This is a genomic window from Novosphingobium sp. KN65.2 (assembly GCF_001368935.1).
Taxonomy (GTDB): Bacteria; Pseudomonadota; Alphaproteobacteria; order Sphingomonadales; family Sphingomonadaceae; genus Novosphingobium; species Novosphingobium mathurense.
In genome coordinates, this window is record NZ_CCBH010000013.1 from 1 (window position 1) to 57,671 (window position 57,671).

Annotated in this window: 51 protein-coding genes and 1 tRNA gene (1 of these 52 running past the window's edge); 44 read left to right on the top strand and 8 right to left on the bottom strand. The window is 65.3% G+C overall.

What is annotated here, in order from left to right:
- Positions 1–78 precede the first annotated feature (78 nt).
- A complete protein-coding gene (locus SPHV1_RS00670) occupies positions 79–2,775 on the bottom strand; it encodes a TonB-dependent receptor domain-containing protein (RefSeq protein WP_054944224.1) in 2,697 nt (898 codons plus the stop codon).
- A gap of 89 nt (positions 2,776–2,864) precedes the next feature.
- Entirely contained in the window at positions 2,865–4,463 is a 1,599-nt protein-coding gene (locus tag SPHV1_RS00675; RefSeq protein WP_054944225.1) for a hypothetical protein, read from the bottom strand.
- A gap of 289 nt (positions 4,464–4,752) precedes the next feature.
- Between SPHV1_RS00675 and SPHV1_RS00680 the strand changes: the two genes are divergently transcribed.
- The 8 genes from SPHV1_RS00680 to virB11 all read left to right on the top strand — a co-directional run bounded on the left by SPHV1_RS00680 (position 4,753) and on the right by virB11 (position 12,704).
- On the top strand, positions 4,753–5,127 hold the full coding sequence (locus SPHV1_RS00680; protein ID WP_054944226.1) for a hypothetical protein: 375 nt from the start codon (positions 4,753–4,755) through the stop codon (positions 5,125–5,127).
- A 248-nt stretch (positions 5,128–5,375) separates the two neighbouring features.
- On the top strand, positions 5,376–5,732 hold the full coding sequence (locus SPHV1_RS00685) for a TrbC/VirB2 family protein (RefSeq protein WP_082430710.1): 357 nt from the start codon (positions 5,376–5,378) through the stop codon (positions 5,730–5,732).
- 11 nt (positions 5,733–5,743) lie between these two features.
- Positions 5,744–6,025, top strand: coding sequence for a type IV secretion system protein VirB3 (locus SPHV1_RS00690; protein WP_007012094.1), 282 nt, complete (start codon positions 5,744–5,746; stop codon positions 6,023–6,025).
- Positions 6,026–6,053: 28 nt separating this feature from the next.
- Complete coding sequence (locus SPHV1_RS00695) at positions 6,054–8,486, top strand: VirB4 family type IV secretion/conjugal transfer ATPase (protein ID WP_054944228.1); 2,433 nt, start codon at positions 6,054–6,056, stop codon at positions 8,484–8,486.
- Between the two features lie 7 nt (positions 8,487–8,493).
- Positions 8,494–9,726 (top strand): type IV secretion system protein, encoded by a 1,233-nt coding sequence (locus SPHV1_RS00700; protein ID WP_054944229.1) that lies wholly within the window; start codon positions 8,494–8,496, stop codon positions 9,724–9,726.
- Entirely contained in the window at positions 9,723–10,562 is an 840-nt protein-coding gene (locus SPHV1_RS00705; RefSeq protein WP_054944230.1) for a TrbG/VirB9 family P-type conjugative transfer protein, read from the top strand. The genes SPHV1_RS00700 and SPHV1_RS00705 overlap by 4 nt, the downstream gene beginning before the upstream one ends.
- A 3-nt stretch (positions 10,563–10,565) precedes the next feature.
- A complete protein-coding gene (locus tag SPHV1_RS00710) occupies positions 10,566–11,654 on the top strand; it encodes a TrbI/VirB10 family protein (protein ID WP_054944231.1) in 1,089 nt (362 codons plus the stop codon).
- A 6-nt stretch (positions 11,655–11,660) separates the two neighbouring features.
- A complete protein-coding gene (gene virB11 / locus SPHV1_RS00715) occupies positions 11,661–12,704 on the top strand; it encodes a P-type DNA transfer ATPase VirB11 (RefSeq protein WP_054944232.1) in 1,044 nt (347 codons plus the stop codon).
- Between the two features lie 46 nt (positions 12,705–12,750).
- On the opposite strand, the gene SPHV1_RS00720 is transcribed toward virB11, so the two are convergent.
- Positions 12,751–14,244 (bottom strand): Ppx/GppA family phosphatase, encoded by a 1,494-nt coding sequence (locus SPHV1_RS00720; RefSeq protein ID WP_054944233.1) that lies wholly within the window; start codon positions 14,242–14,244, stop codon positions 12,751–12,753.
- 45 nt (positions 14,245–14,289) lie between these two features.
- Positions 14,290–16,473, bottom strand: coding sequence for an RNA degradosome polyphosphate kinase (locus SPHV1_RS00725; RefSeq protein ID WP_054944234.1), 2,184 nt, complete (start codon positions 16,471–16,473; stop codon positions 14,290–14,292).
- 144 nt (positions 16,474–16,617) lie between these two features.
- Here SPHV1_RS00725 and SPHV1_RS00730 point away from each other — a divergent pair, with 144 nt between their 5' ends.
- Genes SPHV1_RS00730 through SPHV1_RS00745 form a run of 4 tightly spaced genes read left to right on the top strand, consistent with a single transcriptional unit; the run spans position 16,618 to position 23,665 of the window.
- On the top strand, positions 16,618–20,019 hold the full coding sequence (locus SPHV1_RS00730) for a DUF2126 domain-containing protein (RefSeq protein ID WP_054944273.1): 3,402 nt from the start codon (positions 16,618–16,620) through the stop codon (positions 20,017–20,019).
- The gene (locus SPHV1_RS00735) at positions 20,009–22,498 is read left to right on the top strand and encodes a circularly permuted type 2 ATP-grasp protein (protein WP_054944235.1); all 2,490 of its coding nucleotides are present in this window, start codon (positions 20,009–20,011) and stop codon (positions 22,496–22,498) included. Before SPHV1_RS00730 ends, SPHV1_RS00735 begins: the two co-directional genes overlap by 11 nt.
- On the top strand, positions 22,498–23,379 hold the full coding sequence (locus tag SPHV1_RS00740; RefSeq protein WP_054944236.1) for a transglutaminase family protein: 882 nt from the start codon (positions 22,498–22,500) through the stop codon (positions 23,377–23,379). Before SPHV1_RS00735 ends, SPHV1_RS00740 begins: the two co-directional genes overlap by 1 nt.
- A 13-nt stretch (positions 23,380–23,392) precedes the next feature.
- Entirely contained in the window at positions 23,393–23,665 is a 273-nt protein-coding gene (locus tag SPHV1_RS00745; RefSeq protein ID WP_054944237.1) for a DUF1294 domain-containing protein, read from the top strand.
- Between the two features lie 41 nt (positions 23,666–23,706).
- On the opposite strand, the gene SPHV1_RS00750 is transcribed toward SPHV1_RS00745, so the two are convergent.
- The 3 genes from SPHV1_RS00750 to ccmA form a co-directional block, all read right to left on the bottom strand.
- Positions 23,707–24,156: a hypothetical protein gene (locus tag SPHV1_RS00750; RefSeq protein WP_054944238.1), complete on the bottom strand. Its 450-nt coding sequence runs from the start codon at positions 24,154–24,156 to the stop codon at positions 23,707–23,709.
- Positions 24,157–24,477: 321 nt separating this feature from the next.
- A complete protein-coding gene (locus SPHV1_RS00755) occupies positions 24,478–25,137 on the bottom strand; it encodes a heme exporter protein CcmB (protein WP_054944239.1) in 660 nt (219 codons plus the stop codon).
- Complete coding sequence (gene ccmA, locus SPHV1_RS00760) at positions 25,134–25,712, bottom strand: heme ABC exporter ATP-binding protein CcmA (RefSeq protein WP_054944240.1); 579 nt, start codon at positions 25,710–25,712, stop codon at positions 25,134–25,136. The genes SPHV1_RS00755 and ccmA overlap by 4 nt, the downstream gene beginning before the upstream one ends.
- 14 nt (positions 25,713–25,726) lie before the next feature.
- Here ccmA and SPHV1_RS00765 point away from each other — a divergent pair, with 14 nt between their 5' ends.
- Both SPHV1_RS00765 and SPHV1_RS00770 read left to right on the top strand, forming a co-directional pair.
- Positions 25,727–26,059 (top strand): 4a-hydroxytetrahydrobiopterin dehydratase, encoded by a 333-nt coding sequence (locus tag SPHV1_RS00765; protein WP_255352244.1) that lies wholly within the window; start codon positions 25,727–25,729, stop codon positions 26,057–26,059.
- An 18-nt stretch (positions 26,060–26,077) separates the two neighbouring features.
- Complete coding sequence (locus tag SPHV1_RS00770) at positions 26,078–27,184, top strand: acyltransferase (protein WP_054944242.1); 1,107 nt, start codon at positions 26,078–26,080, stop codon at positions 27,182–27,184.
- Here the strand turns inward: SPHV1_RS00770 and SPHV1_RS00775 are convergent, their stop codons facing one another.
- Positions 27,185–27,802, bottom strand: coding sequence for a DNA-3-methyladenine glycosylase (locus SPHV1_RS00775; protein ID WP_054944243.1), 618 nt, complete (start codon positions 27,800–27,802; stop codon positions 27,185–27,187).
- Positions 27,803–27,907: 105 nt separating this feature from the next.
- Here SPHV1_RS00775 and ddmB point away from each other — a divergent pair, with 105 nt between their 5' ends.
- The 30 genes from ddmB to proB form a co-directional block, all read left to right on the top strand.
- The gene (gene ddmB, locus SPHV1_RS00780; RefSeq protein WP_054944244.1) at positions 27,908–28,225 is read left to right on the top strand and encodes a dicamba O-demethylase ferredoxin subunit DdmB; all 318 of its coding nucleotides are present in this window, start codon (positions 27,908–27,910) and stop codon (positions 28,223–28,225) included.
- An 82-nt stretch (positions 28,226–28,307) separates the two neighbouring features.
- A complete protein-coding gene (locus SPHV1_RS00785) occupies positions 28,308–29,318 on the top strand; it encodes a cysteine synthase A (protein ID WP_054944245.1) in 1,011 nt (336 codons plus the stop codon).
- A 40-nt stretch (positions 29,319–29,358) separates the two neighbouring features.
- Positions 29,359–29,715 (top strand): hypothetical protein, encoded by a 357-nt coding sequence (locus SPHV1_RS00790; protein WP_054944246.1) that lies wholly within the window; start codon positions 29,359–29,361, stop codon positions 29,713–29,715.
- On the top strand, positions 29,705–30,490 hold the full coding sequence (locus tag SPHV1_RS00795) for a GldG family protein (protein WP_231634358.1): 786 nt from the start codon (positions 29,705–29,707) through the stop codon (positions 30,488–30,490). Before SPHV1_RS00790 ends, SPHV1_RS00795 begins: the two co-directional genes overlap by 11 nt.
- A 330-nt stretch (positions 30,491–30,820) precedes the next feature.
- Positions 30,821–31,318: a division/cell wall cluster transcriptional repressor MraZ gene (locus SPHV1_RS00800; RefSeq protein WP_054944247.1), complete on the top strand. Its 498-nt coding sequence runs from the start codon at positions 30,821–30,823 to the stop codon at positions 31,316–31,318.
- A complete protein-coding gene (rsmH, locus tag SPHV1_RS00805) occupies positions 31,315–32,334 on the top strand; it encodes a 16S rRNA (cytosine(1402)-N(4))-methyltransferase RsmH (protein ID WP_054944248.1) in 1,020 nt (339 codons plus the stop codon). The genes SPHV1_RS00800 and rsmH overlap by 4 nt, the downstream gene beginning before the upstream one ends.
- Positions 32,331–32,882 carry a hypothetical protein gene (locus tag SPHV1_RS00810; protein WP_054944249.1) on the top strand — a complete coding sequence of 184 codons (552 nt, stop codon included), beginning with the start codon at positions 32,331–32,333 and terminating at the stop codon, positions 32,880–32,882. The genes rsmH and SPHV1_RS00810 overlap by 4 nt, the downstream gene beginning before the upstream one ends.
- Positions 32,879–34,654, top strand: a complete 1,776-nt coding sequence (locus SPHV1_RS00815; protein WP_054944250.1) for a penicillin-binding protein 2 — start codon at positions 32,879–32,881, stop codon at positions 34,652–34,654. Before SPHV1_RS00810 ends, SPHV1_RS00815 begins: the two co-directional genes overlap by 4 nt.
- Positions 34,651–36,114 carry a UDP-N-acetylmuramoyl-L-alanyl-D-glutamate--2,6-diaminopimelate ligase gene (locus SPHV1_RS00820; protein WP_054944251.1) on the top strand — a complete coding sequence of 488 codons (1,464 nt, stop codon included), beginning with the start codon at positions 34,651–34,653 and terminating at the stop codon, positions 36,112–36,114. Before SPHV1_RS00815 ends, SPHV1_RS00820 begins: the two co-directional genes overlap by 4 nt.
- Before the next feature lie 6 nt (positions 36,115–36,120).
- The gene (murF, locus tag SPHV1_RS00825) at positions 36,121–37,617 is read left to right on the top strand and encodes a UDP-N-acetylmuramoyl-tripeptide--D-alanyl-D-alanine ligase (RefSeq protein ID WP_054944252.1); all 1,497 of its coding nucleotides are present in this window, start codon (positions 36,121–36,123) and stop codon (positions 37,615–37,617) included.
- A 16-nt stretch (positions 37,618–37,633) separates the two neighbouring features.
- Entirely contained in the window at positions 37,634–38,704 is a 1,071-nt protein-coding gene (mraY, locus tag SPHV1_RS00830; protein ID WP_054944253.1) for a phospho-N-acetylmuramoyl-pentapeptide-transferase, read from the top strand.
- 10 nt (positions 38,705–38,714) lie between these two features.
- Positions 38,715–40,049 carry a UDP-N-acetylmuramoyl-L-alanine--D-glutamate ligase gene (gene murD / locus SPHV1_RS00835; protein WP_054944254.1) on the top strand — a complete coding sequence of 445 codons (1,335 nt, stop codon included), beginning with the start codon at positions 38,715–38,717 and terminating at the stop codon, positions 40,047–40,049.
- Positions 40,049–41,245, top strand: a complete 1,197-nt coding sequence (locus SPHV1_RS00840; RefSeq protein ID WP_054944255.1) for an FtsW/RodA/SpoVE family cell cycle protein — start codon at positions 40,049–40,051, stop codon at positions 41,243–41,245. Before murD ends, SPHV1_RS00840 begins: the two co-directional genes overlap by 1 nt.
- On the top strand, positions 41,242–42,426 hold the full coding sequence (murG, locus tag SPHV1_RS00845) for an undecaprenyldiphospho-muramoylpentapeptide beta-N-acetylglucosaminyltransferase (protein ID WP_054944256.1): 1,185 nt from the start codon (positions 41,242–41,244) through the stop codon (positions 42,424–42,426). Before SPHV1_RS00840 ends, murG begins: the two co-directional genes overlap by 4 nt.
- Positions 42,423–43,832, top strand: a complete 1,410-nt coding sequence (gene murC, locus SPHV1_RS00850) for a UDP-N-acetylmuramate--L-alanine ligase (protein ID WP_054944257.1) — start codon at positions 42,423–42,425, stop codon at positions 43,830–43,832. Before murG ends, murC begins: the two co-directional genes overlap by 4 nt.
- The gene (locus SPHV1_RS00855) at positions 43,829–44,053 is read left to right on the top strand and encodes a hypothetical protein (protein ID WP_054944258.1); all 225 of its coding nucleotides are present in this window, start codon (positions 43,829–43,831) and stop codon (positions 44,051–44,053) included. Before murC ends, SPHV1_RS00855 begins: the two co-directional genes overlap by 4 nt.
- Positions 44,053–44,979, top strand: coding sequence for a UDP-N-acetylmuramate dehydrogenase (gene murB, locus SPHV1_RS00860; RefSeq protein WP_079731178.1), 927 nt, complete (start codon positions 44,053–44,055; stop codon positions 44,977–44,979). Before SPHV1_RS00855 ends, murB begins: the two co-directional genes overlap by 1 nt.
- On the top strand, positions 44,976–45,947 hold the full coding sequence (locus tag SPHV1_RS00865) for a D-alanine--D-alanine ligase (protein WP_054944260.1): 972 nt from the start codon (positions 44,976–44,978) through the stop codon (positions 45,945–45,947). Before murB ends, SPHV1_RS00865 begins: the two co-directional genes overlap by 4 nt.
- Positions 45,944–46,876: a cell division protein FtsQ/DivIB gene (locus SPHV1_RS00870; protein WP_054944261.1), complete on the top strand. Its 933-nt coding sequence runs from the start codon at positions 45,944–45,946 to the stop codon at positions 46,874–46,876. Before SPHV1_RS00865 ends, SPHV1_RS00870 begins: the two co-directional genes overlap by 4 nt.
- Complete coding sequence (gene ftsA / locus SPHV1_RS00875) at positions 46,876–48,156, top strand: cell division protein FtsA (RefSeq protein WP_054944262.1); 1,281 nt, start codon at positions 46,876–46,878, stop codon at positions 48,154–48,156. Before SPHV1_RS00870 ends, ftsA begins: the two co-directional genes overlap by 1 nt.
- A gap of 159 nt (positions 48,157–48,315) precedes the next feature.
- Complete coding sequence (gene ftsZ, locus SPHV1_RS00880) at positions 48,316–49,863, top strand: cell division protein FtsZ (RefSeq protein WP_054944263.1); 1,548 nt, start codon at positions 48,316–48,318, stop codon at positions 49,861–49,863.
- 199 nt (positions 49,864–50,062) lie between these two features.
- Complete coding sequence (locus SPHV1_RS00885; protein ID WP_054944264.1) at positions 50,063–51,943, top strand: sporulation protein SsgA; 1,881 nt, start codon at positions 50,063–50,065, stop codon at positions 51,941–51,943.
- Positions 51,944–52,139: 196 nt separating this feature from the next.
- Positions 52,140–52,658, top strand: a complete 519-nt coding sequence (locus SPHV1_RS00890) for a YbjN domain-containing protein (RefSeq protein WP_079731082.1) — start codon at positions 52,140–52,142, stop codon at positions 52,656–52,658.
- A 120-nt stretch (positions 52,659–52,778) separates the two neighbouring features.
- Complete coding sequence (locus tag SPHV1_RS00895) at positions 52,779–53,600, top strand: pyrroline-5-carboxylate reductase (protein WP_054944266.1); 822 nt, start codon at positions 52,779–52,781, stop codon at positions 53,598–53,600.
- Positions 53,601–53,745: 145 nt separating this feature from the next.
- Positions 53,746–54,486, top strand: a complete 741-nt coding sequence (locus tag SPHV1_RS00900; protein ID WP_054944267.1) for a Bax inhibitor-1/YccA family protein — start codon at positions 53,746–53,748, stop codon at positions 54,484–54,486.
- A 171-nt stretch (positions 54,487–54,657) separates the two neighbouring features.
- The gene (locus SPHV1_RS00905; RefSeq protein WP_054944275.1) at positions 54,658–55,380 is read left to right on the top strand and encodes a hypothetical protein; all 723 of its coding nucleotides are present in this window, start codon (positions 54,658–54,660) and stop codon (positions 55,378–55,380) included.
- A 130-nt stretch (positions 55,381–55,510) separates the two neighbouring features.
- A tRNA-Ala gene (locus tag SPHV1_RS00910) sits at positions 55,511–55,586 on the top strand.
- 168 nt (positions 55,587–55,754) lie between these two features.
- Positions 55,755–56,810, top strand: coding sequence for a GTPase ObgE (obgE, locus tag SPHV1_RS00915; RefSeq protein ID WP_054944268.1), 1,056 nt, complete (start codon positions 55,755–55,757; stop codon positions 56,808–56,810).
- A gap of 11 nt (positions 56,811–56,821) precedes the next feature.
- Positions 56,822–57,304 carry a GNAT family N-acetyltransferase gene (locus tag SPHV1_RS00920; RefSeq protein ID WP_054944269.1) on the top strand — a complete coding sequence of 161 codons (483 nt, stop codon included), beginning with the start codon at positions 56,822–56,824 and terminating at the stop codon, positions 57,302–57,304.
- 106 nt (positions 57,305–57,410) lie between these two features.
- Positions 57,411–57,671: the beginning of a glutamate 5-kinase gene (gene proB / locus SPHV1_RS00925; RefSeq protein WP_054944270.1), read on the top strand. Its footprint extends 870 nt past the window's final position; the window shows 261 of its 1,131 coding nt (coding positions 1–261); the start codon lies at positions 57,411–57,413; the stop codon falls past the right edge of the window.

Here is a 57,671-nt window from a genome sequence, read left to right on the forward strand (position 1 = left end):
GGCCGGGGGGGGCGCCCGGCCCCCGAGGTTGCCGTAGGAAGGGCAGGGACCTTCCCAGTGAGGATCAGGATCCTCGGGTCAGAACTTGAATGAGGCCGACGCGGAGAAGGTCCGGCCGACGCGGTAGGTGTTGTAGTCCACCCGGCCATCGACGAAGGACTGGTATTCCTCGTGCTTCCGGCCCGTCAGGTTGCGGCCTTCGAGCTTCAGTTCGATTTCCTTGTTACCGACCATGAAGCCCTGGCGAACGACCAGGTCGACGGTCAGGCCGGGATATTCGAAGATGTCCGGCTGGCCCGAGTTCGCAAGACCGCGGCTGACCGCGCGTTTGCTTGCGTAGTTGATCAGGATCGTCTGCTGGGAAAGGCTGTCGGTGTCCTCGAGCCCGATCTGCAGGTTGGCGATGTGTTCCGACTGACCGGTCAGCGGTGCGCCGTCGCGGAAGTAGTCGGTCGCCAGCGACGTGCCGGTACCCGCACCATAGATGCGCAACAGGTCGCTGTCGCTGACCTTCAGCTTGGACTTCGTGTAAGTGTAGTTGCCCATGAGCATCAGCCTGCGGGTCTCGAAGAACTTGCCGCCCAGGCTATCCAGGTAGAAGTACTTCTGCAGCTCCAGCTCGGCGCCGTAAAGGTCGGCGCTCGGCGCGTTGGCATAGGACGTGATGAAGGTTTCCGAACCTGTCAGGAAGGATTCGATCGGCTTGTCGATCTTCTTGTAGAAGGCACCCACCGACATGCGCTGGTCGCGATCGAAGTACCATTCGTAGCGGCCTTCGATGTTGGTCAGCTTGCTGTCTTCGAGGAACGGGTTGCCCTGATAGGTGCGGTTCGAATCGGGGTCGAAGTACGGTTGGTACAGCAGTTCGCGGAACTGCGGGCGGGCAATCGTCTTCGAACCGTTGAGGCGTACCTGCATGCTCGGATTGATCTCGTAGGTGAGCGTCAGGGCCGGCAGGAAGTACTCGTTCTTGAGATCGGTAGCCTTGCTGGGATCGGCGCCGATCGGGCGCAGGATCGTCGACTCCTTGGCATATTCCCAGCGCACGCCGACATCGAAGGAAAGCTGGTCGGTCAGCGCGCCTTCGAGCTTGCCGTAGAAGGCGTGGTTGAGCAGGCGGGAATCGAACTGGGCGGTGCTGGCTTCCGGCTCGCGCAGCTCGAGGCCGTAGTTTACGCCATAGTCCTGCAGGTACCAGGTGCCCGGCTGAAGCAGGACGTCGAGGCGAAGCAGGCCGAAGTTGGAGATCTGCGTCTGGTCGCCGTTCGCATAGATCGCGAAGGACCGCCGCGTGTTGGTGCGCGAATTGATCTGGTAGGCATAGCCGACGCTGCCGGTCCAGCCGGGGCTGTAGGTATGCGCAAGATCGACGCCTGCCGACCACACGTCCTCGTTCAGGCGCGAGAAGGTGATCGTCGTCGGGTCCTGGTTGCCGTTGCCCAGGCGATTGACGAAATACTGCCCGTACTTGTCGCTATCGACATTGGTGCGCAGGTACTCCGCCTCGATCTCGAAAGGTGCGAGGCGCTTCGAGTTCGCATAGCCGGCGCGCACGTCGATCGAGGTGTCGTCGGCCGGCTTGAATTCGCCGACGAACTGCGTGTCGATGAGCTGACGTTCGTACCAGGCCGTCGTCTGGTTCATGTAGTCAGCCTGGATGTTGTTCTCGCGCTTGCCGAGACTGAGGCTGGTGTGCTTGACCGTGTCGTGGATATAGACGTTGGTCCAGCGGATCTTGTTCTCGCCCCACTCGAGGCCAAGGCCGAGCAGGCCATTGCCGACGATGCGGTTGTCGGTGTTGACTGCGTTGAAGTTCTCGAACAGCTGGCTGGGCTCAGCCGTGGTGCCCTGCGCACGCTGACGGATGATGTCCTTGGTCTGCGTCGTGTTCGAATAGCTGGCAGCGGCGATCACGCCGAGCGTGGCATCGCCGAGTTCTATCGCGGTGCCGCCGGTAATGCCGCCCGAGAAGTTCGGCTGGGTCTTGGTGTCCTTCTGGACGACGGCATTGCGGCCGTTGACCAGAATGCCGCCAAGCTGCTTGGCGAGGTCACCGGTAGGATCGATGACGGTGTTGCTGTTGAAATAGCTCTGCAGCGACTTGGGAATGGAGCGGTTGCCGTTGTCCCAGCCCGTCCAGTCGGTCTTGCTGCCGTAATAGCTGTAGCTCAGCTTGTTCGTGGTCTCGGTATCCCAGCCAAGGCCGCCGCTGACCGTGAGGAAGCTCTCGGTCGGAATGGCCTTGGTGGTGAGGTTGATGACACCGCCGCCGAACTCGCCGGGGAAGTTCACCGAATAGCTCTTCTGGACGAGCGAGGAGGCGACGATGCTGGTCGGGAACAGGTCGAGCGGAACGACGCGCTTGAGCGGCTCGGGGCTGGGCAGCGGCGAGCCGTTGAGCAGGGCCAGCGAATAGCGGTCGCCAAGGCCGCGCACGTAGACATATCCGTTGCCGACGACGCTGAGGCCGGTCACGCGACCGAGGGCACCGGCAATGTCGCCTTCGCCGGTACGGGCGATTTCCTGGGTAGAGAGCACCGAAATGACCTGCGGTGCGATGCGCTGGATGTTGCGATCGCGGTGGCCGGTGACGATGATCGCGCCGCCGGGCATCGAGATTTCGGGCGCGTCTTCCTGCGTGGAAGTGTCAGCCTGATCGTTCGATGCGCTGTTGGCGTCTGTGCTGGTCGAGGCGCTTTCCTGAGCCGAAGCCATGGCAGGCGTCAGCATCGCGGTGGAAAGCAGCAGCAGCGAAACAAGCCGCGGCTTGGTCATTTGATGTCCCCCTGGAACAAGTATCGATGCGAAGAGGGGGACGGCCGAATTCGGACCGCCCCCCTTGTCGTTAGTTATGGGCGGCCGGATCAGGCGGTCGGCAGCGAGGTGCAGCTCTTGCCAGATCCGAAGTTGGCGGTCGCGTTGTCGCAGGTCCAACCCTTGTACCAGGTGTCGCTCGCGTCCTTTACCGCACCGATGTAGGTGACGGCGTCGAAGAAGCTCGAGAGCGTCTTGATGTCGGCGTAGCCAGCCTTGCCGGCTTCGTTGGCACCGTTGACGAAGGTGTTGGACAGGGTCGAGGTGAAGGCATCGTCGTTCAGGCTGGTGCCCGAAGCGAACTGCGAAGCCGAGTAGCCGGCAGCGTTCGTGCCGCTGTCGATGTACTTGGTCGAGCCGCAGGACATGACGGTCGAATAGGCCTTCAGAGTCGCCGGGGTGGTGCCCGAGCCGTTCAGACGGAGGCATTCGTTGTTGGGCGTGTTGATGATGCCGTTGACCCAGGTGATGTCCGAGTTGCCGCGGATCAGGACCGAAGCCTGGTCGTTCGATTCGTTGTTCGAGCTCGAGCTGGGCTGAACGCCGGTGAAGTTGGCGATCACGGTCTTCTGACGCGGGGTGTCGGATTCGGCACCGTTCGAGTCGATTTCCATCAGCGCGTCGCCACCGCCGTTGCGCTGCAGCAGCATGACGTACTGGAAGTAGCCTTCCAGGCCGGTGTCGAGGTCGAGGCTGTCATCGTCTGCGTTGACCGAGATGTAGTGCTTGAACTGCACCTTGCCGCCGAAGAATTCGGCGCCGTCGTCCGAGCTGTTGACCGACTGGAAGTAGTCGAGCGTGGTGCCCGAGCCGACGCCTTCGGCGGTCAGCGACTGCAGTTCCTTGCCGTTGCTCAGGACATAGCCCGAGTAGCGGATCTGGACGTACTTCATGGTGCCGGCGTTGTAGGCGTTGTCCTGACCGCCGAAGACGGCCTTGTTGACCGCGCCTTCGGTGTCGCGCTCACAGGTCTTCGCGGCGGTCGAACCGTAGTTGCAGTCGGTCACGATGCCACGGCCGAGCAGCACGACGCCGCCCCACTGGCCCTGCGAGCTGTCGTCGTTGGTGCCGACAACGTTCTGGCGGCTGGTGAAGATGATCGGCTGCGAGGCAGTGCCGACAGCATTGATCTTGTTGCCACGGTTGACGGCGAGCCAGGCGGCTTCCGAACCGTTTTCGCCGTAGATGATGACGCCCGGATCGATCGTCAGGGTGACGTCGGTGTCCGCGGTCAGCGAACGGCCGTTGCAGCTGGCGGTCGTGGTGGTGAAGGGCGAACCCGAAGTCGGGGCCGAGAAGCCGCCATCGCAGCCGACGTCGACGCGGCCGTTCAGGCGATAAACGACGCCGGCGACCTTGGGCAGGCTCGAGCTGACGTCAACCAGGGCGGGAAGGGTGCACACGCGCCACGAACCTTCGGGGCCGGTGATCGTGCCGCTGTCGGTCAGGCCGCCGGTGGCGTTGAAGGTCGGGCAGCTGGCAGCCGCGACGACGGTGCCGGTGCCCGAAGTCGGGGTCGGGGTCGGAGCGGGCGTCGGGTTGTTGATCGTGATGCCGCCAGCACCCGGCGACGAGATGTCGTCGGCGCCGCAACCGGCAAGAGCAAGTGCGCTGCAGCCAACGAGCAGCAGACCAGAAATTTTCTTCACGTGAATTCCCCCGTTTTACAGGTCGGACGAAGCGGCGAATCCGCCTTCGTTGAGGGGGCGTTTAGGGTGGGGGGGTGACAGTTTGTTGGCGATCCAATGACAGAAATATGCACTTATGTGACCGACATATGACCATTAGACGATAACAGCCCGACTTGTCCGTGCGACTCGCCTTCAGAGGCGGGATTCATGCTCAGATTGCAGTTTTATGACAGTTGCGTCATTTTCTTGAGGTCGCAGGTTTTTCCGCAGAAGATGCCTCAATCGCAAGAATGTCCGGGAGTGTTGCATGTCGCTATCCTTACTCGTCGCAAGTGTCCTCATGGGGCAGTCGGCCTTTTCGCTGACGCTCGAAGTTCGTCCCCAGGACGAAGTCGATGTCGCCTACGAGGAGCTGGCGGCCGGGAAGAATGAAGAGGCCATCGCCAAGCTGCAGCGCATGGGCGCTGCCCAGTCCAATGATCCTGCTGCCCTGATCAACCTGGGAACCGCCTATGCCCGCGTCGGCATGGCCCAGCAGGCCATGGTCAACTACAAGGCGGCCGCAGCCAGCCCAGAGCGCTACGATCTAGAACTGGCGGATGGCTCGTGGATGGATTCGCGCTGGGCGGCGCGCAAGGCCATGCAGGGCATCGCTTCCGGCCAGACCCTGGCAGTGCGCTGACCGGCTCCGGCCTACTGTTTTTCGGGCCGGGGCAGCGCCCCGGTCGACAACCGGCAATCGCACGCTGGCCTTTCGGGTAACACTTTATAATAATGGTCGCCAGTATAGTGGGGCCGTCGGGGAGGGCCGGCGGCCCTTGCTACGTACCTGAAACAGTGACTGGCGATTGCAATATGACTGTCTCTTTAGCCGTCTCATCGTCACACACTTGTCATCATGGTGGCGCACTTGGCCCTCACACGGAGGGCATGGTGATTCGAGATTCTTTCATTCGTACCCGCGCTGATCGCGGAATTTCCACGGCTTTTGCCGCGTTTTTTGCGGCCATGGGCATGGCGCTGATGCCGAATCTGGCCAGCGCGCAGACCGTCAATACGCAGGATCCGGCCGGAAGCGGACCGATCGTCGCGGCACTGGGCTGGCTGCAGGGCACGCTGCTCGGCAATGTCGCCACTGCGGTTGCGGTCATGGCCGTGGCCGCGGTCGGCTTCATGATGCTGACCGGCCGCATGAACTGGCGTTTCGGCGCGACCGTCATCATCGGTTGCTTCGTGCTGTTCGGCGCCGGCGCGATCGTTTCCGGCATCCAGTCGGCGGCGGGCTGAGGGCGCGGCTGATGAGCCTGGCCCGCTATCCCGTCCATCGCGCGCTCACCCGGCCGCAGATGTTCGCCGGGGTGACATACAGCTTCTTCATCATCAACGCTGCGGTGACGACGGAGATCTTCCTCATCACCAAGAGTTTCTGGGCGCTGCCAGCGGCGCTCGCGATCCATGGGGTCGGATACCTCGCATGCTTGCGCGAACCCCGGGTATTCGACCTCTGGATCGCCAAGGTGAGCAAGTGCCCGCGCGTCGCCAACTGGCAGCGCTGGGGTTGCAACAGTTACGCACCCTGAGATCGATTCGGGGGTGGGGAGTACAGACATGGCGCCAAAGACGAAGTCGCGACGCGCAATCCCGGGCCTGAAGGGCTGGGCCGGCAAGGAAGCCCTTGTCGGTGACCGGCTGCCCTACCAGGCCCAGGTCGATGAAAACGTTGTGCTGCTGCGCGACGGTTCGGTAATGCTGTCGCTGATGGTTCCGGGCCTCGCCTTCGAAACCGCCGATACCGACGAGTTGAATGCCCACGTCGCAACCCGCGAAGTGCTGCTGCGCTCCTCGCTCGATGCGCGTTTCGTGCTTTACCACCACGTGATCCGCCGCCGCGTCGAGATCGAGCTGGAAGGCCATTTCGACGATCCGCTTGCCGCGCATATCGATTCGCGCTGGCGGGCCCGCACCGGTTCGGGGGCGCTGTTCGTGAACGACCAGTTCATTACCCTTGTCCGCCGCCCCGCGCGCGGCAAGGCGGGCTGGGCCGACAAGCTTTCCCGCATGATGAAGCGCAAGGGCGGCGAGGCGGTAGAGGCCGATCCCGCCGACGTACGCTCGCTGCGTGCCGCGGCCAGCGCCATGGTTGCCTCGCTCGGTTCGTACGGCGCAAGGATGCTGGGCGATTACGACACGCCCAAGGGCCAGTGCTCCGAAGTGCTCGAGCTGCTTTCGGCGCTTTACAACGGCGAGATGCGGCCCGTGCGGCGACCTGCCGAAGGCACCGATATCGGACACATGCTGCCCTATCGCCGGATCAACTTCGGCATGGACGCACTGGAACTGCGCGGGGCATCGAACGCCTCGTTCGCTTCGGTCGTCAGCCTCAAGGACTATCCCGATTCGACCGCTCCGGGCCTGACGGACGCGCTGTTGCGCCTGCCCTGCGAGCTGGTCCTGACCGAGACTTACGCCCCCTGCGACCGCCAGATCGCGCGTGAACGCATCGACCTCGCGATCCGCCGCCTGCGTTCGGCCGACGAGGAAGCGATGGCCGAACGCCGCGAGATGGCGAGCGCCCGCGATTCGCTCGGTACCGGTGCCGTCGGCTTCGGCGATCATCACCTATCGGTGCTGGTGCGCGCCGAATCGCTGGAAGGGCTCGACGAAGTGACCGCGATGTGCGCTGCCTCGCTGGCCGATGCCGGGGCTGTTGCCGTGCGCGAGGAAGTCAATCTCGAGCCGGCCTTCTGGGGCCAGCTTCCCGGAAACGAGGGCTTCATCGTCCGCCGTGCGCTGATTTCCAGCGCCAACATGGCCTGTTTCGGCAGCCTGCACGGTTTTGCGATGGGGCAGGCGAGCGGGAATCACTGGGGCGATGCGGTGACGCTGCTGTCGACCACCAGCTCGACGCCGTTCTTCTTTAACTTCCACCAGGGCGACCTTGGTAATTTCACCGTCATCGGTCCGTCGGGATCCGGCAAGACGGTGGTCATGAACTTCCTCGCCGCCCAGGCGCAGAAGTTCGCGCCGCGCACGATCCTGTTCGACAAGGACCGCGGCGCCGAAGTGTTCCTGCGTGGAATCGGCGGCACCTACAGCCGCGTCGCCGCCGGACATCCCACCGGGTTCAACCCGCTTTCGCTGCCCGATACGGCCACCAATCGGGCTTTCCTGCGCGACTGGCTGGGCGTCCTGCTCTCGGCCAATGGTCCCGAGGAATTGGCGACGATCGCCGGCGCGGTCGATGCCGCCTATGCCAACGATCCGAGCCTGCGCCGTCTCTCGTATTTCCGCGAACTGCTGGCCGGTTCGCGTCGCCCGCAGCCCGGCGATCTCGCGTCGCGCCTCGATGCCTGGATCGGCGGGGGCGAACATGGCTGGCTGTTCGACAACCAGCAGGACCGGCTCGACCTTTCGGCCCGCGTACTGGGCTTTGACATGACCGCGCTGCTGGAAAGCCCGCGCCTGCGCACGCCGGTCATGATGTACCTGTTCCACCGCATCGAGGAACGCCTCGACGGCGAGCCGACGATGATCCTGATCGACGAGGGCTGGAAGGCGCTCGACGACGAGGTCTTCGCCGCGCGCATCCGCGACTGGCTCAAGACCCTGCGCAAGCGCAATGCGCTGGTCGGTTTCGCGACCCAGTCCGCGCGCGACGCGCTCGACAGCAAGATCGCCACGGCGCTGGTCGAGCAGACCGCGACGATGATCTTCATGCCCAATGCGCGCGCGCGCGCCGAGGACTACTGCGAGGGCTTCGGCCTGACCCAGCACGAACTCGACGTGATCCGCACGCTGCCCGCGCATTCGCGCTGCTTCCTGATCCGCCAGTCCGATGCGTCGGTCGTGGTCCGGCTCGACCTCGCCGGAATGCCGGAAGTTCTGACCGTCCTGTCGGGCCGCGAGAGCACGGTGCGCAAGCTCGACACCTTGCGTGAGCGCTACGGTGACGATCCCGCGGCCTGGTACCCGGTGCTGACCGGCATGAACTGGCCGGGCGACGCCGAAGATGGAGCCGCCTGGATCCAGGCGGCCGAGTGAGCGGGCGATGAGCGGCACCTGTCAGCAACTCGCGGAAATGGCCTCGGCGGGCGTCGCACCGGCGCTGCGCGCGGTCGACTGCATGGCCGGCGAGACGATTTCCTCGGCCTTCGCCCGCCTGTTCGGCGCGGACGGCGCGCTGGCGCCGGTGCTGACGATCCTGCTCACGCTCTACATCGCCTTCTTCGCCTTCTCGCTGATCACCGGCCGTTCCACGCTCGGCATTTCGGCGCTGACCCCGCGGATGCTCACGCTCGGTCTCGTGCTGACTTTCGCTACGAGCTGGATCGCCTACCAGAACGTCGTGTGGAACCTCGCCATCGGCGGGCCCGACTGGATCGCCTCGATCCTGATGGGAGCCAAGGGTTCGGCGACGCAGATCTTCGGCGACCGCATCGACATCGTCTTCCAGGCCATCGGCGAAGCTTCGCAGAACGCCAGCAACGGTGCTGGCGGTGACGGCGGCGCGCAGGCGCAGGCTGCCGCGCAGGGGGGCATGTTCACCCCTACCAGCGTGATGTGGCTGGGCGCGCTGATCCTGTTGCTCGGTACCGTCGGTATCCTGCTGACCGCGCGCATCGCCCTTGCGGTGCTGCTGGCGCTGGGCCCGATCTTCGTTGTCATGGCGCTGTTCGGCGGCACCCGCGGATTGACGGCGGGCTGGCTGCGCGGGGTCGTGCTGACCGCGGTCACGCCTCTCTTCGTCGTGCTGGGCGGGGGCATTTCGCTCGAACTGCTGGTGCCAATCGTCGCAAAGCTGGTGCAGGGCGCGCAGCTGGGCGAGATCGACGGTCGGGCGGCGATGGCGCTGTTCCTCGTCGCCGCCGTGCATATGGCGCTCATGGGCATGGTGCTCAAGGTCGCCGGGACTCTGGTTTCCGGCTGGAATGTCTTCGGTCTTTCCGGAGCGGGCAGTTCGGGCAAGTCGCGGGGCGACACCGGATATGCCGCTGCGCCGACTTATGCTGCGGCTGCACCTGTTGCGCCGCTGCTGCCGGCCCAGAGCCGCACCCCGGCGGTTTCCGCCGCAAGCGCTGCGGCCATGCACGAATCTGCGCACGGCGGTGGCTCCGAAGCGGGCCGGGCGGGCGATCGCCGCACCGTCGTGACGCAAGTGACGGGCGGCGGCGTCGAGCCGCTCGGCCCGAGCAGGGACGCGCGGGCGCGCGGCATCGGCAGCCGCTTTCGCAGCGCATCAAACGATACCGGCCGGATGCCGGCAAAGGAGAAGATTCGATGATCCGCCACAAGGCATGGGGCTTCGCCTCCGCACTGTTGGCCCCCGCAGCGCTCGCGCCGGTCCTGCTGGCCGTCGCCACTCCGGCCTTGGCCGAGGATTCGCGGCTGGTCGATCATCCCTATGACGAGAACGAAGTCGTGCGCATCGATGGCAAGGCCGGGGTGCAGGCGACGATCGCTTTCGGCAAGAACGAGGCGATCGAGAACGTCGCGGTCGGGGATTCGCAGAAGTGGCAGATCACGCCGAACAAGCGCGCCGACCTGCTCTTCGTGAAGCCGCTGGAGGCCAGCGCGCGCACCAACATGACCGTGGTGACCAATCGCCACACCTATTTCTTCGACCTCGTCGCGACGCCCCGCTCGAAGCCGCTCTACATGCTGCGCTTCACCTACAAGGACGAGCCGCAGGATGCGCCGGTGCCCGGCGGCGAGGGGCTCGAGGGCCTGCAGCCCGCCGAACGCGCGCTGGCCGAGGCCGATCCGATGGCGCTGCCGGCCGATCCGGCGGCCCTGAACTTCTCGTGGAAGCGCACCGGCTCGGCCAAGCTGCAGCCGACGCGGATCTACGACGATGGCGAGCAGACCTATCTGCTCTGGCCCGAGCGCACGCCGGTTCCGGCCATTCTCATCAAGAACGAGAAGGGCGATGAAGGCCCGGTCAACTACGCCGTGCGCGGGTCGACGATCGTCCTGGCCGAAGTGCCCAACCTGATAATCCTGCGCTCAGGCAAGGCCACGGCCGAGCTGGAACGCAGCGGAGAAGTCCGCACCAGCGCGGCGGTGGCCGCGAACACGCCCGATGCCGGCTCGACCCCGGCCTCTTCGAAGGGGAACTGAGACATGGCGCCCAATTCTTCCCTGCGCGAACGCTTCGACAATGCAGCCCAGGACGATCCGCGCGAAGGCGAGGGCGCACAGGTCATCGACCTCGCGACCCGCAACGTCTTGCCGCAGGTCAGCCAGCGCAAGAAGGGCGACGGCCTCGGCCTGGCTGCGGGTGTTCTGATCGTAGCGGCGCTGGGTGGTGTGACGCTGTGGACCATGGACGCGGCCCGTAACGGCGCCCCCCAGCAGGCGCCGGCCCCGGCGGCCAATCCAAACGAGGTTCCGGTACCGACCCCGGCACAGGTCGCGCAAAGGCCGGCCCCGGCGATGCCCGCGCCGCAACCCGCCCCGGAGCCGCAGCCCGTGCTGGCCGCGCCGCCCGCTGCCAACCCGGGCGCTGCCACGGCATCCAATCCTTTCGCCAGCCCGACCGTCGTCTTCGATTCCAGCGGCTCCGTCGCCGCGGCGCCGGTTGCCGGACCGGCAGACGGCAAGGGTACCGGCAATGCCAACGACGATTTCGCCGCCCGCGTCGGCGGTACGGGCACGACGGCAGCCGCCGCGCGCTCGTTCGATCCCTCGACCACGGTCACGCAGGGCACCCTGATCCCGGCAGTGCTGGAAACCGCCATCGATACCGACGTGCCCGGCTACGTCCGCGCCATCGTCTCCACCGACGTGCGCAGCTTCGATGGCAAGCATGTCCTCGTGCCCCGTTCCTCGCGCCTGATCGGCCAGTACAAGAGCGGGTTGTCTGCAGGCCAGAAGCGCGCCTACGTGATCTGGAGCCGCCTGATCCGTCCCGATGGCGTCTCCGTGAACCTGGGTTCGCCTGCGATTTCCTTCGGCGGTGAAACCGGTCTGCCCGGCAAGGTCAACAGCCACTTCTTCGAACGCTTCGGTTCGGCGATGCTGCTCTCGGTCGTCGGCGGCCTGACGACGATCGCTTCGGGCGGAACCGGCGTCGTGATCTCCGGCGGCCAGTCCGCCGCGGCCAGCGCGGTGCAGTCCGGCTCGACGATCGGCCCGACGATCCGCGTACGCCAGGGCGAGCCGATCCGCGTCTTTACCGCCAAGGACCTGGACTTCAGCGAGGTCCAGTGATCCCACATGGCAGACGTTCTTCCCCTGCAGCCGGACCGCGCGGCGCCCGTGTCTGAGTTCGAAGCCGAACTCGATCCGCAGCTGCCGCGCAGCGTCTATCTCGACGCCTACCTGGCGCCGCTGCGCCCCTGGCTCGACCGTGAGACGGTGACCGAAATCCTCGTCAACCGCCCCGGCGAAGTCTGGGTGGAAGATGCCGCACATCCCGGTATGCAGCGCATTGCCCTGCCGGAAATGGACAGTTGCCTGCTGCAGCGCCTTGCCGAGCAGGTGGCCCGCATCAGCCATCAGGGCATCAATCGCGAGCACCCGCTGCTTTCGGCAACGCTGCCGGCCTATGGCGGGCAGAGCGGTGCGCGTATCCAGTTGGTCGGCCCGCCTGCGACGCGCGCCAACTGGGCGCTGGCGATCCGCCGCCATCGCCTGCTGGAACTGCCGCTCGATGCCTACGATCGCGGCCCGATCCCGGCCCCGGTCGAAGAAGCGATGCCCGATCCGCTGGCAGAGCCGATTTCCTTCCTGCGCGAAGCGATCCGCCGCCGCCGCACGATCCTGATTTCGGGCGGCACCTCGACCGGCAAGACGACATTCCTCAACGCCATGCTGTCCGAGATTCCGGCGCATGAGCGCGTCGTTCTCGTCGAGGATACCGCCGAACTGCGCCTGCCGGGCGCGAACGGCGTTGGCCTGATCGCCGTGAAGGGCGAATTGGGCGAGGCCAAGGTTTCGGCCAACGACCTGCTGCAGGCCGCGCTGCGACTGCGCCCGGACCGCATCGTCCTGGGCGAATTGCGCGGCAACGAGACAGTGAGCTTCCTGCGCGCGATCAATACCGGCCACCCCGGTTCGTTCTCGACCGTCCACGCCAATTCGCCGCGCGGCGCGCTAGAACAGATCGCGCTGATGTCGATGCAGACCGGCATCGGCCTGACCCGCGCCGAGACACTGGAATACGCGGCATCGGTGATCGACATCGTCGTCCAGCTCGACCGTCGCGAGGGCAAGCGCGGCATCAGCATGATCGCCGAGAGCCGGACGCTGGTACACTGAGGGTGCGGCCGGTACCGGTCGCGACCTTACCTGACCTGTCGGAATCTCAGCTGGCGGCGAGCGCCTGCGTTTCGTTGCGGCCGGAGACCATGACGCGCCATTCCAGCTTGAGCCACTCGGCCAGTGCGCGCAGGTCCTTGCCGATCCCGGCGCTGTAGAGCGCCCGCACCGTTTCATCGAGCGAGAGAACGAGGCGGCCGTTTTCGAGGGTGAGCGAGCTGTGTTCAAGCGCCAGTGGCGTACAGCCGGTGAGGCGGCGGCACAGGCGCACCGCAAGGCCCCAGGTGATGCCGCGGTCGAGGTCGGCGCGGTCGGCAAGCTTGCAGAACTGTTCGGGGACTTCGGTCAGGCCCGAATTGGCAAACACGGTCATCGCCATCATCGCGCGACCGCGCTTGTCTAGGCCGATCCAGCGTTTGCGCAGGGCCCAGGTCATGGCCTCTTCGGTGCGCATGTTGGGCTCGGTGCGCATGGCTGCCAGCGCGAGCAGGGTGGATGCCTTGCGCAAGTTGCCTTCGCCGGGGGCATCCTCGCAGACCTGCGCGGTCCAATCGGTGACGGCCGCGGCAGCCTTGGGCGAGGCGAAGGCGGTGCGGGCAAAGCCGCTGACGCTTGCCAGCATCGGGTCCTCTGCCTTCACATTGTCCGGCAGGTGCTGGAACAACAGGCCCTCGCGCAGGCCCCACGACGAGAAGATCAGGCGCGAGGGCGCGGTTTCGTCGATGAGCTGGGCCAGCAGGGCTGCCGCATCTGGGAGGGTCGCCATGCGCGAATTGGTTATGCGCGGGTCGGCTTTCTCGAGCTTGCCCTTTTCGAACTTGCGGCACAGCTTGAGCGCTTCCTGCGCCGAGATCTCGAAATCGTGGGGATCGTCCAGCGGCCAGTCGATCTCGCGCATCGCCTGCAGGGCCAGTGCGCGCCAGGAGCCGCCGACGATGTAAAGCGGCAGGTCCTTGCCCCGCTTCCAGTCCCGCTCGGCCAAGGCATGACGCACGGTATCGGCAAAACTATCCGGCCCTGCAGCGCGCAAGTCGGGCAGGCGCAGGGTGCCGAAGGGCAGGGTGATGCCACCGGGCATGACCTCGCCGTCCATCTCCACCAGTTCAAGACTGCCGCCGCCAAGGTCAGCCGCGATGCCTTTCGCTCCGGGGAAGGCCGCGATCACGCCGGTCGCACTCGTGCGCGCTTCCTCGTCGCCCGAAAGCAGGCGCGGGGAGAGGCCATAGCTTTGCACTTCAGCCAGGAATTCCGGCCCGTTGGAGGCATCGCGCGCCGCTGCCGTGGCCACGCATTCGATATTGTCGACCTGCATCAGGCGGAGCAGTTCGGCAAAGCGGGCCAGCGCCGAAAGCGCCGTTCGCATCGACTTTTCGGAGATCGCGCCGGTCCTGCCCATGTCCTTGCCGAGACGGGCGTTGACCTTTTCGTTGAGAATCACGACGGGTGCGCGCGCCGGGCCGTTGTAGACCACCAGACGCACGGTATTCGACCCGATGTCGATGATCGCGCGTTTCTCGCTCGTGTGGCTGATGCTGTTCATTCTGACTGGACGAATCGCATGGCCCCGGGTTCAGGGGCACCTATGTCAGATATTACCGCGTCTAAGCGAGAGCTTTGGTACTTTTCGTCCACTGGCAATTGATGCGCCGCGCCCCGACAGCGACGGATTGGTCATGAAATAGCGGTGAAGATTGAAGGGGTTGTCGCTTTCACCGACCCTCTCATAATGCCCGTCGGGCGCCAGCATCCAGCTTTGCTCGGTATCGAGCAGATTGGCCAGCATGACCTGGTCCAGCACCTGATCATGGACGGTCTTGTTGCGCATCGGCACCATGACTTCGACGCGGCGGTCCAGATTGCGGCTCATGGCGTCGGCGGACGTGATGAAGACATGGGCCTTGCGATTGGGCAGTTCCGCGCCATTGGCGAAGGCCCAGATCCGCACATGCTCGAGAAAGCGGCCGATTACCGACTTGACGGTGATGTGCTCTGACAGGCCGGGAATGCCGGGACGAAGGCAGCAGATACCGCGCACGACCAGCATGATCTCCACTCCGGCCTGGCTGGCATCGTAGAGCCGGTCGATCAGTTCGGGATCGGTCAGCGAGTTCATCTTCGCCCAGATCGCGGCCGGTTTGCCCGCAGCGGCATTGGCGATCTCGGCGTCGATGCATTCGTAGAGTTTCGGGCGCAGCGAGATCGGCGATATCGCAAGCACCTCGGTGCTCTTGGGCTCGACGTAGCCGGTGATGAAGTTGAACAGGCGCACCGCGTCGCGTCCAGCAGCCGGATCGGCGGTGAAGTAGGACAGGTCGGTATAGATGCGCGCGGTGATCGGGTGGTAGTTGCCGGTGCCGAAGTGGCAGTAGGTGCGGTGGCCTTCGCCTTCGCGGCGCACGACCATCGAGACCTTGGCGTGGGTCTTCCAGTCGACGAAGCCGTAGATCACCTGGACCCCGGCGCGCTCCAGCTGGCTTGCCCAGAGCAGGTTCTGCTCTTCGTCGAAGCGGGCCTTGAGCTCGACGACGGCGGTGACCGACTTGCCTGCCTCGGCTGCGGCGATCAGCGCCGAGATGATCGCCGACTGCTTGCCTGCACGGTAGAGCGTCTGCTTGATCGCCACGACATCCGGGTCGCCCGCAGCCTGGCGCAGGAAGTCGATCACCACCTCGAAGCTCTCGTAGGGGTGCTGGATGACGATGTCCTTCTCGCGAATGGCGGCGAAGATGTCGCCGTCATGTTCGAGAATGCGTTCGGGATAGCGCGGCGAATAGGGTTCGAACTTCAGCTCGGGCCGGTCTTCGTCGCAGATCGCCGAAAGGCCGGAGAATCCGATGATCCCATCGGTCTTCATGATCAGCGCACGGTCGAGGCCGAGCTGGTTGCGCAAAAGGTCTTCCGCGGCGGGATCGAACTTGCCCTGCAGTTGCAGCACGATGACGAGGCCGCGCCTGCGCCGCTGGATTGCCGTGCGGTAGTAGCGTACGAGGTCCTCGGCATCTTCCTCGATCTCGATGTCGCTGTCGCGCAGGATGCGGAACACGCCGTGGCCGTTGACGGCAAAGCCGGGGAAGATCTGGTCGGTGTTGCGGCAGATCAGGTCCTCGATCGAGATCCAGGCCGCTTCCTCACCGGGAATGCGCACGAATCGCGGCAAGGAGGAGGGGATCAGCACCATCTCCATCACCGGGGAATCGTCTGCAAGGCGCGTCAGCGAGAACAGGACGCCGATCCCCTGGTTGGCGACGAAGGGGAAGGGGTGCGCAGGGTCGATCGCCTGCGGGGTGATCACCGCCATGATATGTTCGAGGAAGTAGTCGGTCAGCCAGGCCTCGCCCGCCTTGTCGAGCCGTTCGTCGCCGATCACGCGCACGCCGGCATCGCCCAGGAGGCGCTTGAGTTCGGTCCAGGCTTCCTGCTGGACCGATTCCAGCTGCAGCACTTTCTCATGGATCGCGGTCAGGGCCTGTGAAGGCGTGGAGCCGTCGATGGAGATCTCCTCGATCTGGCGGCGGACCTGTCCGGCGATGCCGGCGACGCGCACCATCAGGAATTCGTCGAGGTTGCTGCCCGAGATCGAGAGGAAACGCAGTCTTTCGAGCAGCGGATAGTTCCGGTTTGTTGCTTCGGCGAGGACGCGTTGGTTGAAGGCCAGCCAACTCAATTCGCGGTTGAAGTAACGTGCAGGCAAAGTCGCCAGCTTCGAATTGTCGCAGCTTTCCGAAATCTCGACCGATTCGCTTGCCTGAAGCATGTTTTCCTTGTTCATCCCGTACTGACTGGCAGTGCACAAGCATGCCACGATGACAGTTCCGGGACAATTACGTCACTTGTCCAGAAATCCTGCCGTTTCTGTGCCATTGGACACCGAACATCGTTGCAGTGCAACATGGTTTGCCGCAATGTTGTCCTGATGATCAAGGCGGCACTGCACCATCTCACGCGCTACCGCTACTCGCGGCGGGTGCATCTCGGCCCTCAGGTGATCCGGCTGAGGCCGGCGCCGCACAGTCGCACGCAAGTGCCGAACTATTCCCTCAAGATAAGTCCGCCCGAACATTTCCTCAACTGGCAGCAGGACCCGCACGGCAACTGGCTGGCGCGCGTGGTCTTTCCCGATCCGGTCGATCACTTCTCGATCGAGGTCGATCTGTTGGCCGAACTGGCCGTCATCAATCCCTTCGATTTCTTCGTCGAACCGGACGCGGAAGAATATCCCTTCTCCTATTCCGAGGCGATGAAGGCGGATCTTTCCGCCTATTTCGAAACCGAGCCGCAGGGCCCGCTGTTCGAGGAACTGGTTGCCAGCCACTCGAGCTATGAAGGCCGCACGGTCGACTTCCTGGTCGAGATCAACCGCAAGCTGCAGGAGCGGATCAACTACGTGATCCGCATGGAATCGGGCGTCATGACGCCGGAGGAAACCCTGCAGGTCGGCACCGGTTCGTGCCGCGATTCCGCATGGCTGCTGGTCCAGCTGCTGCGTCGCCTGGGCTTCGCGGCGCGGTTCGTGTCCGGCTATTCGATCCAGCTTGTCGCCGATGTCATACCCAAGGAAGGGCCCAAGGGCGTTCTTGAGGACGTGACCGACCTGCATGCCTGGGCCGAGGCTTATGTACCCGGGGCCGGGTGGATCGCGCTCGACGCGACTTCGGGCATGTTTGCGGGCGAAGGCCATATCCCGCTCTGCGCGACCCCGCACTATCGCTCGGCAACCCCGATCGAGGGCATGGCCGAACCGGCCGAAGTCGATTTCCACTTCGAGATGGACGTCAGCCGCATTGCCGAGGCGGTCCGCATCACCAGGCCTTTCACCGACGAACGGTGGGACGCGCTGCTCGAACTGGGTGACAAGGTCGATGCAGACCTCGATGCAGGCGGCGTCAACCTGACGATGGGCGGCGAGCCGACATTCATTGCCGCTGCCGATTTCGAAGCGGACGAATGGAACGGTGGCGCGGTCGGCCCGACCAAGGCGGCCTATGCGGACAAGCTGATCCGCCTCCTGCGTGACAAGTTCGCGCCCGGTTCGCTGCTCCACCACGGGCAGGGCAAGTGGTACCCGGGCGAAAGCCTGCCGCGCTGGGGGTTTTCGATCTACTGGCGCAAGGACGGCGTGCCGATCTGGAAGGACCAGTCGCTGATCGCCGGTGAGAGGCCGCTGGAAAAGGGCGGGGATCCCGATCCGGTGCCGACGATGGACGTCTCTGCGGCGGAGACCCTGTTGCGGGAAACTGCCCGGGGGCTGGGGCTGGAGGACGATTTCGTCCAGCCCGTCTTCGAGGATATTCCCGCGTGGAACGACCGGGAACAGGAACTGCCGGTCAACGTCACGCCGCTCGAACCCAAGATCGACGACGAGGAACTGGCGCGCCGCTTCAGGCGGACTTACCGGCGCGGCCTGCACAAGCCGGTCGGCTATGTCCTGCCGGTCCAGCGCTGGAATGCGGCGGACCAGTCGATTCCGCGTTGGAAGAGCGAGCGTTGGAAAGTGCGCAAGGGCCTGCTGACGGCCGTGCCGGGCGATTCCGCGATCGGCTATCGCCTGCCGCTTGGCGCGCTGCCATTCGTGCCGTCCTCGGACTATCCTTATATCCACCCGCGCGACACGGCCGAGCCGCGCGAGCCGCTGGCCGATTTCCGCGCACAAGTGGTCGCCAAGGGGCAGGACATGCGCGAAGTGGGCACTGCCGACGGCGACCGGCCCGCTTCCCGCGAAGGCCAGCGGGCTCAGCGCGTCGCCGCTGCCGAAGGGCCGCAGGCACAGGAGATCGTCGAGCAGGAGATCATCGACGGCGCCGTGCGCACGGCCATGACCGTGGAGCCGCGCGGGGATTACCTTGCCGTCTTCATTCCGCCGACCGAGAGACTGGAAGACTATTTCGAACTCGTCGCGGCGGTCGAGGTCGTTGCCGAGGACAAGAGCCTGCCGGTGCGCATCGAAGGATATGCGCCGCCGCCCGACCCGCGCCTGCAGGTGCTCAAGGTCACGCCCGACCCGGGCGTCATCGAGGTGAACATTCATCCTTCGGCATCGTGGCGCGAAACGGTGGAGATCACCGAGACGCTTTACGACTGCGCCCGCGAAGTGGGCCTGACCGCCGACAAGTTCATGGTCGACGGCCGCTCCATCGGCACCGGCGGCGGCAATCACATCGTTCTGGGCGGACCGAGCCTGCTCGATAGCCCCTTCATCCGCCGTCCGGACCTGCTCAAGAGCTTTGTCACCTACTGGCAGCGCCACCCTTCGCTGAGCTACCTGTTCTCCGGCCTGTTCATCGGCCCCACCAGTCAGGCTCCGCGTATCGACGAGGCGCGCCACGATGCACTCTACGAGCTGGAGATCGCGTTGGCGCAAGTGCCCGGCCCGGACCAGGAGCAGCCCGCGCCCTGGGTGGTCGATCGCCTGTTCCGCAACCTCCTGGTCGACGTCACCGGCAACACCCATCGCACCGAGATATGCATCGACAAGATGTTCTCGCCCGACGGTCCTACCGGGCGGCTGGGCCTGGTCGAGTTCCGCGGTTTCGAGATGCCGCCGGACGCGCGCATGTCATTGGCTCAGCAGCTCCTCCTGCGGGCGCTGACCGCGTGGTTCTGGAAGCAGCCGCTCGACGGCTCGCTGGTGCGCTGGGGAACGCAACTGCACGACCGCTTCATGCTGGGTCATTTCGTCTGGGCCGACTTCCTCGACGTGCTCGATGATCTGTCCCAGGCCGGCTACCATTTCGATCCGGCCTGGTTCGAGGCCCAGCGCATGTTCCGTTTCCCGGTCCACGGCGAAGTCGAGGGCGGGGGCGTCACGCTGGAGATCAGCCACGCGCTCGAGCCATGGAACGTCTTGGGCGAAACCGGGGCCATCGGCGGGACGGTCCGCTATGTCGACAGCTCGACCGAGCGCCTGCAGGTCAAGGCCACCGGGCTCGTCCCCGGTCGCCACGTGATCTCCTGCAACGGGCGCCGCGTGCCCCTGACGATGACCGCATCGGGCGAAGGCGTGGGCGGGGTGCGCTACAAGGCATGGGCGCCTGCGGAGTGCCTGCACCCGATGATGGCCGCCCATGCGCCGCTGACTTTCGACATACTCGACTTGTGGAACGACCGCTCGCTGGGCGGCTGCGTCTATCACGTCGCCCATCCCGGGGGGCGCAATTACGACAGCGTTCCGGTCAATGGCTACGAGGCCGAAGCCCGCCGCAAGGCGCGGTTCCAGGACCATGGCCACTCTCCGGGGCCGCAGCCGATGCCGCCCGAGGAGTCTCCGGGGGAATTCCCCTATTCGCTGGACCTGAGGCGACCGCCACGTGTCATCTAGTCCACCCAGCGAGGCCGGGGAGAGGCCGCCCGGATGGCTTGACGGATATCCTGCCGAGGCGTCCCGCGGTGACCTGTTCCGCGATGCGACAGAGCCTGTGGCCGCGCGCTGGAAGGCCGTGGTCGCAAGCCTGGCCGCCAAGGCGGAAGGCGATCCGTCCACTCTGCAGGATGCGGCGGCCCGACATGCTGCTGATCTTGGCGTCACCTTTCGCGTAACCGGCGACGAGGATGAGCGGGCCTGGCCGCTCAACGTCATGCCGCTGATCATTTCCGCCGACGAATGGGCGAAAGTCGAGCGCGGCCTCGTCCAGCGCGCCACGCTGATGGAGCAGCTGGCCGCGGACATCTACGGCCCGCAGCGGCTGGTCAGGGAAGGGCATTTGCCTGCCGGCGTCATCGCCGGAAGTCCTTTCTTTGCCCGCAAGATGATGGCGATGGGCCCCCGGCAGGGCCGTTTCATCCATGTCTATTCCGCCGATCTCGCTCGCGGTCCCAAGGGGCAGTGGCGCATCCTCAACGACCGGGTGCGCATTGCCAGTGGCGTTGGCTACGCGCTCGAAAACCGGCTGGCGATGGGGCGTACGACCGACAACCTGATGGTCGAGACGCGTGTTCGCCGACTGGCCGATTTCTTCGCCCACATGCGCGAGGGCATGGCGGCGGCCTGCAACCGGGATCATCCGCGCGTCGCGCTGCTGACGCCGGGGCGCTTCAACCAGACTTACGCCGAACAGGCCCACCTTGCCCGCTACCTCGGCTTTCCGCTGGTCGAGGGACGCGATCTATCCGTGCTCGACCAGCGGCTCTACGTCGGCACGATTGCCGGGCCCAAGCGCGTCGATGCGGTGTGGCGCTGGATCAACACCAATTCGCTCGACCCGCTGACTTTCGATGCCAAGTCGCAGATCGGTGTGGCCAATCTCTACGACGCCTGGGACGCGGGCGGGGTGGAAATGGTCAACTGGCCGGGTGCCGAAGTCCTCGAATCGCCGGCCTTTGCCGCCTTCATGCCGCGCCTGTGCCGGGTGCTGCTGGGCGAGGAACCGCTGCTGCCCAACATCGCTACCTGGTGGTGCGGGCAGGCGGCGGAAAGTTCGGCGGTTGCCGCCCGGCTGGACGAACTGACGGTCCTCCCGGCCTTCGGCCAGCGGGTGGAGGGCCTGCCCTCGCGCCGCGCCGTCGAAGGGCGCTCGCTCAGCGACAGGCAGCGCACGGCCCTGCTCGAGGCGCTGTGGCGACGGCCGATGGACTATTGCGGGCAGGAGATCGTTCACCTGTCCACCACGCCAGCGGTCATCGATGGCGAGATCGTGCCGCGCCCCTTTACGGTGCGCGCCTTCGTGGCCCGAACCGCCGATGGCAGCTGGACGGTCATGCCCGGCGGCTTTGCACGCCTGTCGTCCTCGAACGGATTGCCGACCACGCTGATGGGCGCAGGCGATCTCTCCGCCGACGTCTGGATCGTCGATGACCGCCCGATGGAGGCCCATTTGCGGTCCATGCTGTATGAGGAACCTCCGGTTTCGCGCGGCGGTGGCATCCTTGCATCGCAGGCGGCGGACAACCTGTTCTGGTTCGGTCGCTACAACGAACGGGCCGAAATGACGGTGCGGATCGTTCGCACCATCCTCGACAGCTCGGTCGAGATCGACGGCAGCCTTTCCGCGCAGGGCAACGTGCTGCAGGGGCTGATCGGAATGCTCGTCGCGCGCGGCGCGATCACCCCCAAGATGTCCGGCCAGCCCGCTGCGGCCATCTGCGCAGCCGCACTGTCCGATGCTGCCGAACCGGGCAGTGCCACTGCCCTGCTGCATCGCCGCCAGGAAGTGGGGCTGTCCTTGCGGGAGCGCTTTGCCCGCGACTTCTGGCGCATCGTCAGCCGGCCGATGCCGATGGTCGACATGCACCGACCGCAGAGCATGCTCTCGACAGTGCGCTGGCTGACGGAGCATTTCAGCGCGCTCGCCGGCCTTGTCTCGGAAAACATGGTGCGCAGCGCCGCCTGGCGTTTCCTGGAGATCGGCAAGCGGCTGGAGCGTGCGCAGGCGCTGTGTCGCACGGTCAACTGGCTGGTGCGCGACGGGGACGACAGCGAGGTGCTGGGCGCCCTGCTGGACTTGTGCGACAGCCAGATCATCTACGGTTCGCGCTACCTGACGCAGCCGATGATCAATCCTGTCCGCGATCTCGTCCTGCTCGATCCGGACAATCCGCGCGCGCTCGTCTTTCAGGTGGCCGAAATCGTCGCCCATCTCGAAGCCTTGCCCAGCGTCAGCGACGACAACCTGCCAGAGCCGCCCTTGCGTGCGGCGCGGGCGCTTTTCGGCGAACTTCAGGCCGCAGCGGCTCAGGACATGACCTCGGAGCGGCTGGCCGACATCGAAGCGCGCCTGCTTGAGCTTTCCGACGCCATCTCCCTGCGCTATTTCCTGCAATTCGATCGCGACGAGGCAGAAAAGCGAACGCGACTTTTGTAATGCGCTATTCCGTCAGCCATATCACGACGCTGGATTACGCGGCGCCGGTCAGTCTTGCGCAGTTCAACGTGCGGCTGCGTCCGGCCGCCTGGCCCGGGCAGGCGGTGAGCGATTTCGCCCTGAGCGTCGATCCCCAGCCAGCGCAGATCGTTGACAGCGACGGCGGCTATTACATCAACGAATCGCGTTTCACCCTGCGGCAGCCGATCCGTCACCTGCAGATCGAGAGCCGCTTCACGGTGGACAAGGAATCGCTGCCGTTCTTCGTCACCGGGGCCCCGGGGCCCGATCTGGCCGAGATCCGCGAAACCGCGATGAAGTTGCCCGATCTTTCGCCGCTGGGTCCGGCCTCATACATCTATGCCTCGCCGATCGCCGCGCTGGAGCGCGACATTGCACTGTGGGCCAGCGGGTTCCTGACCGAGACGATGCCGGTGATGGAAGCCGGGCGCGTGCTGATGGAGACCATCCACCAGCAGTTCGCATACGATACCAAGGCCACCGCAACCGATACGCCGCCGATCCAGGCGTTCAACAATCGCCACGGGGTCTGCCAGGATTTCAGCCACATCATGATCATCGCGGCGCGGGCGCACGGTATTCCGGCAGCCTATGTCAGCGGCTATCTGCGCACGATCCCGCCTGCCGGGCAGGCACGGCTGGTCGGGGCCGATGCCATGCACGCCTGGGTCAACCTGTGGTGCGGCGAGGATCTGGGCTGGGTGGGCTTCGATCCGACCAATGCCCTGCTGGCGGATACCGATCACATTTTCGTCGGCATGGGACGGGACTATGGCGATGTCGCACCTCTGGACGGAACGTTCCGCGGCGGTGCGCAGCAGAGCATGCATTTTTCCGTCGACGTCGCCCCGCTGGACTGAGCCTTCACACTCCATGGACTGGATCGTGGCGGGCGCCTTGTGGCTGGCGCTGATCAACTTCGTGACCTTCGCCAGCTTCGGTTTCGACAAGGCGAGGGCTCGCCGTGGCGGGCGACGGGTGCCGGAATTCGACCTGCTGATGATGGCACTGCTCGGCGGAAGCCCGGCCGCTTTCGCGGCCCGGATGGCTTTCCGGCACAAGACCCGCAAGCAGCCGTTCTCATGGCGGCTTTGCCTGATCGCCGCCCTGCAGGTCGGCGCCCTGATCGGGCTGCTCTTCGTCTAGGCGCCCTGCGCCTCTGGCGCGACTGGCAGCCGGTTACCTGTTCATGAGGATCGGGGCGTGTGGCTGATGGCCGGTTCCTGCGGAAAGATCCCGGCTACTGCGAGCGCGGTGCCGAGCTTCGATAGCGTCTCGAGAACGTCTCCTACGCTTTCCTCGAGCACGAGCAGTTCCAGCGTCTCTCGAGTCGCGCCGGGTCCGCGATCGCGCAGTGAGGTCACGAGTTCGAGAATCACGGCTTCGTGCTCGGAGACATGATCGCAGGCCAGGGGGCAGAAGGCGAAAGTCTCCAGCGCATCGCGGTTGAACAGCAGCATGGCGCGGTGGAATGACTGGAGGCCGCCGATCATCCGCCAGCGCGCGAAAGCCGGCGCCAGCGTCTGTGCGGGACAGCGCTTGCTGGCGATGGCCGTTACCCATGCCCGCATCGACCAGACGAGGAAGCGGCAACCTTCATCGAGGGTGCTGAGGGGGCGGTCGACATATTGATACATCAGGCAGTCTCCGAGGGGTTGCAAATGCGAATGATTATCATTAGCTAGTGATACGTGGCTGACGCGCTTCGTCAAGCCCCTCAGGAGCGGCAATTGTCATGGGTTGTCGTTCTCATCCTGCACCTTGGCCGGGGCCGCCCTCCAGTGACCCACCCAACGCCCCGGCCAACTTTTCCCACCTTATGAGTCCGATATCCCGGGGTTCTGCCCGGTTTTTGCGCAAGGTTGTCCACAGGCGATGGCCAGGCGCAGCACGATGCCTGCCTCTCGCCGGCTCCCGATCGACTCGAATGGTGGAGTGGGGGCAGGGCCCGGCGGGTGTCAGCCGCGTGCGGCGCGCACCGCGGCGCCACCGGCGAAGGGCGCGATGGCCAGCAGGACGAGGCTGGCCGCGGCGGTGAGCGCAAGGCCGCTTTCGCCGCCCAGCGACAGGCTGCCCGCGCCGAAGATCAGCAGTGGCACGGCCATCGGGATCACCAGCAGTCCGGAGAGCGCCGCGCCTCCGCGCAGCCCTGCCGTCAGCGCTGCCACGGTTACGCCAAGGGCCGCAAGCCCGGGTGTGCCCGCCAGCAACCCGATCTCGACGATCCGCAGCGTCTCGGCATCGATGCCCAGCAGCGCCGAGGCGGGCAGGGCAGCCAGCATGAGCGGCGGCCCGAAGCTCAGCCAGTGGGCCAGCACCCGAACGGTAATCACCATTTCCTCGGAAATGCCGCGCAGGGCCCACTGGTCGAACATGCCCTGCTCGATGTCGGGCTCCACCAGGCGGTCCAGCGGCAGGATCGCGGCGAGCAGGGCTGCCACCCAGATCACGCCGCCGCCGGTGCGGGCGAGCAGGCGGGCATCGGGGCCCACGGCAAAGGGATAGAGCATCGCTACCGACAGGAAGAACAGGATCGGCAACAGGGCGCCGCCCCCGCGTCCGCCCAGCAGCAGGCGTGCGACGTCGCGGCGCAGCAGTGCGGAGAAACGGCCGCTCATGCCGCGAAGTCCGCCAGAGCCAGCTTTTCCATGCCGGGCAGGGAAAAGGGCTGGTGCGATGCGATCAGGGCGATCCCGCCGGCCGCGCAGTGTTCCGCCGCCAGCTGCTCGGTCAGTTCCACGGCATGGCCGTCGAGCCCGTTGAGCGGTTCGTCGAGCAGCCAGATCGGGGCCTTCTGCCCGATCAGGCGTGAGAGCGCCGCGCGCTTCTTCTGGCCGGTGGAAAGGTAGCGCACCGGCACGTCGAGCAGGTCGGCAAGACCCAAACGCGACAGTTCGTTGCCCACCGCCCCGTCGATCCCCTGCCAGAAGGTCAGGGCCTTGCCGAGCGGGAGGTGCGGGTCGAGCGCCGGGCGTTCATCGACGAGGCCGATGGTGCCTTGCGATTCGACCGAACCGGCAAAAGCGGGGGCAAGGCCGGCGACGATGCGCAGCAGGCTCGATTTGCCGATGCCGTTGCTGCCTGCAACCTGCAGCGCCTGCCCCGCGTTGAGCGACAGGGAAAGATTACGGAACAATAGCCTGTCCCCACGTCGACACGCGAGATCCCGGACGACGATAAAGGCCTCTTGCATGGAGGCAGTCGATAGTGGAAAGGCGGCGAACTGCCAAGGAGACCATAATGGCAATAGAGCGACTATCTGGCGCGAAGTTGGACGAGGTGCTGGCCGGCTTGCCGGGATGGTCGCTTCGCGAGGATGGGCTGGCCATTATCCGCGAGCTTAAGTTCGCGGATTTCAACGAGGCTTTCGGGTTCATGACCCGGGTCGCGATCCAGGCCGACAAGGTCGATCACCATCCCGAATGGTTCAACGTCTACAATCGGGTCGTGGTGACGCTCACGACTCACGATGCCGACGGCTTGAGCCAGCGCGACGTGGATCTGGCGTCGTTCATCGACAGCCTCGCTCCGGCAACCTGATCCTTCCGGTCTCGCTCCATGGATGAGCGTTTCCTCAACCGGCCACTTTCGGTGGTCTTCGATTTCCTGCGCTTCGGCGCAGCGCTGCTCGTCGCCCTGGGCCATGCGGTGCAACTTGGGCTATACGCCGGGGACTTTCCTTTCGGCGTGCGCATGCAGCACTATTGCGTCATCGTCTTCTTCGTCCTGTCGGGTCTGGTAATCAGCAGCTCGGTGCTGGGTGGGCGATCGGACCTGCGCCGCTTCGCGATCTCCCGGATCTCGCGGATCCTGCCCGTGGCGGTCCCGGCGCTGCTGTTCGGGCTGCTGGCCGCCTATGTGCTGGCGGGACCGGCCTATGTGCCCATCGACAACAGTCCCAACGAAGCGGCCGAAGTTGCCGAGCGCTTCATTCCACCGCTGGCCTTCGTCAGCGCCTGGCCGGGCATGCCCGCGCCGGTCTGGAATCCGCCTTATTGGTCGCTGTGCTACGAAGTCTGGTATTACGCGATCTTTGCGCTGGCCTTTTTCCTGCGCGGTCGGGCACGCTATGTTGCCACGGCGGTTGCCTGTCTCGCGGCTGGGCCTTCGATCCTGCTGCTCATGCCGGTGTGGCTTGTCGGTGTCGCGTTGACCCATTTCGGTCTCGTGCGGCGCGTGCCGATCGCGCTCGCGCCGATTCTCCTCGTCCTGTGCCCGTTTCTGGCGCTGCAGCTATTCGAGATCGACCGCGAGGTACTGATTCCCTTTCTCAAGTCATGGTGGCCGTTTGCGATCCAGTGGTCGGTCTGGGCGATTGCCGATCTGGCGATGGCGCTCATCATGGTACTGGGCATTCTGGCTGCGCGGCCTCTCGTTACCGCGCTGGAGCCGCAGGTCATGCGGCTTGCCGGGCTGGCTCAGGGCCTCGCCGGGTTTTCCTTCACGCTGTACCTGTTCCATTGGCCGCTCATCCAGCTCCTGCTCTCGCACGGCTTCGGGCGAACCGAGAGCGTTTCGGAGTTTGCGGCGCTGCTGGCCCTGGTGGTCGGTACTTGCGCCTTGATCTCGATTCTTACCGAGCGTCAGTCGCCCCGGCTGCGGCGCTGGATCGAGGCAAAGTTTCCCGCACGGGCCAGCCTGCCGGTCACGATCCTGCCGGCCTGATCAGAGGGCGGCGTTATTGTAGCAGTGCCAGGTAAAGATGGCTGCGCTGCCGCGGTGCGGGCGCCAGGCCTCTGCCAGTTCGCGGGTTTCCTTTTCGCTCGGACGCGCGTCGAGCCCGAGGATCCGGTGCAGCCCGGCCTGCACGGCAAGGTCACCGGCCGGCCAGATGTCCGGGCGGCCCTCGGCGAAGAGAAGATAGATTTCGGCAGACCAGCGGCCGATGCCCTTGATCTGCACCAGTTCTGCAATCGCTGCCTCGTCGTCTTCCGGCAGGTTTTCGAGGTCGAGCGCGCCGGCTACGACCAGTTCGCAAAGCGAGCGTGCGTAACCCTGCTTCTGGCGCGAAAGGCCGCAGCCGCGCAGGGCGTCGAAGTCGGCAGCCAGCAGGGCATCGGGCGGCAGGTCTGTGCCCAGCATCGCCTCGAGCCGGGACCAGACCGAAGCGGCCGCCGCCACGCTGACCTGCTGGCCGACGATCGTACGCAGCAGTGTCGCATAGCCGCGCTGGCGAATCCGCGGTTCGGGATAGCCCGCAAGGGCCAGTGCCCGCGCAATCCCGGGCTCTCGCGCCGCAAGAGCATCAAGTCCAAGTTTAATGGCGTTGGCGTTCAGGCCCATGCTTCGATTGCCTTGCAAATGGTCTGCGCCGCGATTAGCAGCCTAGGCCAAGTGCTGAAACACGCCAGATTGCGATATATCGAGTTTTAAAGGGGACCCCTGAGAATGCCGCAGATTACCGTCGTCAACCAGTCGGGTGAAGAATCCAGCGTCGAGGCGAGTGAAGGCCGCACCCTGATGGAAGTCATCCGCGACAGCGGTTTTGACGAACTCCTGGCGCTTTGCGGCGGCTGCTGCTCGTGCGCGACCTGCCACGTCCACATCGACCCGGCCTTCATGGACAAGCTGCCGGAGATGAGCGAAGACGAGAACGACCTGCTCGACAGCTCGGACCACCGCAACGAGTACTCGCGTCTCTCGTGCCAGATTCCGGTCACCGGCGCCCTCGAAGGCATCAAGGTGACGATCGCGCAGGAAGACTGATTCGCCGCGCTGGAAGTTTGAATTGAGGGGGGTAAGGCGCAATTCGTTTGCGCCTTGCGCTCCGACTTCCTAATTCCCCGTCATGACCGCACCGCAAGCCAAACGCTCGACGCTCGATCTTATCGGCAACACGCCGCTTGTCCTGCTGAAGGGACCAAGCGAGGCTGCCGGTTGCGAGATCTGGGGCAAGTGCGAATTCGCCAATCCGGGTGCCTCCGTGAAGGACCGTGCGGCGCTCTGGATCGTGCGCGATGCCGAAGCGCGCGGAACACTGCAGCCGGGCGGCACGATCGTCGAGGGTACGGCGGGCAACACCGGTATCGGCCTTGCGCTCGTCGCCAATGCGCTGGGCTACAGGACCGTGATCGTCATGCCCGAGACGCAGTCGCGCGAGAAGATGGACACGCTGCGTGCGCTGGGTGCCGAACTGGTTCTCGTACCGGCGGCGCCTTTCTCCAACCCCGGGCACTTCGTGCATACCTCGCGCCGCCTGGCCGAGGAAACCGAGAACGCGGTCTGGGCCAATCAGTTCGACAACATCGCCAATCGCAAGGCGCACATCGAATCGACCGCGCCCGAGCTGTGGGAGCAGATGGGCGGTCGGATCGACGGCTTCACTTGCGCGGCAGGCACCGGCGGCACGATCGCAGGCACCGGCCTTGGCCTCAAGGCGCTCGACGAGAAGGTGACGGTCGCGCTGACCGATCCCCACGGCGCGGCGCTCTACAACTATTATGCCTGCGGTGAACTGAAGGCCGAAGGCTCCTCGGTTGCCGAAGGCATAGGGCAGGGTCGCATCACCGCCAACCTCGAAGGCGCCCCGATCGACACCCAGTTCCGCATCTCCGACGAGGAGGGACTGGAATGGGTGACGCGCCTGCTGGCCGAAGAGGGCCTGTGCCTTGGCCTGTCCTCCGGCATCAACGTTGCGGGCGCGGTTGCGCTGGGCAAGCAGCTGGTGGCCCAGGGCAAGGCCGATGCGCGCGTGGCGACGATCCTGTGCGACACGGGCTTCCGTTATCTGTCCACGCTTTACAACCCTGAATGGCTGGAAGCGAAGGGTCTGCCGGTCTTCCCTTGGTTGGCAAGGTAAGTTAGAACTCCTGCCGATGGCAGGGCAATATCCGCCTCCTATGGTCGAACCGATCACGACCCCGCAGCACTATGTGCCGCCTTCTGCGCGCGATTTGCGCTCGCAGGCGGTCCATCGCCTGCAGGTGGGCGCCTTTGGGCTGTGCGCGATGCTGCTGCTGGTCGGCCTTGCCAACATCATTACCGACCGGGTGGACCGCAATACCGATCAGGCCGATCCGATCCACGAGGTCGTGGCGGTGGACGCAAGGCCCAAGAAGGCCGCATCCGATCCGCTGGCCGACATCGGCGTTGTCCCGGCGTCGGATCCGACGCCGACGCCCACCCCGACTGTAACGGCCGCACCCCGACCCGCGCCGATGCAGAGCGGAGAGGCTGCACCTCTCGTTGATCAATAGTCGAACGGTGCTGTTTGCGCTGCTGGCGCCGTGTCTCGCACTGGCGGGATGCAACCTGCTGGGCAGTTCGGACGCAGCGGGGAAAAGTGGGGAGGCGCAAAAGCCCGCAGGGCTGGGTGTCTATTCGAGCCTGCCGCTGCTCTGGGGTGAAAGCGACGATATCCGCGGATTTTTGTCGGACGGGCAGGAGCAGGGCTGGGCCCATGCCTTCATCCAGGCTCAGGACGGGCTCGTGCCGTTGGACCATCTGGCCGACGCTTCGGGGGTACTGCCGCTGGCGAAGGATCACGTCCTGTTGCTCGCGCAGCCGCGGCCCCTTACGCCGCAGGAGAACGTCGCGCTGGACGATTGGGTTAATGCCGGGGGCAGGGTGCTGCTCTTTGCCGATCCCATGCTCACCGCCCATTCGATCTTCGCGCTGGGCGATGCCCGGCGACCGCAGGACATCGCGATGCTTTCGCCGATCCTCGGGCGATGGGGCCTTCAGCTCGAGTTCGACGAATCGCAGCAGCCCGGTGAGCGCCTTGTCGATATCAAGGAGGGCGCGGTCCCGGTGAACCTGCCCGGTCGCTTCCGGATCAGGCCGGAAGATGGTTCCTGCACACTGGAAGCGGCGGGTTTCCTTGCCGAATGCCGAGTGGGGAAAGGACGGGTCATTGCGCTGGCGGATGCCGCCTTGTTCGATGACTCGCACGATCCCCGCGATGCGCAAAGACGCCGCAAGCTTCTGGAAACGCTGCTGGCCCGGGTTTCGGTGGGGATCGGACGGGAATAATCGGTGTGAACCGGGGATGGCGCGGGCGGGACCGCTCGTTCGATAAATTATCAATTTAAAACAATAAGTTGAATAGTTCGTAATTTCGTGTTCCGGCACGGAAGTCGCGTGCTGTCCCCGCATTTCGTCGCAAATTCGGCGGAAAAATCCCGCCAATCCCCGATTTTCCCTTTCGTCCCCAAATTTCCCGCGATACAAAGGCGACCAATCGGAATGGTTGAGTCTCGCCGTGTTCATGCGTGAGCACGGAACCCGATGGCGTGAGCGCGCAGTCGGGGCGGGGTCAGTCATTGTTCCGAGACTTGGACCCTCAGGGGGAAATGGGGCGGCATGGCTGGGCAGCCATACATCTACAACGGACAGGGCTTTTCGCTTCAACGCGACAAGAACCGTTTCGTGCTGCCCAACGTCTTTCGCGGCACCGTGCGCGAATCCAGCGGCAAGGATCTGGTCTGCCTGATGCCGCACGATCGCTGGCCCTGCCTCATGGGTTTCGGCCTCTCGCGCATTGCTGACTTCGAGCAAGAGCTCAAGGAAATGCAGGACATTGCCCTGCGCGCCGGCAAGGAATTCGACGCGGAGAAGCGCGCCAGCGACATCTATTCCTCCTACGAAGTCCCTTTCGACGGCAGCGGTCGCTTCGTTCTGCCCGACGATCTCGTCGCGCTCGCCGAAATCTCCGACCAGCTCTACTTCCGCGGCAACGGCAAGTTCTTCACCGTTTGGGCGCCCGAACAGCTCTACGCGATGGAAGACGACTGGAAGGCGGCGAAGACCGCCTGCCGCAGCCTTGCGGAAAAGGAACTGGCAAAGGCGCGCAAGAAATGACGGCGCCCCAAGACCATACGCCCGAGCACTCCGAGGAGCACGTTCCCCATGTCCCGGTGCTTCTCGACGAAGTCGTCGCCGCCCTGAACCCCCAGGGCGGCGACGTCATCGTGGATGCCACTTTCGGTGCGGGCGGCTACACCCGGCGGCTGCTCGACGCCGGGGCGACGGTCCATGCCTTCGATCGCGATCCCGATGCCATTGCCGCCGTTGAACGCAACCGTGGAAAATGGCCCGAGCTGGACAGCGATCCGCCGCGCCTCGTCTTGCACCCGCGCCGCTTCTCGGAAATGGTCGAGGGCTTGGGAGAATCCGGCGTTTCCGGCGTGGATGGCGTCGTCATGGACATTGGTGTTTCCTCGATGCAACTGGATCAGGCGGAGCGCGGCTTCGCCTTCGGTTCCGACGGCCCGCTCGACATGCGTATGTCGCAGCAGGGGCTTTCGGCGGCCGACTTCCTGAACGAGGCGGACGAGGCCGAGATCGCCGACGTGCTCTACCTCTACGGGGAAGAGCGTCAGTCGCGCCGGATCGCCCGCGCCATCGTCGCCGCACGGCCGCTGACCACGACCGGGGAACTGGCCCGGGTGGTGCGCAAGGCGCTTGGCTACAATCCGAAGTACAAGGGCGCAAATGCCCCGAAGGATCCGGCAACGCGGACCTTCCAGGCCATACGAATCCATGTGAACGGAGAGCTCGACGAGCTCGATGCAGGCCTTTCGGGCGCAGAAAACCTGCTCAATCCGGGCGGCCGTCTGGCGGTCGTCACCTTCCACAGCCTCGAAGACCGCAAGGTGAAGCGCTTCCTGCGCGACGCCAGCGGCGGCGGGGCGTCCACCTCCCGCCACCTGCCGCAGGTTGGCGGTGGTGTGGTGGCCACTTTCACCAAGCTGTCGAAAGCGATCCGGCCTGGCGAGGCCGAACTCGACGCCAACCCCCGATCCCGATCCGCCACCCTGCGCAGCGCCGTGCGCACCGATGCCCCCGCCAGAGATACCCACAGGAGCGCAGCATGAACCTCACCCGCGATCGCGTACATTCGATCGGCTGGATCTCGGTGCTGCTGGTCTGCGGTGCGATGACGATCGGCCTGACCCTGCGGGTCAACGCGGTGAAGAGCCAGGTGCACGATGCCGAGAAGAGCATCGTCTACGTGCAGCGCGACATCGACTTCCTCGAGACCGAGTTCCAGACCCGCTCGAACCAGCAGGCGCTCAAGCAGCTCAACGACCTGGAGTTCGGCTACAAGGCGCCGGTGGCAGGGCAGTACATCGAGGGTGAGCGCCAGCTTGCCGCGCTGGGCAAGGCGGCTGCGCCGGGCGCGCCCGAGCCGATCCGTTACGCCAACGCCGAAGTGCCCGCCGACAAGGATTCGGGCGGTTCGCTGCTGGCGATGGTCTCACCGGTCAGCGGTGCCACCGCTGCCGTGCCCGAAAAAGCGGAAAAGTCGCAGGAAGCGGCGACCAAGGATCTCGATCCCGAGCTCAAGGCTCTCAAGCATGACGCAGCCAGCCTGAGCAAGCGCCTGGCCCGCATCGAACTGGCGGAGGCTGCCCAGCAGTGACCGCGATTGCGATCCCGACAACGATATCGTCAGGAAGACGCAAGCTCGTCAACGTCCGCCAGCGCTCGCTGCTTGTCGCCAAGCTGCGCACGCTCTGGATTCTGGGCGTTTTCGTGCTTGTGGGCACCTGCGCGTTGCTCAGGATCGTCTATCTCGGGATGACCGGGGTTTCCACGCACGACGGTAGCCTCTCCGACCTTCTCGTGCCCGACAGGGGTGAAATCGTCGATCGCAACGGCGTGCCGTTGGCGCGTGAGTTCCGGGCCTATTCGCTGTGGTTCAATCCGCGCGCGATGACCGAGGGGGCGTCGCTGATCCACACGCCCGACGAAGTGGCCGACGGCCTGCTGCGCATCTTCCCCGATCTGGACCGTGCTCTGGTGCTCGAGCGCCTGAAGTCCGGCAAGGCGGGTTACATCCGCAAGTCGATCCTTCCCGATGACGCTAACAAGGTCCATGCGCTGGGCGAACCGGCGCTGGAGTTCCCGCTCGAGGCGACGCGCTACTACCCGCAGGGCTCGATGGCCGCACACGTGCTCGGCTATGTCGACAGTTACGGCAAGGGCAAGGTCGGCATGGAAGAAGCTTTCGACGACCAGCTCGTTTCGCCCGAAGGCCGCACGCATCCTGCCGTGCTCTCGATCGACTTTCGTGTGCAGAGCGCACTGGAAGACGAACTCGGCCGCGCCATGGCGGAATCGCAGGCAAAGGGCGCTGGCGGGGTGATTCTCGATGTCGATACCGGCGAAGTGCTGGCGCTCGCTTCGCTCCCCTCGTTCGACCCGAACCACGTCAAGCCGACCGACATGGTCATTTCCGAAGAGCAGGCCAAGCTCGGCGAAGTGCCCCACGGCTTCAACCGCGTGACCAACCAGGTCTACGAACTGGGGTCCACGTTCAAGCCGCTGGCTGTGGCATCGGCGATGGATGCCGGCACGATCACCGATCTCGGCCGTCGCTGGTCGGCGCACCCGCTTCACCTCGGTCGCTTCACGATCAAGGATAGCCACTCGATGGGCGATTCGCTCAACGTGGCCGAAACCCTGATCCATTCCTCGAACGTGGTGACCGCGCAGATTGCCGACGAACTGGGCGGCGTGCGTCTCAAGAAGACGATGGAAGCGCTGGGCATGGACCGGCGTCCCGACATCGAGCTTCCGGCGCGCGGCTTCCCGATCTGGCCCAAGGGCGAATGGCCGCGCCTGCGCACGATGACGGTGTCCTACGGTCACGGCATTGCCGTTACCCCGTTGCACCTCGCCAGCGCCTATGCCGCGCTCGTCAATGGCGGGATCTGGCGTCCGGCGACGCTCAGGAAGCTCGATCCGTCGGACGTTCCGGCAGGGCACCGTGTGTTCAAGGCGTCGACCAGCGCGCGCAGCCGCCAGCTCCTGCGCATGATCGTGCGCTACGGTACCGGCCGCAAGGCCGACGCGCCGGGCTTCCGCATCGGCGGCAAGACCGGCTCGGCCGAAAAGCCCGGCGCAGGCGGCTATCGCCATCACTCGCTGATCTCGACCTTCGCCTCGGCCTTCCCGATGGACAAGCCGCGCTTTGTCGTGATCGCCATGCTCGACGAGCCGCAGGGTACGCAGGCCACGTCCTTCCAGCGCACGGCGGCCTGGAACGCAGCGCCGGTCATCGGCCGCGTCGTCCCGCGCATCGGCCCGATCCTCGGCATCATGCCCGACGAAACGCGCGATATCGACATTTCCGATCTCAAGCCGCTCATCCCCAATGAAGTGCGTGCGTCAGAGGCTGACGGCGAATGAAACTGACCGATCTTTGCACTGCAGCGGGCATCGCCCTGACCGAAAGCGGCGAGGCGACCGTAACCGGGTTCGCCATCGATCATCGCAAGGTCGCGCCCGGCACGGTCTTCGGCGCGTTCCGCGGCGCGAAGTTCAATGGCGAGGATTTCATCGCCGCCGCCATCGAGGCCGGCGCGGTTGCGGTTGTCGCCGCGCCCGATGCACGGGTCGAAGGCGCGATCCACTTTGCCGACGCTGAACCGCGCGGGCTCTTCGCCCGGCTGGCGGCCCAGTTCTTCACGCCCGTGCCGCAGACGCTGGTCGCGGTGACCGGCACCAATGGCAAGACCTCCACGGTCGAACTGACGCGCCAGATCTGGCGCATGGCCGGCATTCGTGCGGCGTCGATCGGCACGCTGGGCGTAACCACCAGCGAAGAGACGGTTTCGACCGGGCTGACCACGCCCGATATCGTCACCTTCCTCGGGAACCTCTCAGGCCTGGCGCGTGAGGGCGTAACGCACGTTGCCTATGAGGCATCGAGCCACGGCCTTTCGCAGTTCCGCATCGAGGGGCCGCGCGTCGCAGCCGGCGCCTTCACCAATCTCAGCCGCGACCACCTCGACTATCATGCGACGATGGAAGAGTACTTCGCCGCGAAGATGCGTCTGTTCGACGAAGTGGTGGTTGACGGAGGCACGGCGGTCGTCTGGGCGGACGATGCGTGGTCCGACAAGGCGATCGAGCATGCCGGCAAGCGCGGACTGAAGCTGTTTACCGTCGGCACGAAGGGCGAGCATATCCGCCTTCTTGGCCGCACGCCCGGTGGGCTCGGGCAGAAATTGGAGATTGCGTACGCAGGCACCAACCATACCATCGATCTGCCGCTGATCGGCGCATACCAGGCTGCCAATTCACTGGTCGCGGCGGGTCTGGTCCTGGCGACCGGAGGCGAGGCGCATGCCACTTTCGATGCGCTCAAGCGCCTGCAGACCGTTCGCGGCCGCATCGAGCGCGCGGCGATCACGCCGTCCGGCGCGCCGGTCTATGTCGACTACGCGCATACGCCCGATGCACTGGAAGCAGCGATTGCCGCGCTTCGGCCCCACGTCGCCGGGCGCCTGATCGTCGTCTTCGGCGCGGGCGGCGACCGCGACACGGGCAAGCGCCCGGAAATGGGCAAGGTAGCGGCGCAGGGCGCGGATCTCGCGATCGTCACCGACGATAACCCTCGCGGCGAAGATCCCGCCGCGATCCGGTCCATGATCCTGGCAGGCATACAGGGCAAGGGCAGGGAAATCGGCGACAGACGGGAGGCGATCGGTGCCGCCGTCGAGGCCGCCGCAGCCGGCGATATCGTCCTGATCGCCGGCAAGGGACATGAGCAAGGACAGATAATCGGCAGCGGCGCAGATGTGCGCGTCCTGCCATTCGACGACGTCACGGTTGCCAGGGAAATGGCTGGCGCACTGGGGAGGTAGAAGACGATGAACGCTGTTGCCCGGATTCTCGACTGGCCTGCTGAACTGTCGGATGAGAACCCGTCTGCGCTGTGGGATGCGGTTTCGATCGCGCGCGCGGTCAAGGGCACGGCGAACGCCGAATTTACCGTTTCCGGCGTCGAAATCGATAGCCGCGACGTCCAGCCCGGAGACCTGTTCTTTGCCTTGAAGGGCGAAAGCATGGACGGCCACCGTTTCGTTGAGATGGCCTTCGCCAAGGGCGCGGCGGCCGTCGTCGTCGACCGTCCCGTGGACGGTCCGCACATCCTGGTGAAGGACACGACCGAGGCGCTGGAGAAGCTGGGCGCGGCCGCCCGCCTGCGCGCGCGCGGCCCGATCATCGGCGTGACCGGGTCGGTCGGCAAGACGGGCGTCAAGGAATCGATTTTCGCAGCGCTCGATCGCTCCAGCCGTGGCGACGCGCACCGTTCGGTCAAGAGCTACAACAACCATGTCGGGGTGCCCCTCAGCCTTGCGCGCATGCCCGGTCGCGCGCGCTTCGGCATCTTCGAGATGGGTATGAATCACGCGGGCGAGATCGCCGCGCTGACCCGGCAGGTGCGCCCGCACGTTGCGGTGATCACGACCATCGCCCCGGCGCATATCGAGATGCTGGGCTCCGAGGAAGCGATCGCCGATGCCAAGGCCGAGATCTTCCAGGGCCTTGAAGAAGGTGGCACTGCCGTCATTCCGGCGGACAGCCCGCATTTCCTGCGCCTTCGCGATGCGGCAGTGGCGTGCGGGGCGAAAGTCGTCTCTTTCGGCAAGGCCGGCGATGCGGACGTGCGCCTGCTCGATACGGTTTCGGCCATCGGCGGCGGTTCGCTGGTGACGGTCGACATGGGCGACCGGCGCGTGTGTTACACCGTTGCCGCGCCGGGCGAACACTGGGTGATGAACTCGCTTGCGGTCATGGCGGCGGTGCGCGCGGTCAAGGGAGACCTTGGCGCAGCCGGGGTTGCGCTGGCCGAAATGGGCGGTCTTCCGGGCCGCGGCGCGCGTGTCGAGATCGACGTTCCGGGCGGTGAGGCAGACGACGAGGGCCAGCGCAAGGCCCTGCTGATCGACGAGAGCTACAACGCCAACCCGGCTTCCATGCGCGCGACGCTGGCCCAGCTGGGCCGCACTCCGGCGCGGCGCCGGATCGCGGTCCTGGGTGCGATGAAGGAACTGGGCAGCCACGGTCCGGACTATCATGCCGCGCTGGCCGAACCGATCCGCGAGGCCGGAGTCGATTATGCCGTGCTCGTCGGCGAAGAGATGACGCCACTCGCGAAGGCCCTCACCGATGGGGAATTGGGGAAATCGGAAGGCGCGAAACTTGGCAAAACCGTGGCTTTCGCGCATTGCGCCACTGTAGGGGAAGCTGTCGATGCCTTGCGCGCATTCGGACTTGAGAGGGATGATGCAATCCTTGTCAAAGGTTCGAATTCGGTGGGTCTCGCTTCCCTGGTAACGGCGCTCAGCAAGCAGGAAGGGTAGGGGGTCACCCCGCAAGATGCTGTATCTTTTCGCAGAATGGTTTCATTTCGAAGGGCTGGCCAACCTCTTTCGCTACCAGTCGTTCCGCTCCGGCGCGGCGCTGATGACGGCTCTCGTCATCGGCCTGATCATCGGGCCGAAGTTCATCAACATGCTGCGAATCCGCCAGGGCAAGGGGCAGCCGATCCGTGAGGACGGCCCGCAGTCGCACCTCGCCAAGCGCGGCACGCCCACGATGGGCGGGCTGATGATCCTGATCGCGCTGATCGTGTCGATGCTGCTGTACATGGACATGTCCAACCCCTTCGTCTGGGCCTGTGTGGCCGTGACGGTGGGCTTCGGCGCCATCGGTTTCTTGGACGACTACGACAAGGTCTCGAAGAGCAGCCACAAGGGCGTGCCCGGAAGGGTGCGTCTGGCGATGGAATTCGTGGTCGCCGGCATTGCCGCCTACATTATCGTCAGCCAGCTCAACACGAACCTCTATGTGCCGTTCCTCACGGGTCGCTACATTCCTCTGGGGCCGTTCTACTACGTCTTCGCCGCCTTCGTGATCGTCGGCGCAGGCAATGCCGTGAATCTGACGGACGGTCTGGACGGTCTTGCGACGATGCCGGTGATTATCGCTGCAGGCACGTTCGCGATCATCTGCTACCTGGCCGGCCGCGTCGACTATGCGACCTACCTTGGCATTCCCCACGTGCCGCGTGCCGGTGAACTGGCGATCTTCTGCGCCGGGATCATGGGCGCAGGGTTGGCCTTCCTGTGGTTCAACGCACCTCCCGCGGCTGTCTTCATGGGCGATACCGGCAGCCTTGCGCTGGGCGGGGCGCTGGGCGCAATCGCCGTTGCCGCGCACCACGAGATCGTGCTTGCCGTCGTCGGCGGCCTGTTCGTCCTCGAAGCGGTTTCGGTTATCATCCAGGTCTTCTGGTTCAAGCGGACCGGAAGGCGCGTGTTCCGCATGGCACCGATCCACCACCACTTCGAACAGAAGGGCTGGAAGGAATCGACGGTCGTGATCCGCTTCTGGATCATCTCGATCGTGCTTGCCGTAATCGGCCTGTCCACGCTGAAGCTGCGATAAGGGGACAGGCGTGATCGTCTCCCCCGCCTTTGCCGGTAAACGATACGCGGTCCTTGGGCTTGCCCGCTCGGGGATGACCGCCGTCGAGACCCTGCTGGCCAGCGGGGCGCACGTGATGGCCTGGGATAACCGAGACGAGCCCCGGCAGGTGCTGGCCGGCCGCGTCGAGCTGGCCGACCCGGTGACGGCGGATATTTCCGGCTACGACGGCGTGGTCGTCTCGCCCGGTATTCCGCTCAACCGCCATCCCATCGCCTCGGCCGCGCAGCGTGCCGGGGTTCCGGTCATCGGCGATATCGAGCTTTTCGCGCTGGCGCGGTCCAGCCTGCCTGCCCATCGCGTTGTCGGCATCACCGGTACCAACGGCAAGTCGACCACTACCTCACTGGTCCATCACCTGCTGGAAAAGGCCGGTGTGCCCGTGCGCATGGGCGGCAACATCGGCGTGCCCATCCTCGGCACCGATCCGCTTCCCGAGGGCGGAGTCTATGTACTGGAGCTTTCCAGCTACCAGATCGACCTGACGCAAAACCTCGATTGCGAAGTGGCCGCGCTGCTCAACATCACGCCCGACCACCTCGACCGCTACGACGGCTTTGCGGCCTACGCGGCGTCCAAGGCGCGGCTCTTCACGATGCAGGGCGCAGGGCATGACGCGATTTTCGGCAGCGGCGATGCGGAAACAGCCGCCATCGCCAGTGCCGAGGCCGACCGGCGCGGCCTCGATCATGTCCGCGTCGTCGATGGCGCCAAGCTCACGACGCTCCAGAAGAAGTGGCCTTCGCTGCAGGGGCCGCACAACCTGCAGAATGCGGCCGTTGCCGTTGCCATCGTCGAGGCGCTCGGCATCAAGCCGGAGCAATGGAAGCGCGCCATACGCACCTTTCGCGGACTGCCGCACCGCATGGAGCGCGTCGCCGAGGCCGATGGCGTTTTCTACATCAATGACAGCAAGGCGACGAACCCGGCTTCGGCGGCTCCGGCGCTGGCCGCGTTCCCGCCCGACCCGGAACCGCGCATCCACTGGATCGTCGGCGGTCTGCCCAAGGGCGACGACCTTGACGAGTGCGCGCCCTATTTCGGCAACCTCGCAGCGGCCTATACCATCGGCGATGCCGGACCGCGCTTTGCCGAGATTCTCGCCCCCCATACGCGGGTCCATCGCAGCGAGATGATGGCCGAGGCGATCCGTGAGGCCATGGCCGCGGCCAAGCCGGGCGACGTGGTGATGCTGTCCCCGGCCTGCGCCAGTTTCGACCAGTTCCGCGACTATGAGGCGCGCGGCGAAGTCTTCCGCCAGATCGTCGAGGCGCTGCTTGCGCCCGAGGAAGAGGAGGAAGCCTGATGGCGACCGCAGCTCCGGGCTCCAATTCGCGCGCCGCCCGCTACAACCGCAATCGCCGCAGCGAACTGGCGATCTGGTGGCAGGAAATCGACCGCGCGGTGCTGGCCATCGTGCTGATCCTCATGGGCATCGGCGCGGTCGCTGTGGCCGCAGGCTCGCCGGCCAGCGCCAAGCGGCTGTCAACGGCGCATGAGCGCCTGCCGGAACTGCACTTCTTCTACCTGCACATGCGCTGGCAGTTGATCGGCCTCGCCGCGATGTTCTGGGCCTCGACCCGGACCAAGGACAGCGCCCGACGCATCGGCATCCTGATGGCGGGGGCCATGCTGTTCCTGCTGGTGCTGGTGCCTTTCGTCGGTTCCGAAGTGAACGGGGCGCGGCGCTGGATCCGTCTCGGTGTCTCGATCCAGCCGTCCGAGTTCCTCAAGTGCGGCTACCCGATCCTGCTGGCCTGGATCCTTTCGTGGCGCGCGCGCGATCCGAACATTCCCGTCGTCGGAATCTGTTTCGCGGTCATGGCGCTGCTCGGCGCACTGCTCATGGCCCAGCCGGACTTCGGTTCGACCATGCTGTTCGGCGGCACCTTTTTCGTGCTGATCCTGCTTTCAGGCATTCCGCTCAAGCGCATCGGTATCTTCGCGGGTGCCGGCCTGGTGGGCATCGTCCTGATGTACTTCACCTATGAGAACGGCCGGAACCGTATCGACAACTTCCTGTTCGGCGGCACCGCCTTCGACCAGGTCGACCTTGCCGAACGTACCCTGCTGAACGGGGGCTGGTCCGGGCTGGGCTTCTGGATGGGCACGCGCAAGTTCGCGCTGCCCGAAGCGCATACCGACTACATCTTTTCCGTCATCGGCGAGGAATTCGGACTGATCGCGTGCATCGTGATCGTCCTGCTTTATATTGCCGTGCTGACCCGCATCCTGCTGCGCCTCGTCGACGAGGAAGACCTCTTCACCGTGCTGGCCGCCTCGGGCCTTGCCGCCCAGTTCGGCGGACAGGCCTTCATCAACATCCTCGTCAATCTGCAGCTTTTCCCGTCCAAGGGCATGACCCTGCCGCTGATCAGCTACGGTGGTTCGTCCACCGTCGCCGTCTGCCTGGCGATGGGGCTGCTACTGGCGATTACCCGGCGAAATCCGTACATCAAGCGCGAACGCTTTTCGCTTCGCGCCATCGGAGACAATTCATGAGTCAGGTCAGCCGCCACTACGTTCTCGCCGCGGGCGGGACGGGCGGACACCTCATTCCCGCTTTCGCGCTTGCCGCCGAGCTCGACCGGCGCGGGCACCACGTTGCGCTCATCACCGACGAGCGCGGTGCGGCGATTCCCGGAAAGCCGGATTTCCTGCCTGCGCACGTGCTGCCGCCCGGCCGCATTGCCGGCAAGAACCCGGTCAACTGGCTCAAGGGCGCGCGCGGCATTCTCGATGGCCGCCAGATGGCGCTGCGCCTGTTCGACAGCTTCGAGCCTTCGGCCGTCGTCGGCTTCGGCGGCTATCCTGCCATGCCGACGCTGCTGGCCGCCACGGCTGCCAGGATCCCGACCGTGCTGCATGAACAGAACGCCGTGCTGGGCCGCGTGAACCGCTACTTCGCGGGCAAGGTCGATGCCATCGCCACGTCCTGCGAGGAAGTCGACCGTCTCGATCCCAGGCATGCAGGCAAGGTGACGCTCGTCGGCAATCCGGTACGCAGCGAAGTGCTCACGCTTCGCGACGAGCCGTTCCCGGATTTCACCGAGGACAGCCTGTTCCGCATTCTCGTGACCGGCGGCAGCCAGGGCGCGCGCGTGCTTTCGCAGGTCGTGCCGGATGGCCTGGCCATGTTGCCGCCCGCTCTGCGCTCGCGCCTGCAGGTCATCCAGCAGTGCCGCCCCGAGGATATCGAGGCCGTGCGCGAACGCTATGCCAGCCACGGCATCCCCGCCGAACTGGCGACCTATTTCGAGGACATGGACCAGCGTCTGGCCTCTGCCCACCTGTTCATCGGACGGGCAGGAGCTTCGACCATCGCCGAGCTGACCGCGGTCGGCCGTCCCGCCATTCTCATCCCGTTGCCGATCGCGACCGACGACCATCAGGCCGCCAACACGCGTGAGATCGTCGCTGCGGGCGGGGCCCGCTCGATCCGGCAGGAGGGCTTCACCGGCGCCACGCTCGCCAAGCAGATACAGGCCATGGCCCAGCATCCCGAGACTCTTGCCAATGCCGCCCATGCGGCCTGGAACTGCGGCTATCCCAATGCCGCGCGCGATCTGGCCGATCTGGTCGAAAGCTTCGGCGCGGCCCCGATCATGGACGTGATCCGCATGGACAGGAAGGCAACCCCTGCCAACGGCAACGAGGCACTGGCCCGGGAGCCTGCACTGTGAAGGGCGTCGGCACGGATATCGGCACGATTCACTTCGTGGGCATCGGCGGCATCGGCATGTCCGGCATTGCCGAAGTCATGCACAACCTGGGCTATTCGGTGCAGGGCTCCGACATTGCCGAGGGCTACGTAATCGACGGCCTGCGCAAGCGCGGGATCAAGGTGATGATCGGCCATGCCGGTGAGAACGTCGCCGGGGCCGCAGTCGTCGTCACGTCCACGGCGGTGAAGCGCGATAATCCCGAAGTGGTCTATGCGCTCGAACACCGCATCCCCGTGGTGCGCCGCGCCGAGATGCTGGCCGAGCTGATGCGGCTGAAGAACACTGTCGCCGTCGCCGGCACCCACGGCAAGACGACGACGACCTCGATGGTCGCGGCCCTGCTCGACGCGGGCGGCATCGACCCTACCGTGATCAACGGCGGCATCATCAATTCCTACGGTTCGAACGCCCGTCTCGGCGCGTCGGACTGGATGGTGGTGGAAGCCGACGAAAGCGACGGCTCGTTCCTGCGTCTCGACGGCACGCTCGCCGTTGTCACCAACATCGATCCCGAACACCTCGACCATTACGGATCTTTCGAGCGTGTGAAGGAAGCCTTCGTCGAGTTCATCGAGAACGTACCGTTCTACGGCGCGGCGCTGCTGTGCATCGATCATCCCGAAGTGCAGGGCGTGATCTCCAAGGTCCGCGACCGCCGCGTGGTGACCTATGGCTTCTCCGCGCAGGCCGACATCCGCGGCGAGAACGTGATGCCGATCCCGGGCGGCAACCGCTTCGACGTAGCCCTGCGCCAGCGCGACGGTTCGTTCCGCCGGATCGCGGGGATCGAACTGCCGATGCCCGGTCGCCACAACGTCCAGAACGCGCTGGCGGCCGTCGGCGTGGCTGTCGAGATGGGCTGCTCGGACGAGTGCATCAAGGGCGGCTTCGCCAAGTTCGGCGGGGTAAAGCGCCGCTTCACCAAGGTCGGCGAAGTCGACGGGGTGGCGATCATCGACGATTACGGCCATCACCCGGTTGAGATCCGCGCTGTCCTTGCCGCCGCACGCGAGGGCGTGAAGGGCCGGGTCATCGCCGTCGTCCAGCCGCACCGCTTCACGCGCCTGCGCGATCACATGGATGAGTTCCAGACCGCCTTCAACGATGCCGATGTGGTCTATGCCAGCCCGGTCTATGCTGCCGGCGAGCAGCCGATCGAGGGCGTCGACAGCGCCGCCATGGTGGAGGGCATGAAGTCGCGCGGACACCGTTCCGCGCAGGTCATCGCAGGCCCGGGCGAACTGGCCGACGCGCTGGCAGCCACGGCGCAACCCGGGGACATGGTCGTGTGTCTGGGCGCCGGCGACATCACCAAGTGGGCCGCGGGCCTGGCCGACGAGATCCGATCGCGGAGGACGGCGTGAACCTGTTCAACCCTCTCGATTGGCTGGAGCTGGTTTCAGAATCCCATCGCCACCACATCGAAGCCTTGCAGAAGTACGTCGAGGCCAGTCAGGCCTCGATCGACCCTGCCCGCAAGGAAGAGGCCGGGGAATTGCTCGGCCAAGCCAACGAGAAGGCGCGCGAGGCGGCTGAGGGACTGGCGCGCGCGCAGTGGGCGTGGCTCGGGATGTGGCGGTTCTGATGGAAGCCCTGTTTCCTTCCGTTTCCGGCAAGCTGACTGCCAATGCGCCGCTGGCCCCGCTCGTCTGGTTCAAGTCGGGCGGCGCGGCCGAGTGGCTGTTCGAGCCCAAGGACATCGACGACCTGCAGGCTTTCCTGCGCGATCTCGATCCCGCGGTGCCGGTCATGGCGCTGGGTCTGGGTTCGAACATGATCGTGCGCGACGGCGGCGTGCGCGGCGTTGTCGTGCGGCTGGGCAAGCCTTTCGCCAAGGTCGCGCGGGTCGATGAGGTGACACTGGATTGCGGAGGCGGGGCCTCGGGCATTCTCGTTTCCTCCACTGCGCGCGACAACGGGATTTCCGGCGTCGAATTCCTGCGCTCGATCCCCGGCACGGTCGGCGGCTTCGTGCGCATGAACGGCGGCGCCTATGGCGGGGAGGTCAAGGACATCCTTGTCGATTGCGACGTCGTCCTGCGTTCGGGTGAACTGGTGACGCTGGGCAATGCCGATCTCGGCTATACCTATCGCCATTCGGAACTGCCCGAAGGCGCCATCGTCGTGGCTGCGCGCTTCAGGGGGCAGCCCGGCGAACCGGCAGCGATCCAGGCGGAAATGGACCGGATATCGGCCAGCCGCGAGGCCAGCCAGCCGCTGCGCTCCAAGACCGGGGGGTCCACCTTCAAGAACCCCGAAGGGCACAAGGCCTGGCAGCTGGTCGACCGGGCGGGTTGCCGCGGGCTTCAGATCGGCGGCGCGCAGGTCAGTGAGAAACACACCAATTTCCTGATCAACACCGGCGGCGCAACAAGCGCCGACATCGAGGCGCTGGGCGAGGAAGTGCGCCGCAGGGTCCGGGAAAGCTCGGGCGTCGAGCTCGAATGGGAAATCCAGCGCGTCGGCACGCCGGCCGATGCGTCCAACACACAGCAAGCAGGTACACAGTGAGCCTTCCCAAACTTCATGTCGCGGTCCTGATGGGCGGTTGGTCTCATGAGCGGTCCGTTTCGCTGATGAGCGGCGAAGGCGTGGCCAGGGCGCTGGAGTCCAAGGGCCACAAGGTCACCCGCATCGACATGGACCGCGATGTCGCGCTGCGTCTGTCCGAAGCCAGGCCCGATGTCGTGTTCAATGCGCTCCATGGCGCGCCCGGCGAGGACGGCACGGTCCAGGGGATGATGGACCTGATGGGGCTTACCTATACCCATTCCGGCCTTGCCACCTCGGTCATCGCCATCGACAAGGAACTGACCAAGCAGGCGCTCGTGCCGCATGGCGTTCCGATGCCGGGTGGCCGCATCGTTGCCTCCAAGGAGCTGTATGAGCGCGATCCGCTGCCGCGGCCCTACGTGCTCAAGCCCGTTAACGAAGGTTCGTCGGTCGGCGTCGCCATCGTCACCGACGAGAGCAATTACGGCAATCCGATCCGGCGCGACGCGAAGGGGCCGTGGCAAGAATTCGACAACCTGCTGGCCGAGCCCTACATCCGCGGTCGCGAACTGACGACGGCGGTGATCGGCGACCGCGCCCTGCTGGTGACCGAACTGAAGCCGAAGTCGGGCTTCTACGATTTCGATTCCAAGTACACCGACGGTCTGACCGAGCACGTCTGCCCGGCCGAAATCCCCGACGAGATCGCACAGGCGTGCAAGGACCTTGCCCTGCGCGCGCATCGACTGCTCGGCTGCAAGGGCACCAGCCGATCGGACTTCCGCTGGGACGATACACAGGGCGTCGAAGGGCTGTTCCTGCTGGAAACCAACACCCAGCCGGGCATGACGCCGCTCAGCCTCGTACCCGAGCAGGCGCGGGCCTGCGGCATGGAATATGCCGACCTCGTCGAGGCGATTATCGCCGAGGCGCTGGAGGATGCGCGGGCGAAGCAAGCTGCGGGGGCAGTGAAGGGGGCTGAATGAGCCAGACGATCCGGCGCAAGTCGAAGAGCGCAAGGAAGTCCGCCGCAAGGCAGGGCACCAAGGCCAAGGTCCGGCAGGCCCGGGCGACGACCGGCTCTGCGATGGACGTCGTGATGAGCTGGCTGCCGTTCTCGGAAGACCAGCTCCACCGCATCTTCCTCATCGCGATCCTTGCCGGGGCGGGCGTGCTGGCGTGGCTGGCTGCCAGCGCCGCGGGTCTTCCGTTGATGGTTGGTGACCAGATGGCCCAGATCGCCGCGCATTCAGGCTTCGAGGTCAAGACCGTGGTCGTGCGCGGGGCCCAGAACATCAACAAGCTCAAGGTCTATGAAAAGGCTCTGGCCGAACGGAACCGGGCGATGCCCGACGTCGATCTCGAAGGGCTGCGCAGCGAGCTGCTCGAGCTTTCGTGGATCAAGGACGCGCGCGTCTCGCGACAGTTGCCCGATACGCTGGTGATCGACATCGTCGAGCGCGAGCCGCATGCGGTGCTGCGCAAGGCGGACCGCTTCGTGCTGATCGACGAATCCGGCCACGAACTGGAGGCAATCAGCCGCAAGGATGCGCAGGGTCGGCTTATCGTTTCGGGCTTCGGTGCCGGACAGCAGGTGACCCAGCTTGCACATCTTCTCGAGGCCGCGCCTGCGCTCAAGCCGCGCGTGCGCGAGGCGGAGTGGATCGGCAATCGCCGCTGGAACCTGACGTTCAAGACCGGGCAGGTGCTCGCGCTACCCGAGGGTGAAAAGCCTTCGGCCAATGCGCTGGTCACGTTCGCCCGGCTCGATGGGACCAACCGCCTGCTGGGTGGCAAGGTCGCCGCATTCGACATGCGGGCACGCGATCGCATTTACCTGCGCGTGCCCGACGAGGAAGGCAGGGAACTCGCGCTCAAGGCGGGCGCGGTTCCGCACAGTGTGGAGGCAGACTGATGGCAGGCCCGCGCATCACCCGCGTCTTCGGCGCGGTCAATATCGGTTCCTTCCGCATTTCCGCGATCGTCGCAGGCATTTCGGAAACCGGAGACATGATCGTCCTGGGCTCAGGCCATCGCGCCAGCCAGGGCATCAAGCGCGGCTACGTCACGGACATGACCGCGGCGACTTATGCCGTGCGTGATGCCATCGACCGCGCCGAGCGGATGGCCAACACTTCGGTCCAGAAAGTCTGGATCGGCTGCTCGGGGGCCGGGCTCGCCAGCCGGATCGACCAGTTCGACGCCGAAATCGGCGGTCGCCGGATCGAGCAGGAGGATATCGACCAGCTGCTCGTCAGTGCGCGCGACGTGATCCAGCCCGACGGGCGCATGGTCCTGCACGCGCAGCCGGCGCAGTACCGGCTCGATGGCGCACACGGTGTCACCGATCCCAAAGGCCTCCATGCCGAGCGCCTAGGTGTCGACATTCACGTCATGCTGGCCGACGGTGCGCCGATCCGCAACCTCACCGAGGCGGTGCAGAGCGCGCACCTCGAGGTCGAGGCGGTCGTCGGTTCGCCGATTGCGGCAGGGCAGGCCTGCCTCTCGCCCGAAGAGCGCGATCTGGGCGTCGCGCTCGTCGAATTCGGGGCGGAAGTCACCAATGTCGCGATCTATTCGGGCGGGATGCTGACCGACATGATCCCGATCCCGATGGGTTCGGCCGATATCACCGATGCGATAGCCTCGGCCTTCGGTATCCGCCGCTTCCAGGCGGAGCGCCTGAAGTGCGTTAACGGCTCGGCCATCGCCAGCCCGACCGACCATCGCGAGATGATTCCGGTCAATGCCCCGGGCGAGGAGGGCGTCGGGCCCATCGCCCGCCATGCCGACGAGAAGAACCGCATACCGCGTGCCGAACTGATCGGCGTGATTACCGGTCAGCTCGGCGCGTTGATGGAGGAAGTCAGCAAGGCGTTGAAAGCCATGCGCTTCAGCGGTCAGCGCGGCCAGCAGGTGGTTTTCACCGGCGGCGGCGCGGAGCTGGTCGGCCTTGCCGATTTCGCGCAGGCCGCGCTCGGCAAGCCGGTGCGTATCGGCCGTGTCCCGCAGCTTGCCGGGTTGGCCGAAGCCCATGTAAAGCCCGGGTTTTCAACCTTGGCCGGTCTTGTGTTATACGCCGCCGACGACCCGGTGGACATCCGCAGTCTCGGAAAGAGCCACCAGAAGACCGTCAAGTACAGTGGGCTTGGTGTGGTCGGTCGCGTCGTCAGTGCCTTGAAGGAATATTTCTGAGGCGGCCGCACGCCTTGCATTCGCGTCGGAGCAATTCGTCGCATCTTGCACTGCAGCGGCTGTGGACAAAGGTTAAGAGCGCTTTGCGTGGACGAGTCGAAGCGTGCAATCAGGCTAGTCAAAGTGATTTCTTCGCGCACGTGCCTGCAGGAGAGCTAAATGAGCATTAACATCGGACCGCCAGCGATTGACGAACTTCGCCCGCGGATTGTCGTGATCGGCGTCGGCGGTGCCGGCGGTAACGCTATTGCCAACATGATCGAGGCCCAGATCGAGGGTGTCGACTTCGTGGTGGCCAATACCGACGCGCAGGCCCTCAACAATTCCATCGCCGAAACCCGCGTGCAGCTGGGGCCGGACATCACCCAGGGCCTCGGTGCCGGTTCGCGTCCCGAAGTGGGCCGTGCCGCTGCCGAGGAGACGCTCGAGGAAATCGACCGTCTGCTGGACGGCGTCCACATGGTCTTCATCGCGGCGGGCATGGGCGGTGGCACAGGCACGGGTGCCGCTCCGATCATCGCGCAGGCCGCGCGTGAAAAGGGCGTCCTGACTGTCGGCGTCGTGACCAAGCCCTTCATGTTCGAAGGCACGCGTCGCATGCGTTCGGCCGAAGCGGGCATCGAAGAGCTGCAGAAGCACGTCGATACGCTGATCGTCATCCCGAACCAGAACCTGTTCCTCGTCGCCAAGGCGGAGACGACCTTCAAGGAAGCGTTCTCGCTTGCCGACGAAGTGCTGCAGCAGGGCGTGCGTTCGATCACCGACCTGATGGTCATGCCCGGCCTGATCAACCTCGACTTCGCCGACGTGCGTTCGGTCATGGGCGAGATGGGCAAGGCGATGATGGGCACGGGCGAGGGCGAAGGCCCGAACCGTGCGCTCGAGGCGGCCGAACAGGCGATCGCCAACCCGCTGCTCGACGGCGTGTCGATGCAGGGCGCCAAGGGCGTCATCATCTCGATCATCGGCGGCGACGACATGAAGCTGCTCGAAGTCGACGAAGCGGCCAACCACATCCGTGAACTGGTCGATCCCGATGCCAACATCATCTGGGGTTCGGCGTTCAACCCGGACCTGCAGGGCAAGATCCGCGTCTCGGTCGTTGCTACCGGCATCGAGCAGACCGCCGAGCAGGCCGAAGTGGCTTCTCGCCCGATGAGCCTTGGCGCCTCGCGCGGCCCGGTCCGTCCGGCCGTTGCCCGCCCGGTTGCCGTCGAAACGCCCAGCGAGCCGGAGCCGCTTGAATTGAGCGCGCCCGAGCCGGCGCCTGCGCCGCAGGTCGAACCGGTCGCCTCCGCTCCCGCGCCGCAGTCGTTCGACGAGCTCGAACTTGGCGCGAGCGAAGAGATCGAGGGCGCTGACGAGCAGCAGGAAGCCGCTTCGGGCAGCTATGCCAGCCTTTCCGGACTGCGCACGCCGCGCAAGGAGCCGCTGGACCTCGGTGCTGAAGCCGAAGCTTCGGAACCGGCGCGCAACCAGGACGAGCTGATGCTCGATGGCGGACAGGCCGCTCCGGCGCCTTCCCCCACGCCGATCCCGCGTCGCCCCGCACCGGCGCAGCCGGCTGCCGGCGGTGGCAGCACCCTGTTCGAGCGCATGACCAGCCTGTCCCGGCCCAAGCCGGCAGCCAGCGCGCAGTCGGATGAGGATGAGGACAGCGCCTCGATCAGCATCCCGCGCTTCCTTGGGCGCCAGAACAACCAGTAACGGTACAAGGCCAGAGGCGGTGACTGCAGTTGCCGCCTCTGCTTCTTGTGGCATCCCCGGCACCGTCTGCCGCGCTGCATGATTGCGTCGGCGGCCCGTTCGCTGCAGGTTCATCGACCGGGCGGCATGGGGGAGCCCGGCAATTCATTTGACGGCGTGCGCGTGCGATGGTCGCCGTTGCGATAGAGGTTTCTGAATCTTGCGGTTTGAGCTGAGGGTTTCGCGGTTCCTGGCAGGCGTAGGCCTCGCTGCCGTTTCGTTCGTCCCTGCCGCCGCATCGGCCCAGAGTGCCCCGGTCGTCTCGCGGCCTATCGTGCAGGCGATTCCCAGTGTCGATCCGCAGAAGCTCAGCGATGCCCTGACGCGGCTCGGGCGTGATCCGCGCGACGTCAATGCGCTGATGGACGCTGCGGATGCTGCGCGTGCCCTTGGCGACTATGACGCCTCGATCGGCTTCTATCGCCGCGCCGAAGACCTTTCTCCCAACAATGCGCGAATCAAGTCGGGCTTGGCCAAAGCGCTGGTGCTGAGCGGCGATCCGGTTGCGGCGATTCCCGTTTTTGCCGAGGCCGAACGGGCAGGGGCCAGGGCCAGTGAGATCGCTTCTGACCGCGGCCTGGCCTTCGACCTTGTCGGCGACAATGCAACCGCCCAGCGTTACTACATCGGTGCGCTCGACGGTTCGGGCGATGACGAGGCGCGCATGCGCTATGCCGTCAGTCAGGCCATCGCGGGCGATGTCGAGGCGGCGCAACAGACTCTGCTGCCCCTGCTGCGCAAGCAGGACAAGCCGGGCTGGCGAACGCGCGCTTTCACGCTGGCCATCGTGGGTGACACCAAGGAAGCGGTCGATCTGGCGAACCGGATCCTGCCTGCCCCGCTGGCCCAGAACGTGGCGCCCTATTTGCGCTACATGCCGCGCCTGACCAAGGCGCAGCAGGCTGCTGCGGCCAACCTCGGCAAGTTCCCCAAGGCATCGGAAATCGGCCGCGACGATCCACGCATCGCTTCCTACAAGCCCGTGCAACTGGCGGCCGCGCTGCCCTCCAGCGCTGCCAATACGCAGTCGTCGGCATCCGGCAAGCCTTCGGACAAGGCGAGCCGGCAGAAGGCAGTCAAGGCGCAGGCCGAACAGGCGAGGCGTGAGGCAGAAGTCACCGAGAACCGTCGCAAGGCCGCGCTGGCCTCGGCTTCGGCGGACCGCGTTGCGCCGCCCGATCCCAAGCCTGCGATCGAGCGGAATGCAGGAGAGCTGCCTCCGCGCGATGCCAATGGCGAACTGCCGCCGGTGAACGCCAGCTCTGCGCGACAGGCGGCTGCTGCCGCAAGTATGGCTCAGGCCGCGCCGACACCTACGCCGGCACCTTCGCGCCCGATGGCGCCCACGCCCATGCCCACGCCGTCAACGCGTCCGGTGCCAACCTCTGTCGCCGTGGCCGCTACGCCTGCTTCCCAGGCGCCCGCAAGGCCGTCTGCTCCGGCTTCCGGCGGTTTCGATCTGGCGCGTATCGGCGGTTCGGCATCGGCGATGACGCCTGTCAGGGCTCCCGATGCCCAGGTTTCGGCGGCTCCGGTTCAGGCCCCGGTGTCCACGCCCGTTGCGGAGGCGCCACCCGAGCCCGGGCCGAACCAGCTTTCGCTCAGCGACATCTTTGCCGACCTCGGCAAGCCGACGACGCAGGCAATGCCGGCGTCCGGTGCAGTCGACATCCGCAAGATCGTTCCGGCCAAGCCCAAGCCGAAGGAAGAACCCAAGCCCGCTCCCAAGCCGGAGAAACCGGCTCCGCCGCCGCCACCCGCGCATCCGAGCCGGATCTGGGTGCAGATCGGCGTGGGCCGCGACAAGGGAGCCATCGCCTTCGACTGGCGTCGGCACCTGCGTGAGACCCCGGCGCTGTTCAAGGGGCGAAAGCCCTATGTCAGCGAGATGGGCCGGACCAATCGCATCCTCGTCGGGCCGTTCGAGACGAGCAAGGCGGCGAACGAGTTTGCCGCCGAAGTGCGCAAGGCCGATGTTGCGAACGCCTTGCCCTGGACCAGCCCGGCAGGTCAGGTCGTGGACGAATTGCCGACCAAATGACGGTGTCCAGCGCAAACTAAACACCGATCAGGCGTAGTAAACTTCCTGATGGCTGGTGGCTGCGGTTAATCTTTGGTTTAGTCTTATCCACATCCTGTAAACAGGCTTGTGCAGTTTTGCGCAGGCGTTTCGGTCTCCTGCATTGTGCTGCCCCGGGCAAGCAAGACATCCATGCTCCAGATATCTCGGAGGATGAATGTCAGGATTTATGAGAACGGTGCAGGACGAGATGGCCAGCGAGGACGATGCCGCTCCGGTGGAGATGCTCGCCTGCCTTTTCGAAGCCCGCGACTGGCCATTCGAACACACGTCCGACGACGAGATCTCGGCGGAAGTGAAGGGAAGCTGGGCGACCTACCAGATCCAGGCAGTCTGGCGGCGCGAGGACCGGGTGCTCCAGCTCCTGTGCCTGCCCGACATCCGCGTCACCGATGCCAAGCGCCCGGCGGTTTACGAAGCGCTGGCGATGATCAACGAACAGCTCTGGGTCGGCCATTTCGATGTCTGGTCCAACGGCAGCGTGGTTCTCTATCGCCATGGTCTGATGCTGGGCGAAGATGGCCTGCTCGGCCCCGGTCAGGCGCAGATGGTAGTCGAGGCGGCGATCGAGGAATGCGATCGCTTCTACCCGGTCTTCCAGTTCATCCTGTGGGGCGACAAGACCCCCTCCGAAGCGCTCTCGGCAGCGCTCGTCGATGCGGCCGGAGAAGCCTGACGCTGTTGTAAGAGCGGAGCGGGCTGGTCCGGCTGAAAACCGCGCTTTGGGCCTTGGCAGGCGAGGGCGGCGCGCCTAATTGGGGCGGCAATTCAAGCCGTTCCCCCAACAGGAGAAGACATGGACCGCTTTCAGAACATCCTGCTCGTAGGCTGTGGCAACATGGCTGGTGCCATGCTCGACGGATGGCTGGCAGGCGGTATCCCGGCCTCGTGTTTCACGGTCGTCGACCCCTATCGCAAGGCCGTTCCGGAGGGCGTGACCCTGCTGCGCGAACTGCCCGAAGAGCGCTTCGATGCCATAATGCTGGGCGTGAAGCCGCAGGGCCTTGACGATCTCGCGCCGTCGCTGGCGCCGCTGGTTGGCGCTGAAACGGTGCTTTTCTCGATCCTTGCCGGCGTCGAGTTCGACAGCCTTGCCGCCCGCTTCCCCGAAGCAGGCGCTGTTGTGCGGATCATGCCGAACCTTGCTGCGGCCATCGGCAAGTCGCCGATCGCCCTCGATTCCCGCGGACTCGACGATCAGGGCCGCGGGGCCGTGACGGCACTCATGCAGCCGCTCGGCACACCGGAATGGCTGGCCGGTGAAGAGCTGTTCGATGCCGTGACGGCGCTAGCCGGCTGCGGTCCCGCCTTTGTCTATCGCTTCATCGATTCCCTCGCGGCAGGGGCGACGGCCCTCGGCCTCGACGCCGGACAGTCCCAGCGCCTCGCAATCGCCATGGTCGAGGGCGCCGCACAACTTGCCGCCGGGCAGGCCGCGGCTCAGCCGCCGGTCTCGCCGGGCGAACTGGCCGACAAGGTCGCGAGCCCGGGCGGTTCGACCCGTGCCGGCATGAACGTGCTCGATGCGGACCACGCGCTGGCCAAGGTGATTGCCGCGGCCATGGAAGCATCGCGCGATCGCAATGCCGAAATGGCGGCCGAAGCGCGCAAGGCTTGAGTGACGCCGGGGCGTTCGCCCCGGTTGGTTACACTTTGACACAATCCGCGACGTCCGGTTTTTCTTGAATATTGGGCTGCGCGCGCCGATATTCATTGTGTAACCGGCCACGGCATTGTGCGCGCGCCGGGAAAGGGAGTTAGAAATGGCGAATTGGAACGACCCCCAGCCCCGCTCGGGCTTCGGTGCGTCTCCGAGCCTTGACGGACGCACGGCTGGCCAGGCCACCTTTGACATGGGCCTGCGCCGTCACATGCTTTCGATCTACAACTACATGGCTTCCGGCGTTCTGCTGTCGGGGATCGTGGCGATGCTCTTCGCGTCGTCCGGCATGGCCGTGCAATTGCTGTCGAGCCCGCTCAAGTGGGTAGTCATGCTGGCACCGCTCGGCTTCGTCCTGGCCATGAACTTCGGCGTGAACCGGATGAAAACCTCGACGCTGCAGATGCTCTACTGGGGCTTCTGCGTTGTCATGGGTCTGTCGCTCTCGGCGATCTTCCTGGTCTTCACCGCCAGCTCGATCGCGACGACGTTCTTCGCGACCGCGGCTGCCTTCGCTGGTCTCAGCCTCTTCGGCTATACCACGAAGAAGGATCTTTCGGGCTTCGGCACGTTCCTGATCATGGGCGTGGTTGGCATCCTCGTTGCGATGGTGATCAACCTGTTCGTCGGGTCGACGGTGCTGCAGCTTGCGATCTCGATCCTCGGCGTGCTGATCTTCGCCGGCCTGACTGCCTACGACACCCAGATGCTGAAGAACCAGTACTACCAACTGCGTGGTACGGAGTTCGTCGGCAAGGCGGTCGTCCTTGGCGCGCTGAGCCTTTACCTGGACTTCATCAACATGTTCCAGTTCCTGCTCTCGTTCCTCGGCCAGAGGGACTGATCGGGGCGGACATGGCGGCTCGTCCCGCTCGCGGGGCGAGTAATCCACAGTCCAGGCAGGCATTGCTATTATGCCCGGTGCGGTTCGTCGCACCGGGCATTTCTTTTGCCGCAAGGCGGAGATAGGATTCCGGCCGTTCTGATGGAGTGATACAGGGTGGAAAACCACAAGATGAAAGGGCTTGTTCGCCGCGCGCCGTTGCTGGCCGGCTCGGTCCTGGCCGTAACGATCGCAGTTCTTTCCGGCTGCTCGACCCCGCCACCGCCGCCGCCGCCGCCGCCGCCGGTTGTCGTGATCCCGCCCAAGCCGACGCCGCCGATGGGTGCACCCGAGAACATGACGGTCCCGGCTGCAGACGTGAACGGCGTGCGCCAGACGGTGAACTCGGGCATATCCACCTCGCAGGCGGTGTGGAACTTGCGTTCGGCCTACAACGTGGCGGCGCTCAACTGCGTGGAAGTGCAGTATCAGCCGATCCTCGACGGCTACAAGCGCTTCCTGAAGGTCTATGCCAAGCCGCTCAATGCCGCGAACCGCGAGATCGACCGCAGCTTCCAGACCCAGCACAAGGGGCGTGAGGCGATCAAGGCACGCGAGACCTACCAGACGCAGGTCTATAACTTCTTCTCGCTGCCGCCGGTCGATGCGAACTTCTGCCAGGCCGCGATGGACCTGACTGCGGAGCTGGAAACGGTCAATGCGGGCCAGTTCGAGACTTTCGCCTTCACCGGTCTTGCCAAGATGGAAGCGCCGTTCAAGTCGTTCTTCGACAGCTATGAGCAGTACAAGGCAGACCTTGCGGCATGGGAAGCGCGCTACGGCAAGGCCAACATCACCGTGCGTCCGACTTTCGAGCAGCAGGCGCAGGCAGCTTCGGGCGTGCTGCAGCAGTAACCTGATTGCAGGAATGCGCGAGGTGGGCTGAAAGTCCGCTTCGCGCATTTTTGCTCTTTCATGGGTGGGCTCTCTTCGCTAAGGGAGCCGCTCGCGTGGTGGCGAGTCCGCTACGTGCGATTGCTGGAACGGGGCCGTAGCTCAGCTGGGAGAGCGCGTCGTTCGCAATGACGAGGTCAGGGGTTCGATCCCCCTCGGCTCCACCAGTAATTGAAGTTTTTGCGCTGGTCCGGAATGCTTCCGGATCTCACCCGGTCGGGCGCGGCCGGGTTTTTTGTTTGAGTGCCGGATTGGCTTGGTCCATCACCGGCACTGTTCGGGCAGGGCTGGTCCTTGCGTGAACGGACCCACGAGCGAGACCGCCGGAAACCACGATGCATTTTCTCGACCAGGCCAAGATCTATATCCGTTCGGGCGCAGGCGGCCCGGGTGCGGTCAGCTTCCGTCGCGAGAAGTACGTTGAGTACGGCGGACCCGACGGCGGAAACGGCGGCAAGGGCGGCGACGTCATCTTCGAAGCGGTTGCCGGCCTCAACACACTGATCGACTTTCGCTATACCCAGCACTTCAAGGCCCCGCGCGGCGGCCACGGCATGGGCAAGAACCGCAATGGCGCGGCCGGCAAGGACCTGGTGATCAAGGTGCCGGTCGGCACGCAGATCCTTTCCGACGAGGACCGCGAAACGGTGCTGGCCGACCTGACCGAGGCGGGCCAGCGCGTGACCCTGCTCGAAGGCGGCATGGGCGGTCGCGGCAATGCCAGCTACAAGACCAGCACCAACCGCGCTCCGCGCCAGCACCAGCCGGGCATTCCGGCCGAGGAGCTGTGGGTTTGGCTGCGACTCAAGCTGCTGGCTGACGTTGGTCTCGTCGGCATGCCCAATGCCGGCAAGTCGACTTTCATCAACAAGCTGTCGAACACCAAGGCCAAGGTTGGCGACTACGCCTTCACCACGCTGCGCCCGCAGTTGGGCGTCGTGACCCACAAGCACCGCGAGTTCGTGCTGGCCGACATTCCGGGCCTGATCGCGGGCGCTGCCGATGGTGCGGGGATCGGCGACCGTTTCCTCGGCCACATCGAGCGCTGCCGCGTGCTCGTCCACCTCATCGACATTTCCAGCACCGACCCGGTCGAGGCGATGCAGGTCGTGGAAGAGGAGCTTGAGGCCTACGGCGGCGGCCTTGAGGACAAGCCGCGCCTGGTGGCGCTCAACAAGATCGATCTCGTCGATGACGAGCTGGCGCGGGAATATGCCAAGGAACTGCTCAAGGGCGGTGCCGACGAGGTGTTCCCGATTTCCGGCGCGACCGGCAAGGGCATGTCCAAGCTGCTCGACGCGGTGATCGAGTACCTGCCTGCCGCGACCGTCACCGAACGCCCTGAAGGCGAACGGGAAGACTCCGAGGACGAACCCTGGTCGCCGATCTGACAGATGCGCGCCTGACGCTCAGGCGCGCGACGCCGGGCGATGCGGATGCGATAGCGCAGATCATCCTGCCGATGATCGCTGCGGGCGAGACTTACGCGCTCGACCGGCACATGACGCGCGAGGCTGCCCTTGCCTGCTGGATGGGGTCGGATCGGCAGACTTTCGTTGCCGAGCAGGGCGGCGAAATCCTCGGGACCTATTACCTGCGCGCCAACCAGGCCGGCGGCGGCAGCCACGTCTGCAATTGCGGCTACGTGACGCGGGCCTCGGCAAGCGGCAGGGGCGTGGCGCGCCGGATGTGCGAACACTCGCTGGTCCAGGCACACGAGCAGGGATTCCGGGCGATGCAGTTCAATTTCGTGGTGAGCACCAATGTCCGTGCGGTGGGCCTGTGGCATTCGCTGGGGTTCGAGACGGTTGGCCGGCTGCCGCGCGCTTTCGCCCATCCGGAGCAGGGGCTGGTCGATGCCCTTGTGATGTATCGCGAAGTTTGAGGATGGGACTTTACTTCCATCCGTTGCTCAAACAGGACGATCCGCGTACCTGATTGCAAGCGGGCGCTTTTCAGGGCGCCGCAATTCTCCTAGAGGCTCGGCTCCGATGCCCATTTCCCGCCTGTTCGATCTTTCCGACAAGTCTCATGCGCCTCGCCTTGTTCTCAAGGTGGGGTCGGCGCTGCTCGTCGGGAAGGAAGGCGTCCGCCGCGAATGGCTGACCGGCCTCGTTGCCGAGATCGCCGCGGCCCGTGCGCGCGGCCAGCAGGTGATCGTCGTTTCTTCCGGCGCAATCGCGTTGGGCGCCGCGACGCTGGGTCTGGACAAGGGCGGTCGCGGCTCGCTCGCCGATGCGCAGGCTGCAGCT

Excerpts from the sequence above, each read along its gene's own strand:
- SPHV1_RS00670 (WP_054944224.1), bottom strand. The coding sequence starts at position 2,775 with ATGACCAAGCCGCGGCTTGTTTCGCTGCTGCTGCTTTCCACCGCGATG.
- SPHV1_RS00680 (WP_054944226.1), top strand. The coding sequence starts at position 4,753 with ATGTCGCTATCCTTACTCGTCGCAAGTGTCCTCATGGGGCAGTCGGCC.
- SPHV1_RS00685 (WP_082430710.1), top strand. The coding sequence starts at position 5,376 with ATGGTGATTCGAGATTCTTTCATTCGTACCCGCGCTGATCGCGGAATT.
- SPHV1_RS00690 (WP_007012094.1), top strand. The coding sequence starts at position 5,744 with ATGAGCCTGGCCCGCTATCCCGTCCATCGCGCGCTCACCCGGCCGCAG.
- SPHV1_RS00695 (WP_054944228.1), top strand. The coding sequence starts at position 6,054 with ATGGCGCCAAAGACGAAGTCGCGACGCGCAATCCCGGGCCTGAAGGGC.
- SPHV1_RS00700 (WP_054944229.1), top strand. The coding sequence starts at position 8,494 with ATGAGCGGCACCTGTCAGCAACTCGCGGAAATGGCCTCGGCGGGCGTC.
- SPHV1_RS00705 (WP_054944230.1), top strand. The coding sequence starts at position 9,723 with ATGATCCGCCACAAGGCATGGGGCTTCGCCTCCGCACTGTTGGCCCCC.
- SPHV1_RS00710 (WP_054944231.1), top strand. The coding sequence starts at position 10,566 with ATGGCGCCCAATTCTTCCCTGCGCGAACGCTTCGACAATGCAGCCCAG.
- virB11 (WP_054944232.1), top strand. The coding sequence starts at position 11,661 with ATGGCAGACGTTCTTCCCCTGCAGCCGGACCGCGCGGCGCCCGTGTCT.
- SPHV1_RS00720 (WP_054944233.1), bottom strand. The coding sequence starts at position 14,244 with ATGAACAGCATCAGCCACACGAGCGAGAAACGCGCGATCATCGACATC.
- SPHV1_RS00725 (WP_054944234.1), bottom strand. The coding sequence starts at position 16,473 with ATGAACAAGGAAAACATGCTTCAGGCAAGCGAATCGGTCGAGATTTCG.
- SPHV1_RS00730 (WP_054944273.1), top strand. The coding sequence starts at position 16,618 with ATGATCAAGGCGGCACTGCACCATCTCACGCGCTACCGCTACTCGCGG.
- SPHV1_RS00740 (WP_054944236.1), top strand. The coding sequence starts at position 22,498 with ATGCGCTATTCCGTCAGCCATATCACGACGCTGGATTACGCGGCGCCG.
- SPHV1_RS00745 (WP_054944237.1), top strand. The coding sequence starts at position 23,393 with ATGGACTGGATCGTGGCGGGCGCCTTGTGGCTGGCGCTGATCAACTTC.
- SPHV1_RS00750 (WP_054944238.1), bottom strand. The coding sequence starts at position 24,156 with ATGTATCAATATGTCGACCGCCCCCTCAGCACCCTCGATGAAGGTTGC.
- SPHV1_RS00755 (WP_054944239.1), bottom strand. The coding sequence starts at position 25,137 with ATGAGCGGCCGTTTCTCCGCACTGCTGCGCCGCGACGTCGCACGCCTG.
- ccmA (WP_054944240.1), bottom strand. The coding sequence starts at position 25,712 with ATGCAAGAGGCCTTTATCGTCGTCCGGGATCTCGCGTGTCGACGTGGG.
- SPHV1_RS00770 (WP_054944242.1), top strand. The coding sequence starts at position 26,078 with ATGGATGAGCGTTTCCTCAACCGGCCACTTTCGGTGGTCTTCGATTTC.
- SPHV1_RS00775 (WP_054944243.1), bottom strand. The coding sequence starts at position 27,802 with ATGGGCCTGAACGCCAACGCCATTAAACTTGGACTTGATGCTCTTGCG.
- ddmB (WP_054944244.1), top strand. The coding sequence starts at position 27,908 with ATGCCGCAGATTACCGTCGTCAACCAGTCGGGTGAAGAATCCAGCGTC.
- SPHV1_RS00785 (WP_054944245.1), top strand. The coding sequence starts at position 28,308 with ATGACCGCACCGCAAGCCAAACGCTCGACGCTCGATCTTATCGGCAAC.
- SPHV1_RS00790 (WP_054944246.1), top strand. The coding sequence starts at position 29,359 with ATGGTCGAACCGATCACGACCCCGCAGCACTATGTGCCGCCTTCTGCG.
- SPHV1_RS00800 (WP_054944247.1), top strand. The coding sequence starts at position 30,821 with ATGGCTGGGCAGCCATACATCTACAACGGACAGGGCTTTTCGCTTCAA.
- rsmH (WP_054944248.1), top strand. The coding sequence starts at position 31,315 with ATGACGGCGCCCCAAGACCATACGCCCGAGCACTCCGAGGAGCACGTT.
- SPHV1_RS00810 (WP_054944249.1), top strand. The coding sequence starts at position 32,331 with ATGAACCTCACCCGCGATCGCGTACATTCGATCGGCTGGATCTCGGTG.
- SPHV1_RS00820 (WP_054944251.1), top strand. The coding sequence starts at position 34,651 with ATGAAACTGACCGATCTTTGCACTGCAGCGGGCATCGCCCTGACCGAA.
- murF (WP_054944252.1), top strand. The coding sequence starts at position 36,121 with ATGAACGCTGTTGCCCGGATTCTCGACTGGCCTGCTGAACTGTCGGAT.
- mraY (WP_054944253.1), top strand. The coding sequence starts at position 37,634 with ATGCTGTATCTTTTCGCAGAATGGTTTCATTTCGAAGGGCTGGCCAAC.
- SPHV1_RS00840 (WP_054944255.1), top strand. The coding sequence starts at position 40,049 with ATGGCGACCGCAGCTCCGGGCTCCAATTCGCGCGCCGCCCGCTACAAC.
- murG (WP_054944256.1), top strand. The coding sequence starts at position 41,242 with ATGAGTCAGGTCAGCCGCCACTACGTTCTCGCCGCGGGCGGGACGGGC.
- murB (WP_079731178.1), top strand. The coding sequence starts at position 44,053 with ATGGAAGCCCTGTTTCCTTCCGTTTCCGGCAAGCTGACTGCCAATGCG.
- SPHV1_RS00870 (WP_054944261.1), top strand. The coding sequence starts at position 45,944 with ATGAGCCAGACGATCCGGCGCAAGTCGAAGAGCGCAAGGAAGTCCGCC.
- ftsA (WP_054944262.1), top strand. The coding sequence starts at position 46,876 with ATGGCAGGCCCGCGCATCACCCGCGTCTTCGGCGCGGTCAATATCGGT.
- ftsZ (WP_054944263.1), top strand. The coding sequence starts at position 48,316 with ATGAGCATTAACATCGGACCGCCAGCGATTGACGAACTTCGCCCGCGG.
- SPHV1_RS00890 (WP_079731082.1), top strand. The coding sequence starts at position 52,140 with ATGTCAGGATTTATGAGAACGGTGCAGGACGAGATGGCCAGCGAGGAC.
- SPHV1_RS00895 (WP_054944266.1), top strand. The coding sequence starts at position 52,779 with ATGGACCGCTTTCAGAACATCCTGCTCGTAGGCTGTGGCAACATGGCT.
- SPHV1_RS00900 (WP_054944267.1), top strand. The coding sequence starts at position 53,746 with ATGGCGAATTGGAACGACCCCCAGCCCCGCTCGGGCTTCGGTGCGTCT.
- SPHV1_RS00905 (WP_054944275.1), top strand. The coding sequence starts at position 54,658 with ATGAAAGGGCTTGTTCGCCGCGCGCCGTTGCTGGCCGGCTCGGTCCTG.
- obgE (WP_054944268.1), top strand. The coding sequence starts at position 55,755 with ATGCATTTTCTCGACCAGGCCAAGATCTATATCCGTTCGGGCGCAGGC.